The sequence below is a fragment of the Paractinoplanes aksuensis genome, assembly GCF_024137025.1.
GTDB classification, from domain to species: domain Bacteria; phylum Actinomycetota; class Actinomycetes; order Mycobacteriales; family Micromonosporaceae; genus Actinoplanes; species Actinoplanes aksuensis.
Genome location: NZ_JAMYJR010000013.1, coordinates 113,361 through 171,031, shown reverse-complemented (window position 1 = coordinate 171,031; position 57,671 = coordinate 113,361). Strand labels below are relative to the sequence as shown.

Below are 57,671 nucleotides of genomic sequence, written 5' to 3'. Positions count from 1 at the left end.
TTCCGCAAGCTTAGAGCCGTCGCCGTACAGCCTGAGGACGTGCCGCCCGATGTCGACGGCGTGATCGGCGTAGCGCTCGTAGAACCGGCCCAGCAGGGCGCCGTCGATGGCTGCCTCGACGCCCAGCGGCCACTCCGGGCTGAGCATCACGGTGAACAGCCGGCGGTGCAACTCGTCCATCGCGTCGTCGTCCTTGTCGAGCCGGCCCGCCAGCTCGGTGTCCCGGTCGGCCAGGGCGGCCACGACCTTGCCGGCCAGATCGTCGGCCGCGGCCCCCATCTGCCCCAGGATCCCGGCCAGCTCGGCCGCCGCGGCCGGCACCGGGTGCCGTCGCAGGGTGGCCCGGGCCACGTGCACCGCCAGGTCGCCCATCCGCTCGAGGTGAGCGCCGACCCGCAGCGCGCTCAGCAGCCGGCGGGCGTCGTCGCCGTCCGGGTGCTGCTGGGCGACCAGCTCGTAGACCCGGTCGTCGAGGACACGGGCGAGCACGTCGATCTCGGCGTCCCGCACTGTCACCTGCTGGGCCAGCGTCGGGTCGGACGCGATCAGGGCGGCGCTGGCCTGGCGCATCGCCTCGCGGGCGGCCTGGGCCAGAGTGACCAGCGTGCCATCGATCATGCCGCGCCCCTGTCCCCGTACCAGCCGCCAGGAAGATGCGAGCGTACAGCTACTTTGTGTCGTCATGGTGGGAGCGGTCACGGCCCGGTCGGCTTCGGGGCCGCCTGGCAAGGAGATACCTTTCTCCAGGGCCGTCGCAACGGATCGGCGAGGCTGTGAGGATGGGGAGCGCAACGTGAGTCAGAACGTGCTGGCGTCGGCGACCGGCGTGGCCGGTCAAGCGGGCCGGAGGCGTACGTTCGCGGTGATCTCCCACCCCGACGCCGGCAAGTCGACCATGACCGAGGCCCTGGCCCTGCACGCGCGCGTGATCGGGCAGGCCGGCGCGGTGCACGGCAAGGGCGACCGCCGCGGCGTGGTCTCCGACTGGATGGCCATGGAGCAGCAGCGCGGCATCTCGGTCACCTCGGCCGCGTTGCAGTTCTCCTACCGCGACACCGTGATCAACCTGCTCGACACCCCCGGCCACGCCGACTTCTCCGAGGACACCTACCGGGTGCTGACCGCCGTGGACAGCGCGGTCATGCTGCTCGACGCGGCCAAGGGGCTCGAGCCGCAGACGCTGAAGCTGTTCGAGGTGTGCCGGCAGCGGCAGATCCCGGTGATGACCTTCATCAACAAGTGGGACCGGCCCGGCCACGACGCCCTGGCCCTGATGGACGAGATCGAGCAGCGGATCGGGCTCAAGCCGACCCCGCTGACCTGGCCGGTGGGCATCGCCGGGCACTTCCAGGGCGTCATCGACCGCCGCACCGGCGTGTTCACCCGGATGGAACGCTCCCCCGGCGGCGCCGACCTGGCCATCGAGGAAGAGATGGACAGGGCCGAGGCGGCGCAGCGCTACGGCGCCGACTGGGAGACCGCGACCGAGGAGCTCGACCTGCTCACGATGACCGGGGCCGACCACGACCAGGCGACTTTCCTGGCCGCGACCAGCACGCCCGTGCTGTTCGGGGCGGCGGTGGCCAACCTCGGCGTCCGGCAGCTGCTGAACGTGCTGGTCGAGCTGGCCCCGGCGGCCACCGCCCGGCCCACCGCCACCGGCGCCGACCAGCCCGTCGACGGCGCGTTCTCCGGGTTCGTCTTCAAGATCCAGGCCAACATGAACAAGGCCCACCGCGACCAGGTGGCGTTCATGCGGATCTGCTCGGGCCGGTTCGAACGGGGCATGATCGTCAAGCACGGCACCACCGGCAAGCCGTTCACCACCAAGTACGCGCAGCAGATCTTCGGCCAGGGCCGCGACACGATCGACGAGGCGTTCCCGGGCGACGTGGTCGGCCTGGTCAACGCGACCGCGCTCGGCATCGGCGACACGCTCTACACCGACACCCCGGTGCAGTACCCGCCGCTGCCGTCGTTCCCGCCCGAGCACTTCGCCGTCGTGCGCACCAACGACACGTCGGCCTTCAAGCGCTTCCGCCGTGGCATCGAGCAGCTCGACGGCGAGGGCGTGGTGCAGGTGTTGCGCTCCGAGCAGCGGGGCGACCAGGCGCCCGTGCTGGCCGCGGTCGGGCCCATGCAGTTCGAGGTGGCCACGTACCGCCTCGAGTCCGAGTTCGGGGTGCAGGTGCAACTCGATCACCTGCCGTACGAGGTGGCGGCGCGCACCGACGCGGCCGGGCGCGAGATCCTGCGGACGGAGTCGAACGTCGAGGTCATGACCCGTGTCCGCGACGACGCGCTGCTGGCCCTGTTCCCCCACCGCTGGCGCCTGCGCACGGTGGCCGGACGCCACCCCGATCTGCGGCTCGACTCATGAGGGCCACAGGCGGCGTTCGCTGTGCTAGGGTCCTCGCGTTGCAGTTTTGATTTTCCGTAGACGTTACCGGCGCCTGATGGGGTAATCCGAACCCGCCGGGCGCCTTTCGTTTTGTCGTGTCATTCGGCGCGGGCAATCAAACGCGGCGGCGAGCGAGTCCGCACAGTGCGGACTCACACAGCCTGCAAAGGGGCAGACATGACGACAGGCACCGTGAAGTGGTTCAACGCCGACAAGGGCTTCGGCTTCATCACCCCCGACGACGGCGGCGCCGACGTCTTCGCCCACTTCTCGGCCATCCAGTCCTCGGGTTACCGCAGCCTGGACGAGAATCAGAAGGTGGAATTCGAGATCACCCAGGGCCAGAAGGGCCCGCAGGCGGAGAACATCCGCCCGCTCTGATCTAACGCGTCAAGAACGGCGGTCCGCTTCGGCGGCCCGCCGTTTCGCGTTCTCAGCCCCGGGCCAGACCGTCTAGCACCAGCCCCAGGATGGGTTCGGTGCGGTCCGGCGCGGCCCGCCACAGGGCGCCGGTGAGCTGCAGGAAATCACCCGGCTCGACATCGTCGCGAATGGCGCCGGCCTGCCGCCCGGCGTCGAGCAGCCGGGTGATGGCCGCGATGACCGGCCCGTACGACCGTTCGGTGATGGACTGGTGGGCCGCCGCGCTGAGCGCCCCGCCCAGGCCGTGCTTCTGCCGCATGGCCCCGACCAGCTCGAGCGTCCAGAGCCGCAGCGCCTCGACCGGCGGATGCGCCTCGAGCAGCGCAGTGACCCCGTCGGCCAGCTTGTCGATCTCGTCCTGATAGATGTCGAGGACGAGCGCCTCACGGTTCGGATAGTTCCGATAGAGCGTGCCCGGCCCGACACCGGCCCGCTGCGCGATCTGGTTCATCGAGGTCTCCCCGTCCTCGAGAAACGCCGCCCGCGCCGCGGCCAGGATGCGAGCCCGATTCTCACGAGCATCCGAACGAACCATGCCGGCGATTCTATCGGAGACGTCTCCGGATGGTCAGGACCAGCCGCCCAGGTAACCGGCGAGGCCGGGGTCGGCGGCCAGCGGAGTCAGGGCGGCGTCCGGGTGAACGCGGGTCTCGAAGAGCTCGAAGCCCCAGGTCGTGCGGCGGGAGCGGGCGCGCGCCGAGTCGATGCGGAGTGGGCCGAGCAGCACCGTGCCCAGGGTGCCGACGCCCACTGTGGCCACTGCCTCGCGTAGTTCCTTGGCTACCGGGTCGACGCGGACCGCGGACGGCACGTCGATGACGACGCGGGACGGTGGTGGTTCGGCGTCCGCGGTGAGCACCCGCTGGTCGGCGGCGAACAGGTCCGCGTAGTCGGGCGGCACGCACACCACCGCGGCGGGCAGCACGGCCAGCAGCGAGTCGACACAGACGTACGCCGCCGCGGGTGACGGCGCCGCGGCCAGCCGGACCACGACGTCGGCGCCGGCGCTGCGCACGCCGCGCCCACGCGAGCCCGCGACCGGGATGTGGTCGGTCAGCAGCAGCGTCTCGGCGTCCTTGCGGGCCCGCCGGGCCGGGTCGTCCAGGTCGCGGCCGGCCCAGTCCGGCCCGTCGTGCCAGGCCACCGCGTCGGCCGCGTGGGCCAGCAGCGCCCCGGCCCGCCAAGCCCGATACGCCCACTCCCAGTCCTCGCCGCCGTACGCCCGGAAGCTCTCGTCGAATCCGCCGACCCGCTCGAAGAACCAGTGGGAGCAGGCCAGCGCGGCGCTGATCACGTAGCGGTAGGACCGGTCGTCGGCGTCGAGCAGGTCGCGGGAGAGCCGGTAGCCGTCGCGCAACCACTGCGGTTCGGGCAGTTCGGCCGCTGGTCCGGCTTGCTCGACCGGGGCGTCGACCGGCAGCCCGGCCAGGTCGGCGTGCCGTCGCCGGCCCACGACGACCGCCTCCGGGGCGAGCGCGGGCAGCCGGGCCATGCGGCTCAGATACTCGGGTTCGGGCACCGTGTCGGCGTCGAGGAAGCACAGCACGTCCCCGCTCGCGGCCGACGCGCCCAGGTTGCGGGCCGCCGCCGCGCGGAACCCCTCGTCGGCCTGGCGCAGCAGCCGCACCCCGGCCGGCACCCGTGGAGGCTGAGCCGAGCCGTCGTCGACCACGATCACTTCCGTACGCCCGGCGGGGTGTGTCTGCCGGCCGAGCGCGGCCAGGGTCCGGTCGAGTTCGGCCTGCTGCTCGTAGTGCACGACGATCACCGACACCGCGGGCGGCTGCTCGGGCTCGATCCCGTCCAGCCGGTCCCATTGGTTGCCGGGCACGGAACGGCCGTTCACCATGCGATGTCTCCTGTCCACCAGCGCAGGTACGCCTCGGCGGTGTCGTCGAGGTGGGGCCGGGTGACCGCGTCGGCGGCCAGCCACGTCGAGCCCGGGTCGGCCAACGCGCCGGCCAGCGCCTCCGCGAGCCCGTCGGCCGGGACGAGGTGCACGGTCCCGGGCCGCAGCTCGGCCATCTCGCGGGTGTAGCGCCCGTCGATGACCAGGGGCCGGCGACCGGCGGCGATCCAGGTGGCCAGCGACCCCGAGGCCGAGAAGTGCCGGTGGGCCACCACCGGCACGGTGACCGCCCGGCACCGCGCGATCAGATCCTCGGCCGGCACGAAGCCGGTCACCTCGACCGTGACACCCCGGGCCGCGGCCTGCGCGGTGAACGCCCGCAGGTCGTCCTCGTGCCCGGCCGACGGACCGCCGAGCACGGTCAGCCGCGTCCCCGCGGCCAGGGCGTCGGCCACTTCCGCGTGCCCCTTGCCGGGATAGAAGAAGCCCAGCACAGCGACGTCGGGATGCCGTTTCTGCGGGCGGGGCGCGGGCGGCGCGGGAGTGACGGGCAGCGGAACGACCCCGAGGGCCCGGGGCACGATGCCGGCCTCGGCCAGGTGCGCCGCCTCGTGCCGGCTGTTGACGACCACCCCGCGGGCGGCCGCGGCCACGCGGGCGTAACAGTCGGTGCGACGCGGCCGGTTGCGCGGGCCGTCGGACGCCTGCGGCACGTCGTGGAAGGTGACGGTGAGGGCCGTCCGGGCCGCGATGCGCTCGACGACCGCGGCCGCCTCCTCCGGCGAGCCGGCCCAGAGCCGGTCGGTGAAGTGCAGGTGGGCCCGCTCCGGCGGGTGGTCGCCGAGCAGGGCGGCGGCATCCTCCTCCAGCCGGACGCCGGTGGCCGCTTCCACCGCGGTGGCCAGGTCGCGCGCGGCGATGGTGACGCCGTGGCGCTCGTCCGCGGTCACGGCCAGGGCCGGCAGCGCGTTCATGCCGCACCCAGCAGTCGCAGCGCGTCCGCGTGCCGGTTCAGCCCGGCCTGCACCGCATCGGGATGCCGTTCGTACCAGATCAAATGCTCTTCCCGTACGGCTTCGGTCTCGACGACATTGCCGCCGACCACCCAGTGCGGGCGTTCCTGGTCGTCGATCTCCCAGGCTTCGAGGACGGCCGCCTCGCGGGGCGCGTGGACGGAGTCGAGCAGCGGCCGCCCCGGATCGACGACGTGCTCGGACAGGCCCAGGGCGGCTCGGACGCGCGCGGCCAGCACCGCCCAGACCGGGTTGCCGGGGTGGTTGAGCGTGCGCATCAACGCGAACGACGGCGCCGCGAACAGGTCGGAGACGATCACCGTGCCGTGCGCGACCTCCCGCGAGCGCAGCTGCTCCAGGGAGTGCTCGGCGATGGCCCGTACGGCCGGAACCTGCAACGGCGAAAGCCGGAGCCCGGCCGCCTGGGCGAGAAACCGCAGGTCGTGATAGGCGACGACCGGCGGCACGAGGCTCGGGTCGGAGGGCGGCCGCACGATGGCGTGGGCCGGGTAGAGGCCGGCGAAACGGATCACCGGCACCCGCACGGTCAGAGCGCCGCGGCCGAGTGGTTCCCGCAGCTGGGCCGAGCCGAGCGGCAGGCCGCGGTAGTCGTCGCGGATCGGCTGGGTGATCAGCAGCGTCGTCCGGGCCAGCCAGCGGGCGAGGTGCGGCAGGTCGTCCGCGACGAGTTCGTGGACGGGCGGCAGCCGCACGGTCCGCAGCTCGCCCCCGTCGAGCATGAGTCGCAGCGATTCGGCCTGGCAGTTGCCGATGACCAGGGCCACCGGGCCGTCGCCGGTGGGCTCGTCGAGACCGTAGAAGACCCCGTAGTGCCTGGTCCGGGGGTCGGGTTGCGCTGCTGCCATGCCGTCGCAGTACCCCGTCGGGGCCGTCTCATGGTGTCGGAATCTTCTCAGCGATCTTGGGGTTACTTGCCGCAGGGCAAGGGAATACCCCTGCCGACCCTCTCGACAAGCCCCTGAGTTCGCGTCGGTCGCACCTGCCCGACCGACCTCGAGGACGCCCCGATGACGCTTGTCGCCGCACCCGCCCTGTCCACCTTACGGGTGGCCTCGATCCCGGCCGGCCACCTGTACGTCCGGCACGCGCTGGCCGGGGCCCGGGTCGGCCTGCTGCCCGACCCGCCGCCGCCGGGCGCTCCGGACGGGCGCTGGTGGCCGCCCGTCATGTTCGACGCCGCCTGGGTCACCGCCCACGCGGAACGCTTCGACGTCATGCACGTGCACTTCGGAACGGAGTCGTACGCCACCGGGCACCTGCGCTCGCTCGTCCGGGCGCTGCGGGCCGGCGGCCGCCCGCTCGTCTACACGCTGCACGACCTGGAGAACCCGCAGCTGGTCGACCAGCGGCCGCACCTCGAGCACCTCGACGTCCTCGTCCGGGCGGCCGACGGCCTGGTCACCCTGACCCCGGGGGCGGCGGCCACGATCGAGAGGCGCTGGGGGCGTACGGCCGAAGTGATCCCGCATCCGCACGTGCTCCCGCTCGACGCGTACGCCCCGACCGGCACGCCTTCGGATCCGTACGTGCTCGGCGTGCACCTGCGGGACATCCGCCCCGGCACCGACGCCGTCCGCGCCGTCGCGACGCTGCTCGACGCCGTCGACCGGCTCCGCGCGCACGGCATCCCGGCCACGGCCCGCGTCCACGTCAACGAACGCGTTCGCGACGAGGCCGTCCGCGACCTGGTCACCGCCCTGGTCACCAGGCACCCGGCGGCCGAGCTGCGCCGGACCGAGCGGCTCGACGACGACGCCCTCGCCCGGTCCATCGCCGACCTCGACGTGGCCGTGCTGCCGTACCGCACCGGCACCCACTCCGGCTGGGCCGAGCTGTGCTGGGACCTCGGCGTCCCGGTGGCCGGACCGCCCGTCGGTTTCGTGGGCGAACAGCATCCGGACGACTTCGCGGTCTTCGCGGCCGGCGACAGCGCCGCGCTGGCCGGGGCCGTGCGGCGGTTGCTCTCCGAGTCCCCCCGTCCGGGTTCGACCGCCCGCGCGGCCCGGGTGGCCGACCGGCGCCGGCAGCGCATCACCGGGGCCGCCGCGATCACCGACGCTCACACCGCCCTCTACGAGCGGGTCGCATGAGCACCCGGCCCCGGACGATCGCCGTCATCGCGCCGCTGCGCCACCCGATCCGGGAACCGCACGCGGGCGGCCTCGAGGCCATGGTGTGGGACCGCGTCCGGATGCTGCGCGCCCGCGGTCACCGCGTGCTGCTGTGCGCGGTCGAGGGCTCGCAGTTCCAGGAGGACGCCCCGGCCGAGTTCCGGCTGCCCGCCGTCGTCTGGCCCGACGAGCGCGAGGCCACCGACTCCACGTTCCCGCCCGGGCACCTCGAGCGGGCCCTGCCGGCCCTGGAGTCGGCCCTCGACTTCATCCGGCGCCACGCCGGCTCGATCGACCTGGTCGACAACCACAGCCTGCACCCACAGCCGCTGACCTGGGCCGAACGGCTCGGCGTGCCCATGGTGACCACGCTGCACACCCCGCCGCTGCCCCGGCTGGTGGCGGCGGCCGGCGCGCCCGAGCACCGCGGACGCGTGTTCGCGGTCAGCGCCCACACCGCGGCCGAATGGCGGGAGCACGGCGTCGAGGCCCGGGTGATGCCCAACGCCATCGACGCCACCCGCTGGCGGCTCGGGCCCGGCGGCCGCGACCTCGTCTGGTTCGGACGGATCGTGCCCGAGAAGGGCGTCCACGTCGCGGTGGAGGCGGCCCGGCGCACCGGCCGGACGCTGCGGATCGCGGGCCGCGTGGGTGACGTCCCGTACTTCCAGCAGCACATCCGCCCCTACCTGGGCCACGGCGCCGACTACCTCGGCCCGCTCGGCCGGCCCGAACTCGCCGACCTCGTCGGCGGCAGCGCCTGCGCCCTGGTCACCCCGCTCTGGCCGGAGCCGTTCGGCCTGGTCGTGGCCGAGGCGCTGGCCACCGGCACACCGGTCGCGGCCTTCGACACGGGCGGCATCGGCGAGGTCGCGGGCACCGCGTCCGCGGTCCGGCTCGTGCCGATGGGCGACGCCGAAGCCCTGGCCCGGGCGGCCGAGCACCTGGCCCACACGGGCGACCGGCGGCGGACCCGGGCCGAGGCCGTGTCCCGCTTCTCGCTCGAGCACCGCGCGGCTGAGCTCGAGACCGTCTTCGACCTGGCCGGAGCGGGCGCATGGGTCTGACCGGTTGGTACGTCCACCACCACGGCGCCGGGCACCTGACCCGCTTCCGCGCGGTGCGCCCGCACCTGCCGGGCGAGGTGGTCGTCTTCAGCTCGATGCCGCCGCCGAGAAGCTTGCCGCCGGCGACGACCTGGATGCAGCTCGATCGCGACGACGACGGGGATCCGGCCGGGGCCGACCCGACCGTGGGCGGGCTGCTGCACTGGGCGCCGCTCGGGCACGCCGGGCACGCGCGCCGCCTGGCGACCATCGCGGCGGCGGTCGCGGACCGGCGCTTCGACCGATTCGTGATCGACGTGTCGGTCGAAGTCGCCCTTTTCGTACGATTGCTGGGCGTCCCCACGGTGGTCGTCACCCAGCCCGGCGACCGCAGCGACGATCCGCACCGGCTCGCCTACGCATCCGCGACCCGCGTGCTGGCGCCGTGGCCCGCGGGCGTGCACCGCTCTCATATGGCGGGCAAGATCGTCGAGGTCGGCGGTATCTCGCGCTTCGACGGTCGTACGCGGGAAATCTCTCCTGACCCCGGCACAGTGCTCGTGCTGGGCGGCGGCGTGGCCGAGAGCGACCTGGCCGCAGCCGCCGCCGCCACTCCCGGCACGCACTGGCAGCGGGCCGGCGGCACGGCGTCGACCTGGGTCGACGACCCGTGGGAGGCGCTGCAACGGGCCGAGGTCGTCGTCGCCGCGGCCGGCCAGAACAGCATCGCCGACCTCGCCGCGGCCGGCGCCCGGGCGGTGATCGTCCCGCAGCCCCGCCCGTTCGACGAGCAGGTCGCCACCGGCCGCATCCTCACCGCCCGCCGGCTCGCCGTGGTCGAACCGGCCTGGCCCGGCACCGGCGCCTGGCCCGCGGTGCTCGACCGGGCCCGCTCGCTGCGCCCCGACTGGACCCAGTGGGAGGTCAGCGGGGCCGCCCGCCGGGCCGCCGACACGATCGCACAGGTGGGCCCATGACCGCCGTCATCACGCTCTGCTCCGAGGCCCGGCTCGACCATGTGCGCCGCCAACAGGCATTTCTCCAGAGCGTTCCCGTACGCCGGGTAGTCGTCTGGCTCGATGCCGAGCCCCCGCCACCGTTCTCCGGCGCCGTGGTGCGGCACGTGCCACCCGGCCCGCACGGCATGCGGCTGGCCGCCGGGCGCAACGAGGGCGCCCGCGCGGCCGGGGCCGCCGACCTGCTGGTCTTCCTCGACGCCGACTGCCTCCCGGGGCCCGAGCTGCTCGCGCGCTACCGCTCCGCGGCCGGCGCCCACCCGGACGCCCTGCTGTGCGGCCCAGTCACGTACCTACGTTCCGGTGTGACTCCCTCTCGTGTGGACGCGCTGCCCGCTCTCACCGCGCCGCACCCGGCCCGTCCGGCCCCGCCACCCGGCGAGACCGTCGTGGCCGGGCCGGACGACTACCGGTTGTTCTGGTCGCTCTCGTTCGCCGTGACCGCACCGACCTGGGAAGCGCTGGGCGGCTTCGACGAGGCCTACGAGGGTTACGGCGGCGAGGACACCGACCTGGCCTGGACCGCCCGCAAGGCCGCCGTCCCCCTGGTCTGGGTCGGCGGCGCCCACGCCTACCACCAGTACCACCCGACGTCGTCCCCGCCGTGGCAGCACCTCGACGACATCCTGCGCAACGGCCGCCTGTTCGCGGCCCGCTGGGGCTTCTGGCCGATGCAGGGCTGGCTCGACGCCTTCGCCGAGGCCGGCGCCATCGAACACACCCCGACCGGCTGGCAGCGGGTCAGGAACTCCGGGTCCATGTTTGGTTAGTGGCTGTGCCGCAGGCGTTCTGCCGCAGGTCGGTGCCGTCGGCCGCCACGTCCAGGCACTTGCCGCTGTGCCGAGCTCGCAGCGTGCCGTCGGACGCCAGCTGCCACTGCTGGTTGGCGCCGTTGCCGCACGTGTACTGGATGATGTTGGCACCATCGGCGGTGGAGGCGGACGCGACATCGACGCACTTGCCGCTGTGCTGGGCGATGACCTGGTAGTAGCCGCTGCCGGCGTCGCGGAACTCGAACCGCTGGTTCCCGCCGCCGTTCCACGCGTACTGCTTGACCTCGGCGTTGTCGGCCATCGAGGCGCTGACCACGTCCATCACCTTGCCGCTGCCCCGATTGGTGACGCGGTAATAGGTGGCCGGATTGCCGGTGACCGTGCCCGCCGCGGCGTCGATCGTGATCGTCGGATACCAGGTCAGTGACATCGACGTACTGGTCGGGAAGCTGATCGGGAGCCAGACGTAGCGCGAGTCGTTGACCGGCCCCGACCAGGCCCCGGCCCACCGGTCACCCATGTAGAGGAAACCGTTCTGAAGTGGCAGCACAAAGGCCGGCTGCGAACCGAACGTCGTGGAGTCACCAACATCGGTCCAGCCCGACCACGGCCCGCTGATGCTGGTCGCGGTGGCGTACTTGGCCTGGTTGGGATTCCACCCCGACGTGCCGGAAGTCAGCAGGAAATAGACGCCGTTGCGTTTGAACATCGCGGGCGCCTCCCGGGTGGCGTTGTCCCAGAAATTGCCGACCAGCGACGCCACCTGCAGGAAATCGGCGGTGAGCCGATAGATCTGCAGATCCCGGTTCTCATCGGCCGCCGAGATCATGTACGCGACGCCGCCCTCCTCATAGAGGGTGATGTCCCGCGACATGTATTGGTTGAACGGCCGGAAACTGCCGTGATACGTGTACGCGCCGTCCACCGTGCTCGATGAGGCGACAGCCGCCCGGGCCTCGCCGTAATCGGTGCCGTTCTCTTTGTGCATCCACATGACGAACCGCCCGGTGGACGCGTTGAACACGACCTTGGGCCGCTCGATCTTCGCGCTGCCCAACTCCCCCGCCGACGCCGACGTGAGCACGTTGTTGCGAAACTCCCACGTCCGCAGATCAGCCGACCGATACACCGAGACCGCCCGGAACGTGTCGTCCGCGTTCCGATTCTCCCCGAACCAGTACCAGTACGAGCCGACCTTGAGCACGCCACCACCGTGCGCATGCACCCCGGCCCCCGACGTATCGGTGAACTGCGTCCCGTTCGCAATCGTCACCGGCGCCGCCTGCGCCGGAACCGCCGGCACCAGAGCCACCACCAGAGCCGTCACCACAGCCACCACGGAGAGCCGCATGAGCCACCTCCATCGACAGATGCCAATGTCTGAGGCTATCCGAAGGCGAGGTGTTCGGCATACTCCGTGAGCTCGCGGGTCGTCAGCCTTTGACGGTCAGGAGCGGTCGCAGCTCCGCGACCGGTTGGGCGACACCGGCCCCGCGCAAGCTGTCGACGACCGGACCGACCTCTTTGTACGCCCACGGCGCCTCCTGCTTGAGGTCCCGGCGCCACGCCGCGATGACGTTCCGTCGACCGGCCACCACCGGGTCGCGATGGTTGAGCGGGGTGACCACCCGGAAGTCCCGGAGGAACGCGTCCAGCTCCGCATCGCTGCCGCGGGCTGTGGCGCCCCGGGGAATGCTGCGACCGGCACCGTGACAGGCACTGCTCAGGGCGCGGGCGCTGCCGAGTCCGCGCAACAGATAGCTGGCGGCACCCATCGAACCGGGCACGATGACCGGCTCGTCACCGGCCGGGGTGGCGCCCTTGCGGTGCAGCACAGATCCGTCCGCATCCGGCCACATAAGGTTGTGCGGCGAGTCGTAGACGAGCCGGGAGGAGTGCTCACCAGCCACGTCGGCCAGCCCGGTCCGCAGCATCATGGCCAGGAAGAACCGGTTGCCGAGGGCGAAGTTCGCCGCGTTGTCGAAGGCAGTCAGATAGCGGTCCCGGCCCGCCGCGCTGCGCTCGTCGAGCACCATCGGCAGGATCCGGTTCGACGGCATCGGCACCGTCCGCGGCCAGGCGGCCCGAGCCTGGTCCCGGCCGGTGGCGTTGGCCTGATGGCCCAGCGTCAGCGAGCCGCTGTGCACCATCAGCACCACTCGGCCCGGGGCGAGCCCCCACGCGTACGCCGCCGATCCGTCGTGGACCTGCGACACGTACTGCAATTCGGCGAAGTTATTGCCCCCGCCCACGCTGCCGATGATGCTGTCGTAGCTCGTTCCACCCCCGCTGGTGATCCAGTCCCGGAAGGCGTCGGCCGAGGCGGCCGGGTAGCCGGCGGCATGCACCCTCCCCTCGGTGCCGGTCGTGTCGTCGGGACCGACCTGACGCCACGCTCCGTCGGCGCCGGCCGGAACACCCTCGGCCAGCAACCCGGGCAGCCCGAAACGCAGCAGGCCCTCGCGGTGGGCGGAGGTGAGCCCGATGCGGCGGCCACCCTCGAAGAACAGATGACGCAGGCGCCCCTCCAAGGCGTCCAGGTGCGGGCGCAACCGGTCGACGGTCAGCGAGGTGACTTCGACCCGCATGCCGCAGTTGATGTCGTTGCCGACAGCCTGCGGCACCACGGCGCCGATCGTGCGCAGCACCGTGCCGATCGGGATACCGGCGCCTTTGTGGAAGTCCGGGGTGCACACCACCCGGTCGAGGCGCGGCTCGACCTCCAGCCCGGGTGTGGCCCGGGCCAGGTCCCTGAGCGTGGACGCCGTCTCGAGCACGGTGAGCAGTTCGTCAACGGCGGCCGTCTCGATCGGAACGCCGGGACCGGCACAGATCTCGACCGGCACGCCGGCCGGGTTGGCAAGGTCAGCCAGGAATCGTCGGTTCGCACCAAGCGGCGATCTGGCCGCTTGGTCAATGACATGAACGACCTTTCGCAGTGCTGGCGGCACCGGCCACTCTAGGTAGGTGCGTCGGAGCCGGCCATCGCTTTTCGTGACGCTTGCGCCGCAGCAGTCGCACCGGGGCGCCACCAGTTCCAGCGCCCCAGCAATGACATCGTGGCCGGCAGCAGCAGGCCGCGGACCACCGTGACGTCCAGCAGGACGGCCACGGCCATGCCGACGCCGATCTCCTTCACCGGGACCAGGTCGCCGAGGACGAAGCCGAGGAAGACGAGGCCGATGGCCAGCGCGGCCGTCGTCACCACCGGACCGGCGGCGGTGATGCCGGCCAGCACGGCGCGGTCGTTGTCGCCGTCGCGGTCCCAGGCCTCTTTGATCCGGGCCAGCAGGAAGACCTCGTAGTCCATCGACAGCCCGAACGCGAAGACGAACAGCAGCAGTGGCGTGGTCAGGTCGAGCGCACCCCAGGACTCGAAGCCCAGCAGCCCCGCACCCCAGCCCCACTGGAAGACCGCGACCAGTACGCCCATGGTCGCCAGCAAGGTCAGCAGGTTCATCACGATCGCCTTGACCGGCACGACCACCGAGCGGGTCAGGGCGAACAGCAGCGCGCCGGTGGCCACGATGATGATGGCCAGCGCGACGGGCAGGCGCGCGCCCACCGACCGTTTCGCGTCCACCAGTTCGGCCGTGGGCCCGGCGACCAGCACGGGGGCGGGCCCGTCGAGCGCGCGCAGGTCGGCCACCAGCCGCTGAGCCGGCCGGCCGTCGACGGCGCCGCTCGGCACCACATCGGCGATGCTCACCCCGGGCGGGGCGTCGGAGCGTACGAACACGTCGGACACTCCGGGCAGCTGCTCCATCGCGTCGAACAGCTCGGTGACGCCGGGCCGGTCCGCGCCGGCTTCGACCAGCACGGTGAGTGGCTGTTTGGGCGGATCGGCGAACTTGTCCTGGGTCGCCTCGTACGCCTGCCGGGCCTCGCTCGATCGGGGCAGCACCCGGACGTCGGAGTTGGCGAACTCCACGGACAACAGGGGAGCACTCAGCGCAAGCAGACCGGCCGCCGTCGCCACTGCCACCGCCTTCGGCCGCCGCTGCGCGAAGCCGGCCAAGCGGGCCAGCAGTCCCGGCCCCCGCTCCGGCCGCCGGGCCGGGATGCGCCGGTGCGCGACCGCGATCAGTGCGGGCACGAGCGTCAGCCCCGCCGCTGTGGCCAGCACGACGACCAGCCCGCCACCCATCGCCATCGCGGCCAGCAACGGGTCCCCGAAGGCGAACAGTCCGACGAGGGCCGCCGCCACCGCCGACCCCGACACCAGCACGGCCCGCCCCGCCGTGGCCACCGTACGTTCGATGAGCTCACCCACCGAGGCCCGCGCGTCCGCGGCCCGCTCCTCGCGGAACCGGGCGATCATCAGCAGGCTGTAGTCGACGGCCAGCCCGATCCCGAGCAGCGTGACCACGTTGACCGCGTACTCACTGACCGGCAGCAGACTGGTGAGTCCCGTCAGCGTCAGCAGTGTGGCCGCGACGGCGCCCAGGGCCGCCACCAACGGCAGCAGTCCCACCACGAGCCCACCCAGCAGCAGGACGAGCAGGATCCCGACGCAGACCAGAGCCACCGACTCCCCGAGGGCAGCGTCCCGGACGGCCTGGTCGCCGAACTCCCGCTCGGCCAGCAACCCACCCCCGACCAGAATCTCGGGCGCATCGATGCGGCGCAGCGCGGAACTGACCTGATCAGCGACCCGCAGGGCCTCGTCGTCGCTCAGCCCCGGCTGCAACTCCACGGTGACGAGCGAACTCTGACCATCGGTCGACATCTGCCGCCGGCCCGTGGTGTACGAGTCGTCCACCTCGGCCACTCCCGACAGGCCCCGGATCTCGAACGCGATCCGCGTGACGCTGTCGATCAGCCCAGTGGCATTGACGTCCCGCCCCGAAACGACGGCGACGACCCGCTCCCCCTCGGGCGCCAGCACATCCAACCGGTCCTGAGCCACCGAGTCCGGAGCCCCAGCCGTTTCCGTACGGTCGTAAACGGACCCACCGAACACGGCCCCCGCCACCGCGACCACAAACCACACAGCCACGACAACAAAGCGCCGGACATACACCGTACGACCAAGGCCAGCCAGCACGAACCCCTCCCGACAGGCGCCGGAGGGGCAGCCGCGCACATGCAACCATCGAAGACCAACAACACGCAACAAAATCCCGTGCGGCACCGCAGAGGTTCGGAGCTAGCTTACAGAAGTACAGTTCCCGGAACTGTACTTCTGTAAGAGGCCCACGCCCGGCACACCCGAGAGTTCGTTGAGCATCGGCCACCATCATCTTCAGCGCCTGGCCACGGCCCGTGACCTGTTACGGCTGAAGGGCTACGACACTGACGCCACCATGCTCACCCTCTACGGGACCGCGCTTCGTCGTAGCGGTTCCAGAACTGGGCTCGTAGCAGGTGGCGGACCCGTTCGCTCAGTTCGTACTCGCCTCGGTGGTCGGAGAGGTCGGTCAGCAGGGCCTTGTCGATGTCGCGCGGGATGGACGGCTGGCCCGCCTCGAGTTCGGCCAGGGCCTCGGCACTGGCCGACTTGCGGAAGGCGGTCAGCACGTTGACCACGACCGAGTCGATCTGTTCGGCCAGTTCGGCCGGATCGTCGTACTCGGCCCCCACCTGCGGCGCGCTGCCCGTGGCCGAGCTGTAGGCGATCACGGCCGCCGGCGGGCGGGGCGCGTCCGGCGGTCCGGGCCGGCCCAGCCCGGCCAGGTCTTTCGGGGTGACCCTGGGCGGGGACGGCACGACGGCCGGCTTGGGCACGACGGGCGGGGGTGGTGGCGTCTCCACCTTCATCACTGTCCGGTCGATCGCGGCCGGGTTCAGGATCTCCAGCCCGTCGGCCGCCCGGATCAGGTGCCGGCTGATGCCGTGCGGCTTGTTGTCGCTGTTGGGGACGGCCAGCAGGAGCAGCTGCACCCCGTGGACCTGGGCCTCCTCGACCGCCTCGGTCAGGTCGTCGTCGCCCGAGACGAGGATGAACACGTCGGCCGCGCCGTTGCGGGCGTGGGTCACCAGGTCGAGCCCGATGCGCAGGTCGACGCCCTTCTGCTGGCCGTCGAGGCCGAAGCGGCCCAGCCGCAGCTTGACCCGGGGCAGCTCGCCGATGCGCTGCTGGCGGGGGTCGGGCACCCCGTCCTTGGCCGAGTCGTACCAGTGCACCCGCAGCACCGACAGGCCCGACGTCGTCTCGGCCTGCCGCACCAGCTCGGCGATCAACGGTTCGTAGTCGACATGGATGCCGTTGCGCAGCGACGTCCCGGTGACCCGGACCGCGGCCGAGGTCAGCAGGTACCCAACGTCTACGTAGAGTGAGCACCGCTGCCGCATGACTCACAGAATGCCACCAAACTTGATCGAGCCGGCGCCCCCGCCGCGATCGTGCGCGTTCAGCCCCCATAGGTGACAGGATGTGACACCTACTTCGGGCAGAATCGGGGCATGCCGAAAACTTCCGCCCGGCTTCTCGCGCTGCTGTCGCTGTTGCAGGCCCGCCGGGACTGGCCCGGCACGCTGCTGGCCGACCGCCTCGACATCAGCCTGCGGACCGTGCGCCGCGACGTCGACCGGCTGCGCGAACTCGGCTACCCCATCGCCGCGATCAAGGGCCCGGACGGCGGCTACCGGCTCAGCGCGGGCACCGAACTGCCGCCGCTGCTGTTCGACGACGAGCAGGCCGTCGCCCTCACGATCGCCCTGCAGGTCGCGGCCACCGGATCGAACGACGGCCTGGCCGAGGCCGCGAGCCGGGCCCTGACCACGATCCGGCAGGTCATGCCGGCCCGCCTGCGCAACCGCGTCGCCGCCCTGCAGGTGAACGCCGTCGAGCGCCCTGCCAGCCGTCCCCCGGTCCCGCTGGGCGGCGATGTGCTGCTGGCCATCAGCGCCGCCGTTCACGCCAACGAGGTGCTGCGCTTCGACTACGGCCCCGATGACACCGGCCGACCGCCGCGCCGCGCCGAGCCCCACCACGTCATCACGTGGGACGGGCGGTGGTACCTCATCGCCTACGACCTCGACCGCGAGGACTGGCGCACTTTCCGAGCCGACCGCATTTCCGTACGCACCCCGAACGGCCCCCGATTCACCCGGCGCGACCTACCCGGGGGCGACGTCGCGACGTACGTGATCGGCAAGTTCCGCGGCTCCGGCGACACGTCCGCCAACTGGCCCTGCCAGGGCACCGTGCTCCTCGACCTACCCGCCGCCACGGTGGCCCTCTACACCCGCGACGGCCTCGTCGAGGAGGCCGGCCCCGACCGCACCCGGCTCACCCTGGGCTCCTGGTCGTGGCCGGCCCTGGCCGCCGCGATCGCGCGCTACAACGCCGACATCGAGGTCGTCGGCCCCGGCGAGCTGATCGACGCCTTCGCCCATCTGGCCCGCCGCTTCGCCCGGGCCGCACCCGGGTGAAGCGGCGGGACGGCGACGTCAGGGAATCGCGTTGGTGTTGAAGGCGTACCGGGCCGTCGAATCGGCGATGGCGTCGGCATTGACATCGAAGGCGGTCAAGTTCGGATTGCTTATCGTGTCGCACGCCTGGTGGTAGCAGACGTCGTAGGCGACGCCGGCGGTGCCACCGAACAACGCTTGCTCGGCCGGTGTCTTGATGCCTTCGGCGCCGGTGAAAATGCCACCGGCGGGAATGCCCACCGCGATGAACGGGCCGTAATCGGAACGGCCGTCGAAGTCGGTGCCGACGTGGCCGAGGCCGCGACGGTCGAAGAAGCGGGCGAGCTGCTGTTCGATCTGCGCCGATCCGGGCGGTCCGGCCGGCGAGCCCACCGCGTCGGAGTCGTCGCCGTCGTACAGCTTGTAGGCGTAGTTGGGCGAAGCCACCATGTCGAAATTGAGGTACAGCCGGATCCGGTCGCGCTGCGCGGTCGTGAGGCCCTCGACGTACTGATCGGAACCGAGCAGCCCGATTTCCTCGGCCGCCCAGAATGCGAAGCGGACCTTATTGCGTACGGGGTAATTGCGCATCTGCAAGGCCGTCTCGAGGATCGCCGCCGAGCCCGATCCGTTGTCGTTGATGCCCGGCCCCGCCGGCACGCTGTCGAGGTGAGCCCCGACCATCACGACGTTCTTCGGATTGCCGAGCCGCGTCTCGGCGATCACGTTGTGATCGGTGCCCAGGGTGAGGGTCGCATCGACCTTGAGCCGCACGGTGGCGCCGGCAAGGGCGGCGAGCTCGTTGCCCACGGCGAAGTCGGCGAAGACCATCGGAATGCCGGCCCGCCATTCCCCGATGTCGATCGCGAAGGCGTCGGTGCGACCCGGCTGCCCCTCGTTGAAGATGATGATTCCGGAGGCGCCGGCCCGGCCCGCATTCAGCACTTTGGTGGCGTACGGGCAGGTGCCGCGCTGGATGAGCGCTATCCGGCCGGCGACGAAGCCGGTGAAGTCGGCCGCCTCGCAGCCACTGGTCGAGGTCGGTGTCGGAGTCGGCGGCAGCGTGACGTCGACCGCCTGCACCTGCGCGGTCACATCGCCGGCGGGCGACGGCTGGAAGGTGAAGAAGTCCTCGTTGGGCACGTACACCTTGCTGTCCGGTGCGGTCCGGGTCAGCGTGGGCGGGCTGTTCTCGGTCCAGCCCTGCACGAAGTTGATCGGGTCGAGCGTGACCTTGTAGCCGGCCTTGCGCAGCTTGCCGGCCACGTAGTCGCGCGAGGCCCGGTAGCCCGGCGTCCCGGCCGCGCGGTTCCCTCCGTTGGCGGTGGCGATGGCCTGCAGGGCGTCGAGATGCTTCTTGGCGTTCTTGCCGGTCACCTGCTTGACCAGCAATTTGGCGAACACGTCGTCGAGCGACGAGGCGTTCGCCGGTACCGGCTGGGCGAGGACCAGGAGCAGGGCCGTGGCGGTCGAAACGACGCCGACCACCCCTCTACGAACAATATTGCGCATGATTCCCCCGGATCATTTGATCAATAGACCACAGTGACTTCCCGTGAGACGCGTCGTTCCGGAACGTAACGTGCGGCCCGGAGACCCGGGATGGCCCGATCGGGCAGTACCACCATTGACGCCGATAAAAGACCGGCGGCATATCCGGTTCGTCGCCCAAATCGCGGCATACCGGGGACTCGAACCTCCACTTTGATCCTCTACCGTGTCCCCGTGCCTTCGCCGAACAGCCGCCACCCGTCCCGGATCGTTCCTGTACTTGCCGCCCTGACAGCGCTCCTTCTCGGCGGTTGCGACGGCCCGGACGCCACGGCGGCCGCGCCGGCCTCCTCCCCCGCGACGGCGGCGCCCTCGCCCACGGAGCTGCCCCCCGCGGACGCGGTGAAGATCGCCCTGCGCCGCCTCTCCACCACGACCTACAGCTATTCCGTGAAGGGCGACTACTGGGACGGCCAGAAGTACACCGCTTTCGGCAGCCACGATCCGAAAGCCCGGAAGAACAGCCGTGGGTACGTCATCTCCGGCGGCAAGAACGCCCGGATGGGCAAGATGCTCGTGATCGGCGACGAGAGCTACGAGAACCGCATAGGCACGAACCGCTGGACCCGTGCCGATCTCACCCGGCTCGCCCCGTCCAACCATTACCGCAACGCCGATCCGAAGGACCCCAGCGGCCTGACCCGCTTCGCCGCGGCCATCCACTCGACGCACCGCCTCGACGCGCGCACCTACGAGGGCTCGGCCCTGCTCGAGATCACCCCCAGCGCCCTCACCTACCTGCCGCTGGGGGCGCCGCTCTACCGCTTCAAGCAGGGCAGCCAATGGGTCGCCTACACCCTCACCACTAATGCCGGAGGCGACGTCACCTCCATCAGGACGCTCATCGAGATCGGACAGCACCAACCCGTCATTGCCACCACCACTTTCAGCAATCTGGGCCGTCCGGTGCAGGTCACCCGGCCCGCCCGGGCGACCGAGCTGCGCCGCTCGCTCTATGACAAATAAGCGGCCTGAGGGAGATCGACGATCACGTCTTGAAGGCGACTGCCGGTACATGTGAGACTGCGCCGCGTGAAAGTGAGTGGCAGTCAGCAGCCACATGTAGCCGCGCTGGTTGCCTTGTGTCTCGCCGCCGGCGTACCGATCTTCTTCCTGTCGGGGACGCCCGCCGCACCGTACACGCAGCTGGGCAGCAGTCTTCTCGCCTGCCTGGGCGCGATCCCCTGTCTCACCGCGTCCCGCCAGGTCGACGGGCCCGAGCGGATCGGCTGGCGCCTGCTCGCGGCCGGGAGCCTGAGCTGGGGCGTGGGCAACTTCTACTGGTCGTGGAACGAGCTCGTCGTGCACGCCGAGGTGCTCTTCCCCTCGCCGGCCGACGTCGGCTACCTGCTGTTCCCGCTGCTCGCCACCGTCGGGCTGTGGCTGATCGCGGGCTGGACGTCGATCGGCTCCCGGCTGACCGTGCTGCTCGACGGCCTGATCGTCGCCTGTGCCCTGTTCGTGATCGGCTGGTCCCTGACGGTCCGCGAGGTCTGGGAGGCCGGCGCCGACTCGCTGCTCGCGTTCGCGGTGTCGGTCGCCTACCCGGTGGCCGACATCGTGCTCGCGACCGTCGTCGTGCTGCTCGCCGCCCGTACCCGCCGGGAGAGCCGCAGCGTCGGCCTGCTGCTGCTCATGGGTCTGGCCGGGATGACCGTCAGCGACGTGCTGTTCGCCCTGGACACGTCGGCCGGCACGTACACCACCGGCCAGAACTCGGACGCCGGCTGGTTCGTCGCGTTCGCCGCCTGCGCGGCGGCCGGCTGGCTGGCCACCAGGCGCCCGATGACGTTCGACCACACCGGAGTGACGGCCCGCTGGCAGACGGCCCTGCCGTACGCGCCGTTCGGGCTGGCCGCGCTCGTCGTCGCCGTCCAGACGCTGGCCGGCATCCGGGTCGACGCCCCTGAGGCCGTACCGCTGATGATCGGATTGTTGCTGATCCTGCTGCGGCAACTGTCCACGCTGCTGCACAACTCGACGCTGACCCGCACCCTGCGGCACCAGGCCTATCACGACTCGCTGACCGGGCTGGGCAACCGGGCGCTGTTCCTGGAACGGCTCGAGGACGCGCTCGGCGCCGGGCAACCGGTCGCGATCATGTACCTCGACCTCGACGACTTCAAAATGATCAACGACTCGGTCGGCCACGACGCCGGCGACACCGTGCTGCACGCGGTCGGCCACCGGCTGTGCCGGTGCTTCCCCGAGCCGGACACCGTGGCCCGGTTCGGCGGCGACGAGTTCGCCGTGCTCACCACCCGCGTCCACGACCTGACCGGCCAGGTCCAGATCCTGCTCGACCTGCTGCACGAGCCGATCGAGGTCGGCCCGCGCACGGTCCGGCTGGGCGCGAGCGCCGGCCTCGCCGTCTCCGACGGCAGGACCGGATCGGCCGACCTGCGCAAGAACGTCGACCTCGCCATGTACGCGGCCAAGGCCCAGGGCAAGAACGCGTACGCGATGTTCGAGCCCTCGATGCGGCACGGCTTCGACCGCGAGGTGATGTGGCGGGCCGAACTCCAGCAGGCCCTGGCCGACGACACGCTGCACGTCGCCTTCCAGCCCATCGTCGCGCTGGACGACCACCGCGTGGCCGGCGTCGAGGCGCTGGCCCGCTGGCAGCACCCGCGCCTGGGCCCGGTGCCGCCGGACGTGTTCGTCCCGGTCGCCGAGCGGGCCGGCCTGATCGCCGACCTCGGCCTGCTGGTGCTGCGCCGCGCGTGCGCCGAGTTCGCCGCGTGGCCGGGCTCGCCGACGGCGTACCTGTCGGTCAACGTGTCACCCTCGCAGATGCTCGACGCCTCGTTCCCGTCGAAGGTCGCCGCCACGCTGTACGAGGCCGGCCTGCGCCCGGGCCAGCTGGTCCTCGAGGTGACCGAGAACGTGCTGGCCGACGAGTCCGAGGTGATCGGCGCCCTGCGCCGCCTGCGCGAGTTCGGCATCCGCATCGCCATCGACGACTTCGGCGCCGGCTACGCCTCACTGCGCTACCTGCACCGCTTCCCGGCCGACATAGTCAAGGTCGACCGCACGTACGTCCGCGACATCGCCCGCGACCCGGCCGCCGTCCACATCCTCGGCACCCTGTGGCAGCTGTTCGGCGCGCTCGGCCTGACCGCCGTGGCCGAGGGCATCGAAGACCCGTCCCAGGCCGCCATGCTCATCGACCTCGGCTGCCGACACGGCCAGGGCTTCCTCTACGGCCGCCCCGGCCCCCTCACCGCCATCCCCCTCGAACCCGCACGCCTGGCCTAGAAGAACCGCCCCCGGTACGGGTGGGCGAGGCCCCACTTCTCCTCCCACCGCAGCAGGTCGGCCTGCCACTCCGGCAGATCGGGACGGTGCTCCCGGACAGCTGGACGTTCAGGCCGAGCGACCAGAAAATGCCAGTAGTCCTCAATCGCCGCCCGGGCCACCTCGGCCGGAAACTCGCCCTCGGCCCCCGGCACCCACAAGTTCTTGATCCTCAGCGCCGACGGTGTGAACGAAACCTCGTAGTTCTCACTGCTCCACGCCTCGAACGGCGGCTCCCCGCGGGCCACCTCGTCCGCCATAGCCAAGGCATCCAGCGTTACCAGGAAGAAGGTGCCAAGATCAGCGGTCAGCCACTCACCGAGAAGGTCGTACCGCTGGTCCTCGACCCGGTAGGCGGGCTGGCGGTACGTGGGGTCGAGCCAAAAACTGACAACACTCACCGCAAGCCTCTCGGTGCGCTACGGAACGGGCCAGCCGTGCGTGAAGCCGCCGGACTCGTTGTAATAACCCCTGATGGTTACGCCATTGTAGGTACCGACCCACATGTTGCCGGGGAACGGCGTCGAGTTCTTGAATGCGCCGGCCACCGCATTGTCCACCTGAGCTGGCGTCCAGTCGTCCGGAAAGAATGTGCTGACGCCGTCGTTGCCGGCCTTCGCCTTCCAGGCTCCGTCCGGTGGATTCAGGGTCGGGTCGAAGAACTCAGGTTCCGCCTTGTACACGCCGTTCGAGTAGGTGACCTTCGAGCCGGGCACGAGCCGGCGGTCGGGAAAGTCCTGCCCGCCGGGCCGGTAGTGGTAGCCGGTGCCCTTGGATTTTCCCGGCTTCACGTCGCCGCCGCCGATGGTGTGGGTCGTGAAGTGCGGGTTCATCCGGTCCGGGCGGTCCCGCCGGCGCGTCTTGTGGAGGAACCGCAAGGCGGCCCGCATGAGCTTGCCGGAGCCACTGGCCATGACCGGTCAGCCGTCCAGCAGCTTGACCATCGCGTCCTCCACGAGGTTCCCGACGATCACGCGGCTCAGCTGCTGGAAGATCGGGATCTCGAGCAGGCTCGCGCCGAACGTGGGCACCGCCGTCGCCACCGCCTGCGCGATCTGCACGGCCAGGATGGCGAGCTGGGCGATCACCGCCACCTTGAGGGCGAGCACGATCCCGCCGCAGATCATCAGCCCGGTGCCGGTCAGAGTGGCCGCGTTCGCGCCGTCGAGGAGGGCCGGGGCCGGGCTGTCCTCCCGGGCCCACCAGGCCTGGAACGCGGCGACGGCTTGACCCTCGTGCTCGGTCCACACCTCGGAGGCGATGGAGGTGGCGTCGGCCACGATCGACTCGAGCCGGTCGGAGAACGCCATCCAGGCCCGGCCCATCTCGGCCAAGGCAGTCTCGTCGGCCTCGGGCCAGGTGAAGCCGAGGACGCCGAGCAGCGATCGGAGCTCGCCCGGGATCTCCATGCCCATGGGTCAGCGCCCCAGCTCACCGAGCAGCCCCCGGAACCGGCGGCTGACGTTCTGGTCCACCTCCAGGTGCTGCGCGCTGATGTCCACCACGTCGGCGCCGGCCGAGGCCATCTCGTCCAGGGCGTCCTGATAGCACTCGAACGCCCACGACGACACCTCGTCATGGGCGGCGCCGATCAGCGCGCCGAGGTCGTCGTTCCCCCACGGCGCACCGAAGCCGGCCAGCTCGGACCGGAAGGAGGCCAGCTCCGCCGAGAGCCGGGACGCGACGCTCTGCAAGGCCGACCCGGATGCCGAGAGCCGCTCGGGGTCGATCATGAAGCCGGTCATCGGTCGCCGGCCCGGCGGGTGAGCTGCTCCTGCGCCTCGACCAGCGACGCGGTCAGCCGCGCGAACTGGCGCTCGGCGCCGGCCTGGATGTCCTTGAGCTGGTCGCTCAGCGCACCGAGGTCGGTCTGTCCGGCGGCGGCCATCGCCCCGCTCTGCAGGTCGGCGAGCGCGGCGTTGACGGCGATCTCGATCTCGTGCGCCAGCGCTGCGCCGCCCAGCCGCAGCGCCGACGGGTCCAGCTCGAGGTTCTCGATGCGCCCCGGCCGCACCGCCCGAGCCCGGACCCGTCCGTCGGCGGCCACACCCGTACCGACAGGCGGTTCTGACTCGTCCTGCCCGCCGGCCGCCGCTCGGGCCCGGCCGAGCGCGGCCACCACGTCGGCCAGCGGGCCGCCCAGGCCGGACGGATCGATCGGGCCGGCCATCTCGTACCTCCTCGTGCTGACACCATCACCCGAAGTGACCGTATCGAACCTTGTCCACATCCCGAGCGATGGTGCGGGCCATGTGGCGGGCCGCGCGGCTACCACGTGCCGCTCAGCGCCATCGCCAAAAAGGCCGGCGTCGGTCAGGGCGTGCTCTACCGCCACTTCCCGACCCGGGCTCGATCTGGCCCTGGCGGTGTTCGAGGAGAGCTCCTCAGACCTTCCAGTCCAGGCGTCCGCCGATGATGGTGTTGACCGACTGCCACCAGCCGGCCAGCAGACCACGGTCGACGTGCTGCCACCGTTTGATGTGGCGGCGGTGCGGCCGGACGCCGGCCTGACGCAACTCGCCGTCGAACCGGTCGAGCGGGGCGCCGGCGCCGAGGAACGGGTAGGCCTCCTTGATGTCCAGGGCCAGCATCAGCTCCCGGGCGATCGTGCCCGATCGGACCATCAGGTCGGGCAGCCATCGGGCCGGGTCCATCTCCAGGCTGACCGCCGCGACGCTCAGGTCGTACCGGTTGGCGTCCAGCAACGACAGATAGCCGTGCGACATCGACTCCCGCAGCCGGTTCCACTGGGGTATTCCCGCCAGGTCGTGCTCCGGGGTCGAGAGCGCGAACCCGGCCGCCTGTTCCGGTCGCGGCATCAGCAGCAGCTTCCCGCCGGCGCTGGTGAAGACCGGGCGGGCCCACCCGTCGTCGTTCGGCACGTACGTCCGCAGCGTGTAGCCGGTCCGGTTTCCCACCGTGAGCCCGACGAGCTGGACCGGGAAGTGGGCGGGGAGCATGCCCCGCTGTCGCGGCTGGTGAGAAGGGGTCGGCGTCTCCTGGAGCCGGACTTGTGACACACCGGTCGGCGGCGGCCGCGTCGACCGGGTCGCGGCGGTCAGCAGCGGACGGGCCCGATCAGGGGTCAGCCGGCGGGCCGGGTCCTTCTCCAGCAGCCCGGCCAGGACCGGCCAGAGGCCCTCGACGCCGACCGGCATCGGCGGCGGCCGGGTCAGGATCGCCATGATGGTGGACTGCGTGTCCTCACCCGGGAACGGTGACCGGCCCGTCGCCGCGGTGTACAGGGTGACGCCGAGGGCCCACAGGTCAGCGGCCGGGGCCGCGGTGTCCCCGTTGATCCGCTCCGGCGCCATGTAGGCCGGCGAACCGAGCATGTGCCCGGTCATGGTGAGCACCGAAGCGTCCTCCATCGCCGCGATGCCGAAGTCGGTCAGCATGGCCCGATCGGTGTCGATCAGGATGTTGGCCGGCTTGACGTCACGGTGCACGGTGCCGCGGCGGTGGGCCGCGCTCAGCGCGTCCAGCACCTGCAGACCGATCTCGGCGGTCCGCGCCGACGACAACGCCCCCGACTTCGTGATGACCTCGGCCAGGGACGGCCCGTCGACCAGTTCCATGATGATCCACGGCCGGCCGCCGTCGAGGGCGACGTCATGGACGGTGACGATGTTGGGATGGCGCAGCCCCGCCGCCGCCCGGGCCTCCCGGATGGCGCGCCGGATGCGCGGGTCGTCGGGGTCGATCAGCCCGTGGTCGGCGCCCGGGAGATAGATCTCCTTGACCGCGACGTCCCGGTCGAGCAGCAGGTCGTAACCATGCCAGACGGCGCCCATGCCGCCCCGGCCCAAGATCTTCTCGAGCCGGTACCGGTCGGCGACCACCCGAGCCTCTCCCCCAGTCACGCCGGAAAATATAACGAACACCGCCCGGCCACCGACGCGCTGCGCTTTTCGTGAGCGAGTCTCATGTCGCATAGTGGTAGGCCGAGGCTCATAGATCTTGGAGTTGCCACTGGTGGACGTCGATGCCGCGTTGCTCGAACGGTTGGCCCACTTCGGTGGCAACGTGTCCGCGCTGCACCGCGAGATGGTGGCGAACGCCGGCGGCGCCCGCGTGCCCAGCCTGGCCACGCTGCACCGGGCCCTGACCCGCGCCTCGGCCGAGCAGGCGCCGGGCGACCGGGAACCGCCCGACCCCGGGGTGGCGATGACGGTGGACGAGCTGACCGAGCGGCTCGGCGCGCTCAAGGTCTGGGCCGGCGATCCGTCGTACGCGCGGATCACCACCCTGGTCAACGCCGCCTGGCGCCGGGCCGGCCGTCCCGCCGGTGAGCTGGTCGGGCGGACCACCGTGGGCGACTGTTTCCGGCCCGGGCGGCGGCGGCTCAGCGCGGAGCTGGTGACGGCGATCGTCCAGGTGCTGCAGCCCGACCCCGGCTACCTCGCGCAGTGGCACCAGGCCCTGCGGGCGGTCGCGGGCCGGCGGCGGGCGGCGTCCCAGGTGCGCGTGCACGGGACCCTGCCGCCGGAGTTGTCGCTGTTCACCGGGCGTACGGCCGAACTGGGCCGGCTGCGCGACGCGCTCACCCCGGACGGGCCGGTCGTGATCACCGCGATCACGGGGATGGCCGGGGTCGGCAAGACCCAATTGGCCGTACGGGCCGCTCATCTTCTTCCGCACGACCGGAAGCTGTTCGTGAGCCTGCGCGGGTTCGACCCCGACCCGGGTCATCCGCCCGCCGATCCGGTCGCCGTGCTGGACGGCTTCCTGCGGCAGCTCGGCGTGCCGGGCTCGGCCGTCCCGCCCGACCTCGCGGCCTGCCAACGGCTCTACCAGCAGAAACTCGCCGGCACCCGGACGCTGATCGTGCTCGACAACGCGGCCGGGGCCGAGCAGGTACGGCCCCTGCTGCCGGCCGCGCCGGGCTGCGCGGTCCTGGTCACCAGCCGCCGCAGCCTCGACGCGCTGAGCCCGGCCGTCTCGCTCACCTTGGACGTGTTCGAGCCGCCGGAGGCGCTGCGGTTCCTGACCGGCGAGGTCGGGGCGGACGCCGTCCGCGAGGAACCGGACGCCGCGGCCCGCATCACCGAGCTGTGTGGACGGCTGCCGCTCGCGCTCGGCCTGGTCGCGGCCCAGGTGCGGGCCAAACCCGGCTGGAGCCTGGCCGATCACGCGGAGTGGCTCGACGAGCGTCGCCGGGCCGGGCGGCTGGACGACGGCGTGGCCCTCGCGCTCGACCGGTCGTACCGAAATCTGGACGAGGACCGGCAGCGTCTGCTGCGGCTGGTGGCGCTGCACCCGGCGGAGGATTTCGACGCCTATGCGGCGGCCGCGCTGACCGGCGGCGAGCTGGAACCGGTGCACGCCGGGCTCCGGCAGTTGTACGACGATCATCTGATCCACCTGGCCGGCGACAACCGGTACACCCAGCACGACCTGATCCGCATCCACGGCGCCGAGCGCGCCCACGAGCAGGAGCGACCGGCCGCGCGCCGGGCCGCCGTGACTCGCCTGCTCGACCACTACCTGGCCACCGCCGTGGCCGCGATGACGATCCTGTATCCCACCGGCGCCGACCGCCGGCCTCAGGCGCCGGAGACCCATACGCCTGAGCCCGTCCTGTCCGGCCCGGAGGACGCCGCGGCCTGGCTGCGAGCCGAGCATTCCACGCTGCTGGCGGTGGCCGCGTACGCCGCCGACCAGGGCTGGCCGTCCCACGCCGGCCGCCTGGCCGAGGTGCTGTTCCGTCATCTGCTGAACACCAGCTACCGCGACCTGCTGGCCATCAACGACCACGGAACCGGTGACGCCCGGGCCCAGGCCTACGCCATGAACGCCATGGGTGTCGCCTACACCAACCTGGGCCGGCCCGAGCCCGCGGCCGACCGTCTGCGGCGATCGGCCGAGCTGTTCGCAGCATCAACGACGTGCGGGGACAGGCCCACGCGGTCATCAACCGGGCCAATCTGGAGTTCTACCACCGTGGCCCGGCCGCGGCCAAAGTCCATTACGAGAAGGCGCTGGCCCTCTACCAGGAGGCCGGCGACCGGATCGGGGAAGCCCGGGTCCTGGACAACCTCGGGTACAGCGAGGGCACGCTCGGCCACTTCGACGAGGCGGTCGGCTTCCTGACCCGCGGGCTGGCCGTTCACGTCGAGGTCGGCGATCTTCACGGCACGGCCAAGGGGCTGAGCAACATGGCCACGCTCGAGGCGCGGTCGGGCCGGCTCGACGAGGCCGAGGAGCACTGCCGTGAGGCGCTGGATCTGTGCCGGCAGCTCGGCAACCGCAGCATCGAGGCCGAGGCGCTCGACGCGCTCGGCCTGGTGCACACCCGCCGCGGCGAGCCCGAACGAGCCATCGCGTTGCACGAGCAGGCCCTGACGATGAAGCGCGAGGCCGGCGACCGGGTGGCCGAGGCCGACATCCTCAACGGGCTCGGCGAGGCGACCCGGGCGGCCGGGCGGCTCGCGTCGTCGATCGCCCACTTCGAGGCGGCGCTGGCCATCGCGAGCGAGGGCGGCCTGGCCGAGCAGCGGGCCCGGGCGTACACCGGACTCGGCCACACCCTCGACCAGCAGGGCGACCGGGCCTCGGGTCGGACGTACTTCGAGCAGGCTCTGAACCTCTACATCGAGCACGACATGGACCAGGCCGACGACCTTCATCGCCTGCTGGCCGACCGGTAGAGCAGGAGCGGGCGGCCCAACGACGACGCCACCGCTCGTGTGCCGTCGCTCCCCCGTTCGGCCGGCCGCTCCTGCTCACCCATGTCGATCATCGCGGGCCGGCCGGCGCAAGGGGAGAAACCCGACCGACTCCGACCGTTTCTCACGCTAGGGTCTGCGCGTGACGACCGAGCTGAAGCGGTGGGCCGAGGCCGAGATACCCCCCTGACCTGCATCTCTCGCTCCAGGGCCTGCTCGGCGCCTGTTTCCCCGGCTACCCCGAGCGCAGTTACTTCAAGATCCCACCCCATTTCCGGTACGTCGTCACGGCCGGCCCGGCCGTGCTGGCGCAACTCGGCGTCGAGCTCCGGGTGATCCGGGTCGGCGACCGGATATTGCGTACGTTCGGGGTGGTCGACCTCTGTGTCCGGGCCGACAGTCGCGGGCAGAAGCTGGCGAGCCGCCTGCTCGACGAGGTGACCTCCTACGCCGCCGCGTGCGGCCTGGACTTCGTCATCCTGTTCGCCGACGAGGACGCCCTCTACCGGCGCCACGGCTTCGCGCGGGTGGACAACCCGCTGAGCTGGGTGAAGATCAACGACCATCGCACGATCGGTCTGGCCCGGTCGGTGACCCCGCACGAGATGATGGTGCGGCCGGTGAGCGGGGCGACCTGGCCGACCGGCGAGATCGACCTGCTCGGCCACGTCTTCTGATCAGGCCTCGGGGGCGGCGCGGGCTTCTCGTCGCGTGCGCTCAGCACGGCCTGGACCGTCTCCCGCACGATGGCCGCGACCTGGAGCGCCTACTGGCTCGGGGCCTCGCGGCGCTGTCGCCGGGCCCGCACCCGCCACGCCACCCACAGCCCGGCCAGCACCACCAGCAGCAGCACGACCAGTTGGGGCCACGGCATCGACCAGGCCGAGGCGGACCGGGTCGCCTCGGGCGTGCCGGCCGCGAACACCTCGCCCGGCCGGATCGGCACGGGTCGTAGGCTCACCTCGGCCGCCGTACGAAAAGTAGGCCAGAGGTCGGGCACGTCGACCGAGAACGTGAGCGAGTTCGCGGGCGACATCTCGGGCATCGGGTCGAGCACAATCTCACGGCCCGGCAGCCCGAGGCGGCCGGGCATGGTGACTGTCTGTTCGGCGCCGGCGCACACCATCCGCAGCCGCTTCGCCGGATCGGCCGGCACGAGCTCGGCCACCCGGGCCCGCGCCGCCTCGGTCTCGCGCAGCACCCGGGCGGCCAGCTCCTGGCCCTGCCGCGGCACCCCCAGGGCGGTCGCCACGGCCTCGATCTGCGGCCCGATCTGCGCCCGCGACCGCTGGTCGCTCATGATGACCACGGGCAGGCCCGAGTCGCGCAGCTGCAGCTGGACCTCGAGCGGCCCGATGCTGTAGTCGGTCAGCACCACCGTGGGCCGCAGGTCGAGAATGGCCTCGCCGTTGAGCTCGTGCCCGTTGTGGGTGACCAGGGGCAGGTTGGCCAGCTCGGGCAGGCCGGTCGAGACGTCCCGCCCGACCAGCCGGTCGCCCAGGCCGAGGGCGTAGACGGTGGTGGCCAGCGTCCCGTCGGCGTCCAGGGCCAGGATGCGGCTCGTGTCGGTGGTGGTCACCGGCTGGCCGGTCAGGTCGGTATAGGTCACCGGCAGATCGGGCTGCGGGTCGGTCGCGATGGGCTGGACGCTGGGCCGGGAGGTCGGCCGTGATGGTGAGATCCCGGCCCTCGACGTAGGGCGCTGAAGCGGTCGTCGACGGATTGGCCAGAATCACCGGCACCTCCTTGACGACCGGCGCGGAGTCGAACTGCGCGGTGAACTCGAACGGCGGCTTGTCGGCGTCACCGTGCAGCCCACTGCTGTGCCAATAGCTGAACAGCCCGGTCTCGTACTGGAAATCGACGAACGACTCGGGCCACGATCCCCAGTCCGGCTGCTGCGCCTTGACCTCGGCCGGAATCGCCGAAGCGGCCGACCGCACACCGTCCACGAGCGGGAAATAGTCGACCCCGGTGTACTGCGGCGAGATCTGCACGCCGCCTTCGGCATCCAGGCGCACCTGATCGAACGTGGCCACGGTGACGACCCGCGGCGGAATCGGCACCGTCTGGTTCGGATCGTCACGGTCGGAACCCAGCCCGCCGGCGGTCGCGGTGAGCGTTCCGGTGCCGTCCTCGGCAATGGTCAGAGTCGGATCCTGCAAGAACCAGGTGACCATTCCGGCGTACGCGTTGGCGGTGAACACCCCGCTCCAGCGCTGAGTCGCCTCGCCGGTCACGGAGTTGGCCGTGCCGGTGCCATCGGTGAACAAGGCCCGCTGATCGAGCAGCGAACCCACACTCGGAATGCACTTCGTGGCATTCGAAACAGCCTGGGCACTGCCGTCGGGCTGCCGGTGCACGATCCGCACATTTCCCTGCCGGCCCTGGAACTGCGCTTGGGTGCCCGCGGAGAAGAAGTTGCAGCCGTCGTTGGCCGGATTCCCACCCTGATAGATGCTGTTCACGCCGAGCTCGAGACTGGCCCGCGAGACGGGTTCGAGGCTGCCCCCACCATGACGACGCTGAGCGTGGCCGCGGCCGAGGTGATCGCCGGCCCGTGCCCGTTGCCGACAACCACGCGGAACTGCGCGCCGTCGTCGGCTCTTGAAGCCGTACTCGGCCGCCGTCGCCTTCGCGATCGCCGCCCAGTCCCCGCCCTTCCGCCGCTGCCACTGGTACGTGAACGGCCCGGTGCCACCGACGGTGACAGCGAATCGAGCCGTCTGATATGCCTGCACAGAAGCGTCACGCGGCGGCTCGACAATGCCGGCGGCAACTGGAGTCACAGTCAGCTTCGCCTCCTCCGACTTGTGCTTTACGAACTGAGCATCAAAAGCCCGCACCGAGTACGTGGCACCGTTGTCCACGATGGAAACGGTGAAGGCGTAATCGGCGGCATTGCTGTTGGGCAGCGGGACGCTGCCCTTGGCGTCCGTGCGATACCAGGTATAGAACAGCGCCCCCGGATACTCGACGGAGAACGTGACAGCACCTCCGTCGGCCACAGTCCGCGGCCCGGGCTGCCGGGTAAATCCGGCATCAGCCGCGAGGGCCGGGGACAGCGCCGCAACCACAGTCGCAGCAACGAAAAGGGCGACCAGGACACGGAAAGTCGCAAGAGCACAGTCAGATCCACTCGTGGTAGGAATTCGACCGCGACGAATCCTAAGGTCAACTTAGGCAAGCCTACCTAATCTAGACAACAGCGGCCCTCGGGCTGGCACCGAAGCCAGATCCACGTCGATTCGGTTCGCGTCCGTAGAACTCGATCTACTGGCGTCGCCAGGACTACGCAAACAAGTCGGCGAAGCGCTGTCGCTAGCCACCTCATCCGGTACGCACACCGGACAAATAGCTGATAGCGCTATGACGATCGGCAGAGGATGCTCACGTCACTGATGCCTCCTGGAGGGACAGACGTGCCAAGCGAGCTCATGCAGGTTCAAGCCGACGACGGCAGCGCCGTGATGATCGAGATCGATGCCCCTGACACAGGTTTTGGCGAGGTGTCGTTCGACGGGCGGATGTTCAAAGCGCGTGAGACGCTCGAGCAGGCGCTGAACGGCGTGCGCGGCATCGCGATCAAGGCCCTCGACACCTTGAGGTCGGGGGACGACACGCCCCACTTGATCGAACTCGAGTTCGGCGTCAAGTTCAAGGCCGAAGCCGGGTCCGCGGTGTTTGCCAAGACAGCCGCCGAGGGGCACATCGTCGTACGCATGACCTGGTCGGGCCAGTCACCTGCAGCCGGCCGGCCGTCGTTGGACGCCGATGACGACGAAAACACCGGTCCCGAATGAGTGAGCCGCGCTGGCAGGCCCGGATCGACATCCCGGCGGCGCACCGGCGGGGCAGTGGTTTCCTGGTCGACGACCGGCATGTGGTGACCTGCGAGCACGTGGTGCGTGACCATTCCCGCGCGCAGGTGACGCTCGGCGGCGATCAGGCACGCGATGCTACCGTGCTGCGCACCGGGCCGTGGTGGTCACCGGCCGCCGATGAAGCCGACGTCGCCGTGCTCGAGCTGGACACACCCGTACGAGTGGATCCCGCTCCGCTCGCGCCGCACGCCGCACTGGAAATCTACAGTGGCGAGACCCTCGACGCCTACGGATTTCCGCGCAGCTATGAGGAAAGCGGTGTCTACACCAGCTTCCATTCCGGACCGCAGCAGTACCTCGGCGGCGACGTCCAGGTACAGCAGGCTGAGGAGGCGTTCGGCCCGTGGCTGCAGGAAGGCTTCAGCGGCGCTGCGGCCCGTCATCAGAACACCCAGCAGGTAGTCGGCATGGTGCGCAAGGCCGCCCGCAGTGAGCGGATCGGGGCCATCGTGCCGGTGGCGCATATAGCTGAGGTCTGTCCCGCACTCGACGGGATAATTCCGCTCGGCACGCTGACACCGCATGCCTACACCGAGCTGCGCGCGGTAGTGGCAGCAGCCAAACTGCCGCAGGCCCGGATCCGGCAGTTACTCACTATGATGCGAGCCAAGGTGCCGAGCATGCCCGGCAACCTGAGCACGCTGGCCGGTGTGGTCGAGTCGCTGGTCGTCCAGACGACCATGCTGGACGACGACGAAATGCGCTACAACCTGGCGGGGCTGCTCGTCAAGATCGGCACCGCCGAGGCGCGGCACTGGCACGGCGCCCACCTGTATTCCGGCGAAATCCCGACAGTGGTCACCGAGCCAGCCCACGAGGGCGCAATCGTCGTCAAGCTCGAGGCGACAGCGGCGCGCAAGATCGCGACGTACGACCTGAAGGTCTGGCTCGTCACCGACGCGGACGGGGAACTCGGCGAAGTGGTCGCCGAGGCGAACGGGCTCCTGCCGACAGAGTGGCGTTCCGCCGTAGAGAGCGCGCTCCACGACGCCGTGGTCCAGATGCCGTTGCGCGTGTTCACCGTCGAGTTCGTCCTGCCTTCCGATTTCCTGTCCGAGCCGGTCGAGGACTGGATGAACCTGGCCGAGGCCCGGGCCCGGTTGGGCATCTCGCGCCCGGTCGTGGTGCGAGACCTGCACTGGTTCAATCACGCCAACCCAGCGGGGTTGAGCCACCGGGCCGGTCTGCTGCGGGACCACTTCGCCGACCTCGGCGACGAACTGCGGTGGCGCGACCACACTGAGGCGCCCACGACGACTGACGCCTTCCAGGGCTGGCTGTTCGAAGGGCCGGACGGCCCGCTCGTAATCGGCCTGACTTGTCAATGGAGTGCGCCCGAGCATGTCGGCGAGGCGGTCCAGATCGGGCCGCCGGTGCTGATATGGCGGCGGGGTCAGTGCTCGCCCGGCGACAGCGCCGGCCATGAAGCTTGCGCGGGCCGGTTGTTCGCGGAAAATTTGACCGACCGTCTTCGCGGCGTGACGTTCGACCAGGTCGCTCATCGCATACGCGAGCTGCGAGCCGAGGCCGTGGCCAGTGGAGACCCGACCCATTGCGGCAGCGGCTTGGCGCTGCTGCGCGACGATGCCCGGCGGCGCCTCGTGCGCCTGGGTTTCGCGGCGAGCTGACGAGGTGCCTGTGTCCAACCAAACCGAGAGCAACGCGTGGTACGTATACAAGGGATCGGGCGATCCGCATCATCTGATCGACGGACTGCCCGCACCGCCGCCCTGGCGCGGGTTCGAAGCCGATCCGGCCGAGGATCTGCCGTTCGTACCGGAGACCCGGCCCAAGGAGATCCGCGCCGCTGAGCATTATCGCCCCGATCCCGAGACGGTCAAACTCGTCAACGCCGCGCTCTATCTGCGCCGCCCGTTACTGGTCACCGGGCCGCCCGGCACCGGCAAGTCCACGCTGGCCAAGGCGATCGCGCACGAGCTGAGCCTGGGGCGCGTCCTGCGGTGGACGGTGACCAGCAAGTCCACGCTGGGGGACGGGCTCTACCACTACGACCCGCTGGCCCGGCTATACGCGTCCAGCCGCAATGAGGGCAGCAACCGGACGTGGGACGAAGACCTGGGCCGCTATCTGCGGCTGGGCCCGTTGGGCACCGCGCTGCTCCCCCGCCGACGGCCGCGAGTCCTGCTCATCGACGAGATCGACAAGGCCGACCTGGACCTGCCGAACGATCTGCTCACCGCGCTCGAGGACGGCGAGTACGAGATCACCGAGCTGCTGCGTCAGCTCGACCGGTACGCGGAGGCGCGGGTCCAGACGGCCGACGGCGCCGACCAGGCGCTGATCCGCAACGGCCACGTGCGGTGCAGCCAGTTCCCGGTCGTGGTCATGACCAGCAACGGCGAGCGCGAGTTCCCGCCGGCGTTCCTGCGACGTTGTGTGCAGGTCGAGATCAAGCGGCCCGGCGCGGCCAAACTCAAGGCGATCGTCGCCGCGCACCTGCCCGATATGGAAGAGGACAGCAGCGACATCATCCAGCGGTTCCTCGACGAGCAGGAACCGTCGTCGCTCGCCACCGACCAACTGCTCAACGCCATCTATCTGGTTCATACGGCCGGCCTCAGCCGAAGCGCGACCCGCGAGGCGCTGGAGCAGGCTCTGATGCAATCACTGACGCCACGATGAATCTCGAGGATCTGCGCGAGGCGCTGTGCCGGGGCGGTGTGGATCCCACTCCGCGGGAACTCGCCGAGACCCTCTGGCTGGCCGCGCAGATCACTCCGGCCGCGTCACCCCGGCCGCCGGCGCCGACATCGGACGAGTCGCGCAGGCCCGAGCCGATTCCGGCCCCCCAGGCTCGTTCCCCCATACCTGAGCCTCCGCCCGTGCGGCCGCCGGAGGAGCCGCGAGAGAAGCAGCCGCTGCACATCTATCGGCCACCGGCCGCGAGTCCGGCGGGCGGGCGCGAGGCCCGGATGGAGGACGTTCCCAAGGCGACCGCGCTGGACGGCCGCCTCGCCTTTCAGCGAGCACTGCGTCCGCTGCTGCGCCGGGTGCCGTCGTTCGGTCTGGGGTCGCTGGACGAGGAGGCCACCGCCCGGCTGGCCGCGGACCACCCGGTCGGCTCCGCGTGGCCGGTGGTGATGCGGCCGCCGAGCCGGCTCTGGTTGGACGCCGCCGTGGTCGTCGACCACACCGACTCGATGGCGATCTGGCAGGACCTGGCTGCGGGGATCGTGTCGGCGCTACGCGAGTCCGGCGTTTTCCGGCAGGTGGCCGAACACCGCCTGTCCGAGGACGGCTTGACCGACTGGCGGGGCCGTCCGTTACCGTCCGGCCGGCTCGTCGATCCGAGTAATCGGCGCATCGTGCTCGTCATCAGCGACTGTGTCGGCCCGGTCTGGCGGTCCGGGTTGGCCGGCCAGATGCTGCACGAGTGGGGACGGCACGGGCCGGCGGCGATCCTGCAGCCGTTGCCCGAGCGTCTGTGGCAACGGACGTGGGCTCGGACGGTGGCCGGCACCTTGACCGCCCCCCGTGCCTGCGCTCCCAACAGCGACCTGGACTTCGTACCTTTCGGCGGCCACGGCGAGAAAGAGGGCACCGCGGTGCCGGTGCTCGAGATCGACCCGGAATGGCTGGGCCGCTGGACAGCGTTGGTGGCCGGCGGCCCGTCGGCCACGGCCGCGGTCACCTGGGTCAGTGGGCGCCCGCCGGAGCGCGCGGTCGCCATTCCGCGGCCGGCGCTGTCGGCCGCGCAGCGCGTGCGCCAGTTCCGGGCGGCCGCCTCCAACGAGGCCTACGACCTGGCCCGCTACGTGGCGCTGGGCGACCCGGCAATAGAGGTCATCCGGTACGTACACCACGCGATGTTCGACCGCGTACAGTCGGCTCACCTGGCTGAGGTACTGCTGAGCGGGCTACTGCATGTCGAGGACAGCCAGCGCGGCCTATACCGTTTCGTGGAAGGCGTGCCGCAGTTGCTGATCGGCACATTCTCGGTCAGTGAGCTGTTGCAGGCCGGGCGCGTCCGCGAGCGCGTCTCAGCCGCCGTGCAGCAGCAGAGCGGCCACCACGGCTGGTTCTCCGCACTGACTCCGGGCGCGGGCGATGGAGTGATCACTGACGAGAGCCGCCCGTTCGCGATCACCGAATTGGCCCGCAGCCACATCGAGCGGGCCGAGTCCCGGTTGCGCCGCACGAGCCACCCGACCGCGCCGCCCGGCACGCTGCCGGTCACCGAGTCCTCCGCTCCCGGACCCGGCCCCGGAGTCGACCTGTCCCGGTTGCTCGCCCCGCAGAAGACCGCCGTCAGCTATGTGGCCCCGCCCGCCCTGGCCGGGCTGATGGAGTGGTGTGCCGATCCGGCCGGGGCCCCGGCCGCCCTCGTCACCGGTCGGGCCGGGACGGGCAAATCCCGGCTCGCCGTCGAACTGGCCGCACGTCTGAGCATCGAAGGCTGGCGAACCGGATGGGGCCGGGTACCGCCCGGCGTGGGGCCGGCACTGCTGATCGTCGATCACGCCGATTTCGAACTGGAGCCCCCGCCGGCGCCCGACCCGCACGTCCGCACGCTGTTCCTGGCCCGCGACACCGGCGGGTGGACCCGCGACCTCGACGTCCGGCTCGCCATCGGCGGGTTCGGCTCGCCTGCGGATCGGACTGACCTCTACCACCAGGCCGTCACCGACCTGGGCATCCGGATCTTCCCGGCGGGTGACCCGGCGATGTTCCGCGCCCGTCGCGCGGTTCCGGGTCGGCTGAGTGACGACGACGTGACCCCGTTGGAGGTCGCCCTGGCTGCCCTGCACGGGCTCGTGGGAGCCAGCGCGACGCCGGCAGTCGAGGCTCTCGTCGCCCGGGAGCGCGTGCACGCCGAGCAGACCGCCGTCCACGCCCAAGTCACCTTCGCCGACCCCGGGCAGCTCGATGCCTACCTTGCCGCCGCTCAATTGTTCGGCGCCGACTCGGCGAGCGAGGCCCGCACGGTCGCACAGCTGGCCGGAACCGTCCGTGAGTACGAGGGGAGCCGACGCATCGCCGCGTGGCTGCACCAGCTGTATCCGGGAGAAGCCGACCGCTACTGGTCGCTGCTCGCGGCCCCGGTGCGCGAGCGGATCGTTCTGCCCGCGGTACGGCGGGACCCTGGCCTTCTGAACCTGTTGCCGTCAGTGTCCGAGCGTCAGGCGGGGCGGGCGTTGCAGCTCCTGGTACCCGCTTGCCGCGTGACCCCCGCGCTCACCGTTCCACTCTGGACGGCCACGAGTCGAGAACCAGCACTCTGCGCCCGGCTGCTTGAAGTGGCCAGAAGCACCGGCGGGCTCACCGCCGAGTTGCTGGAGCTGGCCCGGGCGACGGTCGCCGATGCGTCGACGTCGGTGGCGGTGCTGCGAGCGATCGTCGACGAGGTGCCCGACGTTTCGACGATCTTCGCTGGTCAGAGCATCGACCGGGCCCGCGACCTCGCCGAAGGGTACGTGCGGCTGGCCGCCTCGAGCGCCCCGCACCGGACCGCGCTGGCCGACGCCGTACGCGAGCGCGGCCGAATCTGGGAACGGGAAGGTCGCGATGAGATGGCCCTCCGGACCGCCGACTACGAGGTGGGGCAGCGCCGTGGTCTGCTCTCCGCGGCGCCCAGCTCGGACGAGGCCGTCGCGGCCCTGGCCCGGGCGCTGGTGACCTGGGCCGTACGCCTCGACCAGGCGGGACAGCCCCTGCACGCCTACTCGGCGATCGCCGAGGCCGTCGAGTACTACCAGCGGCTGCGCTCCGGGCCGGGGGCCACCGGCCCGGACGAGGCGTACGCACTGGCGCAGCAGGCCCGCATCCTGAGCCGGCTGGGGCGCATCCAGGAGGCAGCGGACGCGGCGCGCGAGGCGGTCGCTCGCTACCGCGACCTGGCCGAGACCGAACCAGCCCGCCACAGCGCCGCGCTGGCCGACGCACTGCTCGTCGAGGCGGCTCAGGCGCGCCTCCGGGACCAGCGCGACCTGGCCGTGGCGGCCTGCGCCGAGGCGGTCGAACGATACGAGGCGCTGGCCGCGGCCGACCCGCCGGGACACCGCGCACGACTCGCGTACGCCCGCAGCGCCTACGGCATGGACCTGGGCGACCTCCGCTCGCACGAGGCCGGGCTGGCACAGCTGGAGCGAGCGGTTGTGCTGTACCGCGAGCTCGCCCGGAGCGACCTCCGACAGCTGCCCGGGCTGGCCGCGGCCCAGGTCGGACGCGGCCTGCTGCTGGCCGAGCTGGAACGCCCGGACGCGGCCGCGGAGGCACTCGGTGAGGCGGTGAAGGCCTACCGTCAGCTGCCCGGGCAAGGCAACGCCCTGGCCGGCGCTCTCGCGGTTCAGGCCCAGGTCATCGCGCTGGGCGGCGATCTGGAACGCGCCGTTGCCCTTCTCACCGAGGCGTGCCTGCTCCGCGATCAGTTGCACGCCGCCGAGCCGCTCGACGTCGGGCTCCGGGCCGAGCTGATCAACAGTTATCAGAGTCTGTCCCGGCTGCACGACCAGCGTGGCGACCACAACGCCGCCCACCGCGCGGCCCTGCGCGCGCGCCTGCTGCTCGACGATGAGGAGTAAGGGCAGCTAGGAGTCCGTGCCGATGATGCGGCGGAGCACGCCCCGCGTGCGCGTGCGGCGCAGGAAGTCTGCCCACCGGTCCGGCCATGGCCCACCCACCTTCTCGATCTCCCGCCCCACACTTTCCAGGCGGGCCGCCGACGCACGGACCGCGAAGTCGCTCACCGCCTTGGTCAGGCGGGCCAGGATCTGGCGTTCGCTGACGGGCAGCACGGCTGGATCCTCGTACGGCTCGGTATGCAGGACAAAAGCGAGCGCCATCTGTGCCGGCCGCTGCTCCTCGGAGATGATGCCCCGGGTGATCTCGGTGGTGAAATCGGCTGGCAGGTCCGGATGGTCGTCGAGTACGGATAGGACGGCAAGGGCGGCGACCGGGTTGGGGCAGCGCACCATCGCGTACAGAAGCCGGTCATAGTTCATCGTCACGGTGTGCTGCGGCACGGTTTCCATGGCGGCGGTCAACTGCGCGATGTCCCGGCTCCCTTTCCTCAACTGAACCAGCACCCACCGGACGTTCTGCTCCTCGGCGATCCGCCGGGCCACGGCGGCCGTGGGCTGCCACGTCTGCTTCTCGGCGGCCAGCATGTAGGCCACCAGGAAGACCTCGTCGCTGACCTCCCGCTGCAGCATCGCGTAGGCCAACGCGGGCAGGTGGTCGTCGGTGAGGGCGCCGGCTGCGGGAAGCAGGCGAAGCAGCCGCCTCGCCTCTTTCGGCGTGGGCAGGGCGCGAGCCCAGAGCACGCCGATCAGAGCGGCCAACGCCCCGGCCGGTGGCGGCGAGCCGTCCAGAGCGGCGAACATCCGGTCGGCCAGTTGGTCGCGGGCGGGCTGCTTGAGGTTCAGCATGGCGGCGGCGGCGAGCGCGCGGTCCAGGGCGGTCTCGAGCTGGGTCAGTGGAGTCAGCGTCTCCCACCACAGGTCGCCAACGGCGGCGGCGGTGGTGTTGCCGTTCACTATCGAGCGCTCGAGCAACCGGCGCAGTTTGCGCTCCACCTCCTCGCCGTCAGCCCACCGCCGCGGGTTGTACTCAGGTCGCGGCCCCCGCGCCCAGGCCTCGACGAACCGCTGGAGGCCGGGATCGAGAAGGCTGTGCGGCGGAGTGACACCGAAGCGGGCGGCGAGGCGCAGCAGGATCTCGAAGTGGGCCGGTCCGGCCGACGCCATCGCGGTGGCCAGAAGATCGACCGCCTCGTTCTCGTGCGCACTGATCCAACTCGGCGGCTTGAGCGGTGTCAGCTTGTCCGGTTGCACCTCGACCGTGCGGCTCACTTCGTCGAGCTCCGCCCGCAGCAGCACGAGGCGCACCCGCGCCGCACGGGTCGGCAAGCGGGCACTGGCCGCCGCTTCGAGGGCGTCCAGATCGTCGATGCTGAGCTGGACGGCCGGCTCGAGCAGCCGGTCCACGAGGTCAGCGCCGTACCGGGCGACCAGATCAGCGGGCGCCTGGCCGAGCCAGTCGACGATCCCACCGACCGCCTCCGGCTCGGGCGGGCGTCCTAGCACGACCGCCAGCCCGAACGACGTACCGGTGGCCGCCACGGCGTGGTGCCCCACTGTGGCGGCCGCCGCGATCTCGACCGCGTCCACGATGTCGTACGGGTCCTCGGCCAGAAACAGTTCGACCCAGCGGCGGCTCTCCGGGTCGGTCGTCACCGGCGTCCAGTCGTGCCGCACCAGGTCGAACACCACGTAGCCGAGTTGGTTGTCGAGGTTGACCGAGCCCGTCGACCAGTCAGGGTGCACAGCAAGGATGCGGTGGTCGGCGTACGCCGGGTTCAGGGTGAAGATTTTGAAATCGATGCCGAGGGCCTGCTGATGCGGCACCAGCAACGTGGCCGCCGTGATCCAGCGCAGCACCAGTTCCGGTTCGCGGGCCAGGAAGAGCACACGCCGCGGGTCGAGCCGGTCGCGGCGGAGATGGGAGACCAGCGCCGTGAGCAGGGCGCGACCCCCGTGCTGGGCGAGCACGAACCGCTGAGCCTCGAGGACGCCGAACGGTCCCGGCTCCCATCCCGGGTCGAGCGGCGGGCACTGCTGGGCCGGCGCGGGCACGGTCGTCCAGAAGGGGGCGCCGGACAACTGCGAGGGACGGATCAACCCGTACGCCCGGGGGTCGTCGGTCGCGATCGCGTGGGTCAGCTGATTTCCCTCGCGCCCGCCGCCTGACTCCCGGCCTAGATAGACGCCTGCGGCGGTGGCCCAGAGCCGCCCGTCGTGGACGTGCGCAAAGGACGGTGGATAGTCGGCCACCGGGCGCCGTTCCCGCATCCACACCGGCGACGGCTCGTAGAGGAGGCGGCGCTGCACCAACGGCATGGCCTGGCGGTCGGCGCCGGGTGAGGCAGCCTGGAACTGGAAACCGTCGCGCTGCGCCAGCCCGTCGCCCGCCCGGCAGTTGGTGTAGATGTACGTGTCGAAGCGGCCGGTCACGAGGCGGCCCTCGGCACCAACCCACCCTTGTGCATGAGCCAAAGCAGCGGCTCCTCGACCCGGTCAGGCCGCACGCCGCGGGGATTGACCAGGTAATTCTCGTAATCGGGTTCGGCACCCAGGGCCGAGACGGCGAAATACTGGTAGGAGCGGTAGTGACCGCTCAGGTGGGCGTCGATCTCGTCGCCACCCCACTCGTGCAGCAGCGACTTCATCTCTTCGTGAATGATGCGTCCGGTCTTCTCGTCGTAGCCGCCGAGGGTTCGCCGCCGAGCTCGCAATGGGTGCGTTTCGGGCAGATGCTGATTGAACGCATCCATCTTGGCAAATGCCACCGCCACCGGCACTGTGATGTGCCGGCCGTTCCAGTGGTCGCCTTGTTTCAGCGCCTCGGTGACCCGCGCCAGCACGTCGATCGGCGGTTTTCCTTCCCGTACGTGCAGCAGCGCGGCCGGCGGCAGCCGGAGCAGACGCTGCACCTCAGGCAACTGGAACGGGTCGAGCAGCAGGATGAGGTAGTCAGCCGCACGCAGGTAATGCAGCTTGAAAGTGACGTCGTCGGCGGTCAGGTCCTCGCCCGCGGTGTCGTAGAAGGAAAGGTAGTTGGTGCGGAACTTGCGCAACACGAACCGCCGGTTGTGCCGGCCGCGCCACTCGAGCACGATCGGCGCCTTCCGCCCGTCGACCGCCTGCGCGGTGGTCGAGAAGAGCTTCCGATCCTCGTACACCTGATGAATGCTTTCCCGCACCCATTGGTCCTGTGCGCCGAATCCGTCCTGGCCCTCGCCAATCGGCCGGACAGTCGCGGCGAACTCGGAACGGATCTTCGGCTTCTGCAGCTCGTTGGACAGGACCGTCAGGTAGACGGTCTTGCCGGTGCCACGGGCACCGACCATCGCCACCATCGGACTGGCGTCGAGACCGAACTCCATCGGCAGCCGGGTGTGACAGTGCGAGCACGCCCGCGTGGTTGTCTCGCCGCCACACTTCGGGCAGTGTGCCTTGGTGAACGGCAACATGAGGTTCTCACTGACCGCCTCGAAGGTGGGCAGCGTCGCCTCCTTGAAACCGGTCAGATTGCTCCGAACTTGGTCCAGCTCGGGCTGGCAGGCCGGGCGGGCACCGGTCGGTCGGCCACGGCACATGAAGTGAAGCTCGGACCGCCGCCGGATCGTGTTGTAGCAGAACGGGCAGTTCAGCTTGGTCATGAATACCTCAGGTGGTCGGTCGGCGGGTCGATGAGGGCCACCCGCGCCGGCTCGCGGACGAAGGCCCGGATCCAGTAGGGGCGGTCGTGCTTGGGAACGTCCGGCCAGGGCCGGGTGAGCGTCAGCGGCTCCTCGACGTGCAGTTCGAGTTGGGTGAACCGGGCCAGAAGCTGCCCCTGGCCGGGGCCGGTCGGCCAGAAGTCGCCGGGGCGAAGCACGAGATCAAGCACCATGCCGGAGCAGTCGCGGTCGGTCTCGAGGGTGAGGACCAGATCCGCCGTGCCCCACAGGCGGCGTCGACGGACCAGGTCGTAGGTGACGCGCGGCGGCGCGGGCGCGACCGGAGCCCGGGCGTCCGGCGACAACGCCAGGCCGCCACCCACCGCGGCCAGGGCCCGCACCACCACCTCGCCGCCGAAGCGGGCGTCGGCGATCGTGAAACCGTTCTCGGCCTCGTAGTCGTCCCGGGTGACCCGATGCCGTTGGCCGGCCCACTCGACCGAGGCGAGTGTGGTGTCCGGCGGCCAGATCCAGGTGGCCACGGCCGCGTCACCGTCGCGCTCCACCCGCAGCTCGCGCACCGGCGGGGCGACGTCGAGCCCGATGAGGCGCCCCGCACGGGCCCGGTCGCCGGTCACCGTGAACGGCACATAGACGCGGTAGCCGGTGGGCACCCGCAGGCCGATCACGTGGTGGCCGTCACGGGTAGCGGGCTCGCCGGGCACTTCGGCGCCCCACTCGCACGGCCAGGCGACCTCGGCTCCGGCCGGGAACGACGGCGGCCCGGGAGCGTGCCGGACCAGAACGTCGTCATGATCACTCGACCACGACACCTCGACCTGACAGTGGTTGCCGTCGGCGGCGACCGCCCGGGCGCGCAGATGCGGCACGAGGGTCGGCGACTCCGGCTCGGGGGCCACAGCTGTCGCCAGCGACTCCGCCACCCCGGTGCCAGCTGCGGCGACCGGTCCGCGGCCGAGCAGGGCCAGCGTCCCCCAGAAGAGTGAACGGGCGCCGGCCCGCCAGTCGTACTCCGCGGGCGACGCCTCACCCCGTTCGATCAGTGGCGACTCGGCCCCCACGGCGGGGATGAAAGCGGTGGCTACGTGCCGATCCTGCTCGCGCCACCACTCGGGAACCATCATCGCGTCGCCGGCGGAAGCACGCAGCTCCCGGTCAGCTGCGAGGAGCCGTTGACAGACCTGGGCGCGGAAGTCGGGTGCCTTGGCTCGTTCCGCCCACCAGGCCCGGACCTCCGTCAGATGGGCGGCGAGCTCGGCCGCGTCCATGCCGGGGTCGATCGCGTAGCGGGCGAGAAGGTCGCCCGCGGGAAGCTCGCCATGCATGCCTCGCAGCGGGCGCAACACCTCCCGGTCGTAGCGGGTGGTGTCGAACAAGGCGACCTCACGACCAAGCGTGCCGACAAGATATTTCAGAGAACCGCAGCAGGAGCATGATCGCAAGTGGATGGTACGGCGGTTCTCCGGTCCCGATCGGCTGGAAGCTGCGTCGGGGCCTGCCCGCCCGCGCGACTGATGCCGGTCAGCTGCCGAACGAGTCGTGGTAGCCGGTGAATTCGGCCCGCTGCCGGGCCACCTCGGCGGAGCCTTCGGGGTGCACGTTTTCGAACATGTCGACCGGCTGCGGATCGGGCAGGGACATGACGCGTTCGCGCAGGTCGAGGGCGATCTTGCCGGCGTCGGCGTCGACCTGGGCGAAGAAGTCGTCGTCGGCCAGTTGTTGCTTGACCAGGAACGCCTTCACCCGGCGGATCGGGTCCTTGGCCTTCCACGCCTCCACCTCGGCGGCGGCCCGGTAACGAGTCGGGTCGTCGGAGGTGCTGTGCCCACCCATCCGGTACGTGTACGCCTCGATCAGCGCCGGCCCACGCCCCAGCCGGGCGTCGTCCAGGGCCGCCCGGGTCACCGCGTAGCTGGCCAGAACGTCGTTGCCGTCGACCCGTACGCCCGGGAAGCCGAACCCGTCGGCCCGGCGGTGGATCGGATGGCGGGTCTGCCGCTCCGGCGGCAAGGAGATCGCCCACTGATTGTTCTGGCAGAAGAACACGACCGGCGCCTGGAACACCGAGGACCAGACGAACGCCTCGTTGACCTCGCCCTGGCTGGTCGCGCCGTCGCCGAAGTAGGCGATCACGGCCTCACCGTCGGGCCCGCCGGTCTTGCCGTCCATCCGGACACCCATGGCGTAGCCGGTGGCGTGCAGGGTCTGCGCCCCGATCACCAGGGTGTAGTTGTTGAACTTGTGCCCGGTGGCGTCCCAGCCGCCGTGGTCAACGCCGCGGAACAGGCTGAACGGCAGAATCGGGTCCATCCCCCGGGCGTACAGCACGCCATGCTCGCGGTAGCTGGGGAACGCCATGTCCTGCTGCCGCAGGGCCCGGCCGGAGCCGATCTGAGCGGCTTCCTGGCCCAGCAGGCTCGCCCACAGGCCCAACTCGCCCTGCCGCTGCAACGCCACCCCCTCGGCGTCGAGCCGGCGGACCATCACCAAGTCGCGATAAAGCTCCCGGTACTCCTCGTCGGTGAAATCGACCGAGTAGGTGACGCCTTGCTCGGTGGTGACGCTGCCGGCGTGCTCACCGTCGGGGTCGAGCAGCTGGACGTAACCACCGGCCGGGGCATCAGCCATGATCGAGGACTCCTGTCACGCGTTGTCGCCCACCACCCTTCACCAGCGAAGATCTTCTGCGGAAGAGCCGAACGACCGTGATCATGCTCTCACCGAGCGCCTGGTCGAGCCGGGCCCCGCAGGGCGAGAGTCGCGTGGACCTGGGCCAGCTGCGTGGTGGCGGTGAGCATCGCGAGGTCGGCGCCGGGAACGTACGGCTCGTCCGAGTGGTCGTCTTCGTTGATGTTGGTCTGATAGTCGACCAGGCAGATCTGGTAGAGCCGCTCCGCTTCCGCAGTGAGTTCGGCGGCGCGTACGGCGTGCTCGTCAGCAGTCATGCCGATCCTGGTGTCATTCCGGGTGGCCGGGCGGACGGCGATCCCACTGCGCCCGTCGCGCCCGATAGGGTGTCCCGGATCATCCACGATGGACCGGGAGAGGGCATGTCCGAGCGCGACGGCCGGCTGCGTCCGGACGATCCCTCGTACGTCGGGACCTATCAGCTGATCGGCCGGCTCGGGGCCGGCGGCATGGGCGTGGTCTACGAGGCCCGGGCCCGCGACGGCCGCCGGGTGGCGGTCAAGGTGATCCACGCGCAGCACGCCGGGGACAGCGGGTTCCGGTCGAGGTTCCGGTCCGAGGTCGCCCGGGCCCGGCAGGTGCCGCCGTTCTGCACGGCCGAGGTGCTCGAGGCCGACCCCGACGCGGCCCAGCCCTACCTGGTGGTCGAGTTCGTGGACGGGCCGTCGCTGGCCGACGAGGTGACGCGGCACGGCCCGTTGAGCGCCTCGAACCTGCACGCTCTGGCGATCGGCGTCGCGACGGCCCTGGCCGCCATCCACGACGCCGGCGTCATCCACCGCGACCTCAAACCGCACAACGTGCTGCTCGCGCCGGGCAGCCCCAAGGTGATCGACTTCGGTATCGCCCGGGCGCTGGAGCCGACGACCCAGCACACCCGGACCGGCGAGGTCGTCGGGACGATCAACTACATGGCGCCGGAGCGCTTCGGGGCGGTCGCCGATGCGGTCACCCCGGCCACCGACGTGTTCGCGTGGGGCTGCGTGATCGCCTACGCGGCTCAGGGCCAGGCGCCCTTCGACGCGGACTCCGCGGTCGGGGTCTTCGGACGAATCATGAGCGGCGAGCCCACCCTCGACGGGTTGACCGGGAGCCTGCGCGACCTCGTACAGCAGGCTCTGTCCGCCTCCCCGCAACACCGTCCGACTGCCCGGGAACTGGTCCAGGCCCTGATCGGCCCCGACAGCGAACGTACGTTGTTCGCACAGCAGCCCGAGATTCGCACGGCGGTCGCCGGGATGCTGAAGACCCGCCGGGCACCGAGGCCACGCCGTAAGGCTGTCGTCGCCGCAGTCGTGACCCTGGCCCTCGCCGCCGGCACAGGAATCGCGCTCCGGCAAGGCAACACAGATGATCAGAGCAAGAGCGTGAAAGAAGCGGCGATGGTCCTGCCGAACGGCACCCTCGCGATCTCCAATCCTCTGGTCACCGACGGCGAGTGGAAGCCGTCCTCGGTCCAGAACGGCCGCACGTACTGCCGTTTCAGCAACGACGGCCTGGGGATCCAGAACCAGGATCCCGGCATCTGGCGCTGCTCGGCCCCGGACGTGGAGGTGAAGGGCGTCTTCGCCGTCGAGGTGACGGGTCGCCTCGACCGGGCCGGCAGCTGCCTGGGCATCTGGTTCGCCTCGACGCCCGCCATGCGCTATCGGCTCGACGCCTGCCCGGGCGTCTGGCAGCTGCACGCCGAGGAAGAAGCCAGCGGCGACAGCGTCGTCCTGCAGGACTGGGCTGTCACCGGCACCGGCCCCGAGATGCACCCGCAGCTGGTGATCGAAAACGACGTCGTACGGGTCGGGAACAACGGCATCCGGCTGGGCGAGCAGAAACTCGGCGAGCCGGACCTCACCGGCGGCCGCTTCGACCTCGGGGTGGTCAGCGCCCCCGACGCCCGGAAAGGCCCGTTCGGCGTCACCTTCACCGACATCGAAGTCCGCGTCGCCAACTGAGATCAACCGGCATCCTCGTCGGTCCAGCCCTCCACTCGGATTGGTCGAATGGGCCCAGCGCTCCGATTCCAGGTCGACCTGTCCGTCCAGGATCGCCTGTTCCGCTTGCGAGACGTACGCATGATTCGCTACCGCTTGGCGGACGGCGTCATCGGGATCGGCCTCCAGGGCCGCGACCTGATCGGCGGTCAGGCCGGCCCGGCCGGCGATCACGACGCGGACTTCGGCCGCCGGATGGTGTGAGAGCGACTCGACGAGGGCGGGCGAGAGCGTGGGGTTGCGGGCGATAGTCCGTACGGCGTCGTTCCTCAGGCGCTGGGGCCGAGCTCGGGCTGGTCTTGTCGCAGCCCGCTGACCAGGAGCGTCACCATCTGCCGGACGTCGTAGTCGGGGTCGGGCGACGAGAACGCCACGAGATCGCCGACCGCGCGGATCAGCCGGTACGCGGGGATCGGGGCCACCACTTCGCCGGACGCCCGGGCGGCTTCCAGCATGCCGGTGAGCACGGGGACGAGCCGCTCCACGAACAGGACGTGCAGCGCCGTGAAGCCGGCCGCGTCGCCCTCCCAGACACGGCCGAGCCCGTGCTTCGTACCGAGGAAATCGACGAACTGGTGGATCCAGCTCAGGATCGCGGCGAACGGGGTGGGGGCCGACGCGAGCAGGGCGGGCCCGGCCTCCGCGAGCGCGTCGATCTGATGGCGGTACACCGCGACGACCAGCTCGGATCGGGTCGGGTAATGCCGGTAGAGGGTGGCCACGCCGACCCCGGCCGCTGCCGCGACCTCACGAACCGGAGCATCCACCCCCGAGGCGGTGAACACGGCCGCCGCCGCGTCCAGGAGGGCCCGCTGGTTCCGCTCGACATCACGACGTCGCCGTGGGCTGGTCACCTCGTGATCATCGCACACCGCCCAGCTTCGCGGAACAGTGATCCGTTTCTCATTGCTGAAACGGATCGGCGTTCCGTACGTTTGTGGAACGCCGATCCGTTTTGCTTCGGCCGGCCCCCTCTCCGGAAGGACCACCGTGTCAACCACCCTCAGCACCCCAGTGATCAGCGTGCGTCCCGTGACCCTCGCGGCCCCCACTCGCGGCGACGACCTGCAGGTCCGCATCACCGCACCGGTCACGGGAACGGACCTCCCGGTAATCGTCTTCGCCCACGGGTTCAGCCAGTCGATGACCGCGGCCGACCCGCTGGTGGACCACTGGACGGCCAACGGTTTCGTCGTCGTCCAGCCCACGTTCCTCGACTCCGCCACCCTCGGCCTGACCCCCGCCGACCCCCGCTACCCGACGATCTGGCAGACCCGGGTCGACGACCTCGAGCAGGTCATCGACGAGCTCGACACCATCATCGCCGCGGTGCCCGGCCTGACCGGCCGCGTCGACCGGGAGCGCCTGGCCGTGGCCGGCCACTCCTGGGGCGGCCAGTCCATCGGCATGCTGCTGGGCGCCCGCGTCCTGGACGCCGACGGAAAACCCGGCGAGGACCGCACCGACCACCGGGTGAAGGCCGGGGTCCTGCTCGCCACCACCGGACTCAACCGCGGCGACCTGACCCCGTTCGCCCAGGAGAACTTCGCGTTCATGACCCCGGACTTCACCCAGCTCACCACCCCGTCGATCGTCGTCGCCGGTGACAACGACCAGTCGCAGCTGTCCACCCGGGGCCCGGACTGGTTCACCGACATCTACCACCACAGCCCCGGAGCCCAGCACCTGGTGACCCTGCACGGCGGCGAGCACACCCTCGGCGGCATCCAGGACTACTCGTCGACCCTGACCAGCGACGAGAGCCCTGAACGGGTCGACCTGGTCCGCCGCACCACCACGGCTTTCCTGCGGACGGCTCTCGGCATCGACGCCAAGGCCTGGTCCGAGCTCACCGCCACGCCGGCCGAGCCCGTCGGGCACATCGACTCCAAGTAACCCGGACAGCATTGAGGTATCCCATCGTGATCAAGGACCAGCATCCCCTCGGCAGCGGATTCACCGCCGCCTCCACCACCACCGACATCCTCGACGGCATCGACCTCACGGGCCGGGAAGTGATCGTCACCGGCGGGCACGGCCGGCTCGGGCGCGAGGTCACCCGAGCCCTCGCCACCGCGGGCGCGTCCGTGACCGTCGCCGCCCGCGACCCCCACCGGGCCGCCTTGGGCGAGATCGACGCCGAAGTGGAACAGCTCGATCTCACCGACCCCGCCTCGGTCGACGCCTTCGCGACACGGTGGCTCGCGACGGGCCGCCCGCTGCACGCGCTGGTGAACAACGCCGCGATGCTCTTCAGCCCCGAACTGCGCCTCGACACCCGCGGGAACGAGCTCTCGTTCTCGACCTCCCACCTGGGCCATTTCCAGCTCACCCGGGCGCTCCTACCGGCCCTGAGGAAAGCAGGCGGGGCCCGGGTGCTCACCGTCACCTCGGGTGCCGCCCGTTTCGGCGAGATCCGCTGGAACGACCTCGCCTTCAGCACCGGCTACGACCCGGGCGCGGCATACGGGCAGTCCAAACGAGCGAACGTCCTCTTCACCGTGGAACTCGACCGCCGGTACGCCGACGAAGGCATCCGTGCCTTCGCAGCCCACCCCGGGGTCATCATCGGCCCCGGCCCGCACCACCCGAGCCAGCTCCCCTCCTACCGGGCGCAGGGCCTCGTGGACGAGAACGGCGCGACAATCATCAACCCCGAAGCCGGCAAGAAAACTCTCGCCCAAGGCGCCGCAACCCTGGTCTTCGGCGCGGTGAGCCCCCTGCTCGACGGACTCGGCGGCCTGTACCTCAAAGACAACGACGTCGCGCCCCTGGACGACGCCGTCCGCCCACTGACCGCGGACAACATCCCCTCAGACGCAAACTCAGCCATGCTCGACCCAGCACAGGCCCGTCGCCTCTGGACGGTCACCGAGCAGCTACTGGCCTGACGGAACCCCCCTGGAGAACCCGCACTCGTAGCCACCGCGACCTGGCTCGCCACCGCGCAGGTCACCGGCCACCCAAGCGCCGGCCCGCCAGACCGTCCTCGATACAAGTTCACATACGCGAACCAAATCAATTCAGGTTCATGTATATAGACGTAGTTCTTCTTCTTGTGTTACACATTGTTTCGTCGGCTCCTTCCGGCCGTGGTACCCGTCCCCCTCGCCATGCCGATCCCCAGGGATGTCCTATGAAAATGCCTCGCTTGTTCGCCCCGCTCACCGCGGGGTTCGTCGCATTGGCCATGGTTGCCGGTTCGGCGGTGCCCGCCACAGCAGCAGCGGCTCCGGCCGACGACGGCCGGCTCACCGTGCTGCTGTTCTACAAATCCAACTTCCACGCTTCCCACGTGCAGGCCCGGCAGGCGGTGCGTGACCTGGCCGCCCAGCTCGGCACCCAGTACAACCAGACGGTCGACATCCAGGAGACCGACGACCCGGCGGCCTTCACGACCGCGAACCTCGCCACCAAGGACACTGTGGTCTTCGCGCAGACCGGTGGCGTGCTGTTCAACGCAGAGCAGCGCAGTGCTCTCGAGACCTACATCCGTGGTGGCGGCGGTTATCTTGGCTTGCACTACGCCGGCTGGTCGGTCGGTCAGAGCGAGCACGACGTCAACCCGTTCTACTACCGCCTCGTCGGCGCCGTCTCCGAGGGCCACCCGGAGAACCCCGGCGTCCGGCCGGGTCGCGTGTTCACACCGGACACCGGCCATCCGCTGGTCCAGGGCGTGACGCCCTCGATCACCCGCAGCGACGAGTGGTACGACTGGGTGGTCAACCCGGCGCCCAACGTCCGGACCCTGATCGAGGCCGACGAGTCGTCCTACGGCGGCGGCGCCAACGGCAGCCCGCACCCGATCACCTGGTGCCAGAAGATCGACTCCGGCCGGTCCTGGTACACCGCGATGGGCCACGAAGGTTCGGCGTACGCCGAACCGTACATGCGCGCCCAGATCAAGAACGGCCTGGCGTACGCCGCTGGGTTGCTGAGCGCCGACTGCTCACCACCGGCGCCGCCGAGTGGCGCGGTCCGCTACGAGTTCGAGGAAGGTCAGGGCACCTCCGCCGCCAACACCGGCACCCCCGGTGGCCCCGGCGCCGCCGTCCTGACCGGCACCACCGGCTGGTCGGCCAACGGTGTCATCGGCAAGGCGATCAACCTGCCCGGCGGCAGCACCGCCAACGCGGTCGACCTGCCGGACAACCTGCTGCAGAACGCGGCCAACTTCACCACCGGATTCTGGGTACGCCCCGACACCAAGAACAACTGGACCAGCATGTTCCACATCGGAGACGGACTCGGCTCCGCCGGCAGCTACTTCCACATCCAGATGCAGACCCAGGCCAGCGGCAACACCGGGCTCGCCGCCACTTTCAAGGCGAAGACCGGACCCGAGGAGCGGGTGTACGCCAATCCCGTACGGGACGTGGCAGCCAACCAGTGGAACCACGTGGCATTCACCCGGCAGGGTGCGGTCGGCACGCTTTACCTCAACGGCGTGGCGATCGCGAGCCGTAGCAACCTGACCATCGGCATGAGCGCCATCGGCCCGACCGCCAACAACTGGCTGGGCCGCAACGGGTACGGCGACGCTGCGTTCGACGGTCTGATCGACGACGTACGGACGTACACATCCGCGCTGAGCGGTCCGGAGGTGGCGGCCATGTACAACGAGGGCAACGCCGTCCGCTACACCTTCGATGAGAACACCGGCGCGACCGCCGGAAACTCGGGAACCAAGGTGTCGATCGGCGCGGCCACGCTGCAGGGCACGACGTCCTGGGCAGCTGGACGGATCGGCAGCGCGGTGTCATTGCCCGGCGGCGGCGCGGTCTCGGGCAACCAGGTCAGGCTGCCCGACAACATCCAGGCCGGGCTGACCAACCAGTTCGCCGTCTCCCTCTGGGCACGCCCGGACACTCTGCCGAATTGGGTGCCGCTGCTGCAGATCGGCAGCAGCACAGACACGTTCTTCCTGCTCCAGTCAGGCACGAACAATGGAACCACCGGGTTCGGGGCCACCTTCAAGGCGTCCGGAGCGGCAGCACAGGAACGTCTCACCCTCGGCGCCGGCCGAGACCTGCCGCTCAACCAGTGGACCCACGTGGTGTTCACGATGAACGGCTCGACCGGCAAGATCTATTTCAACGGCGTACTCCAGGCCACCCGGACCAATTTCGGCATCGGCATCGGCAACGTCGGCGTAGGCGGCAACACCACCGCCAACTTCATCGGCGGAACGAGCTGGGGCGACCCCCGCTTCGACGGGCTGATCGACGACTTCCGCCTGTACGGCTACGAGCTTTCCGCCGACAACGTGTCGCAGCTGTATTCAGGCCGCCGGTAGGCACGCTGTCGTATCAGGAACGTGGGCCCCGGGATCTGTCCCAGGGGCCCACGTTCGCACGACTGAGAAAAGTGTTGATCGAGCTGTATATCTCAAGAATTCGGACTCAATTCTCATATGCGGACGCGAGAATTTCTAATCCACATATGTAGACGCAGTTCTTGACTGTGCACTATGGCGTGTCCTACGTTCAGGCCCTCCGTGGTGGTATCCGCCTCGCCGCCACGTCCGCCGAACCTCAAGGGATCCCGTATGAAAGCGCCCTACAGGTCTGCCCGTTTCCGCATATTTAAAGATTTAGCTGCGTTGCTCAATGGCCTGTCTGGCCGGGCCGCCGTAGCTTCTGTCGTGCTGGCGCTGGTCGCCGCGACGACTGCCTCCGTCACCTTCCCCGCCACAGCACTCGCCGCCCCTGACACCGACGGCCGGCTCAACGTGTTGCTGTTCTACAAGCCCAACTTCCATGCCTCCCACGTACAGGCGCGGCAGGCCGTGCGCGACCTGGTCAACGAACTCGGCACGCAGTACGGGCAGCAGGTGGAGATCCAGGAGACCGACGACCCCTCGGTCTTCAACACCAGCAACCTGGCCGACAAGGACACCGTCGTCTTCGCCCAGACCGGCGGCGTGCTGTTCAACGCCGCGCAGCGGTCCGCGCTGGAGGCGTACATCCGCGCCGGCGGCGGTTACATGGGCCTGCACTACACCGGCTGGTCGGTCGGCGAGAGCGAGCACGACGTCAACCCGTTCTACGCCCGCCTGGTCGGCGCCGTCTCCGAAGGACACCCGGAGAACCCCGGTGTACGCCCCGGCCGCGTGTTCGTGAAGGACACCAGTCACCCGCTCACCCAGGGCGTCACGGCCTCGATCACCCGCAGCGACGAGTGGTACGACTGGGTGGTCAACCCGGCACCGTGGGTTCGCACCCTGATCGAGGCCGATGAGACCTCCTACGGCATGGGCCGGCAGGGTTCCTCGCACCCGGTCACCTGGTGCCAGAAGATCGACTCCGGCCGGTCCTGGTACACCTCGATGGGCCACGAGGGCAGCGCCTACTCCGAGGCGTACATGCGCGCCCAGATGAAGAACGGCCTGGCGTACGCCGCCGGTCTGCTGGCCGCCGACTGCTCGCCGCCGGTCAAGGACATCGCCGGCGCCTGGAGCGGTGTCACGCCGTGGCCGCTGGTCCCGATCAACATGGCGCTGACCTCCGACGGCCGGGTGCAGTCCTTCGGCAGCGTCGGCGGCTGGGGCAACGACACCACGCCGTACGACTGGACCGGCAACTCCTCGGTCACCCAGGGCGGCCACATGGAGGTCGACATCTGGGACCCCGCGCAGCCACGAACCTTGGCGAACCTACGCGCAGGCATCATCCCGAACACCACGTACACCGACCTGTTCTGCTCCATGCAGGTGCAGAGCCCGCACGACCACTCCACGATGACGGTCGGCGGTGACGACAGCATGGGCGGCAACGCCCCCAACGACGCCGCGCTCGGTGTCACCAGCTACAGCACGAACAACGGGCTGCAGAACGAAGCGCCCATGAACATCCCCCGCTGGTACCCGACCGGCACCACCATGCCCAACGGTGACGTCGTCGTGCAGGGCGGAAGCCTCCGAGGCGGTCCGGGCGGCCCGGGCGTGCTCACCCCCGAGATCTACACCCCGGAGTCAGGCTCGGGCTGGAAGCTGCTCACCGGCGCGCGGAGCACCGCCGCGTACGGTGACGGTGGGGCCGACCACCCCGGCCAGGACGAGAACCGCTGGTGGTACCCGCGGGCGTTCGTCGCCCCGACGACCGGGACGCTGTTCAACATCACCGGCACGCAGATGTACGAGCTCAACCCCGCCGGCAACGGCGGCACTGGCCAGATCGCGCTGCGGGGTACCCTGCCGGGCGACATCGCCAACCAGGGCGCCAACGGCAACCCGGTCGGTGCCACATCCACCGCCGTCATGTACCGCCCCGGCAAGATCCTGCAGGTCGGTGGCGGCTGGTGGGCCAACGGCGGCGGCCCCGACGGCGCCCGCGGCGCCTTCACCGTCGACATCACCGGCGGCACCGCCAGCCCGGTCGTCACGGCGACCCAGCCGATGAAGTACCAGCGTCACTGGGCCACCGCGACACTGCTGCCCGATGGCAAGGTGCTGGTCTCTGGTGGTAGCCGGGAGAACAACGGCAACGGCGGGTACATCACCAACCCCGAGATCTGGGACCCGGAGACCGGCAACTGGACCGAGGTCGCCCTCCCGCACGAGCATGCCCGGCTCTACCACTCCACGGCGCTGCTCCTGCCCGACGGCCGCGTGATGATCGGTGGCGGTGGCGTCCCCGGCCCGCGCAACTACACGGACGTCGAGTACTACTCGCCCGGGTACCTGTTCGACGGCAACAGCGCCGCTTCGCGCCCGGTGATCAACACCGCGCCGGAGAAGATCGGTTACAACGGCAACTTCCAGGTCACCTCGACCGGTACGGTCTCCCGGGTCACGCTGGTCCGTAACGGCTCGGTGACGCACGGGTTCAACAACGACCAGAACTTCCAGGACCTGGCGTTCAGCCAGTCCGGCAACACGGTCAACATCACGTCGCCGGTCAACGGTAACTACGCCCCGCCCGGGTCGTACATGCTGTTCGTCTGGGACAGTAACGGCACCCCGTCGGCCGCGAAGATCGTCAAGATCGACCCGTCGGTCGCGATGACGCAGCTCAACCCGCGGATCGTCGACCAGTTCGAGTACCCGCGGGTGCCCGCCGAGTGGCGCACCAACACCGCGCCGGCCACCGTGGACGTCGCCGCGGGCAACAACCGGATGTCGCCGTGGACCGTCGAGAGCCCGGTCCAGCTGGTTCGTGGCACCGCCACCGGCCAGGGTGGCCTCGGCCTCACCGGTTACCAGCTCAGCCTGGGTACCGCGGGCAGCATCGAACGCACAGTCAACGATCTCACCCCCGGCCGGACGTACCGGATCTCGCTGCGCTACGCACGCGACGCCCGATCTGCCGGGACCGGGGCGGCGACAGCCACCCTGTCGATCGGCAACCTGAACACCACGCTCACCGCCACCACAGCCCTGCCTTCGACGGCCGCCTACGGCACGTACGCCGGCACCTTCACGGCCGCGACGGCTGCACAGAAGCTCAGCCTGAAAGCTACCGGAGCCGACGCCGGCCTGACGGTCGACGACCTGGTGATCGTGGGCGACGACGCCCCACCGCCAACGGCCACCGGAATTCCTGTCCGGTACGAGTTCGAGGAGGGCGCGGGTACCACCGCCGCCAACACCGGCGTCGGAGGTGGGGCCGGGCCCGCCGTCCTGACCGGGTCCACGGGCTGGTCCACCGACGGTGTGCTCGGCAAAGCGATCGACCTGCCCGGTGGCAGTAACAGCAACGCGGTCGACCTGCCGGACAACCTGCTGATGGGCGCGGCGAACTTCACCACCGCGTTCTGGGTACGCCCCGACACGAAGAGCAACTGGACCGGCCTGTTCCACATCGGTGACGGGCTCGGCAACGCCGGGAGCTACTACCAGATCCAGATGCAGACCCAGGCCGCCGGCAACACCGGACTCGCGGTCACCTTCAAGGGCAAGACCGGCCCGGAGGAGCGGATCTACGCCACTCCGGTCCGGGACGTGGCCGCCGGCGAGTGGAACCACGTGGCCTTCACCCGGCAGGCTTCGACCGGCACGCTGTACCTCAACGGCGAGGCGATCGCGACCCGGAACGACCTGACCGTCGGGATGACGGAGGTCGGCCCGACAACGAACAACTGGCTGGGTCGCAACGGCTACCCGGACGTGGCGTTCGACGGTCTGATGGACGACGTACGGATGTACACGTCCACCCTGAGCGCGGCGGACGTGGCGGCGGTCTACAACGAACGCTCCGCCGAGGTGCCCGTCACCGTGACCGCCCAGCCCCGGTGCATCGCCGGCAAGGCGTACGTCGCGGTACGGGTGCTCAACGACCACGACTCGCCGGTCGACGTCGTCGTGGAGACCCGGTACGGCAACCGGTCCTTCGCCGACGTCGCTCCCGGCGCCGCCGCCTTCCAGTCGTTCGCGGTGCGGGCGGCG

General features: G+C 70.5%; 45 protein-coding genes and 2 pseudogenes (3 of these 47 running past the window's edge). 22 read left to right on the top strand and 25 right to left on the bottom strand.

The window, feature by feature from the left end:
* Position 1 carries a 1-nt sliver of a pyridoxal kinase PdxY gene (pdxY, locus tag M1L60_RS13640; protein ID WP_253237757.1) on the bottom strand. It extends 851 nt beyond the left edge of the window, so only 1 of the gene's 852 nt is visible here; the start codon is cut by the window's left edge — 1 of its three bases falls inside, at position 1; its stop codon lies off the left edge, out of view.
* On the bottom strand, positions 1-618 hold the 5' portion of the coding sequence (locus M1L60_RS13635) for a phosphate signaling complex PhoU family protein (protein ID WP_253237756.1). 3 nt of this gene lie to the left of the window's left edge; 618 of the gene's 621 nt are visible here — the first part of the coding sequence; it begins with the start codon at positions 616-618; the stop codon falls past the left edge of the window. The genes pdxY and M1L60_RS13635 overlap by 4 nt, the downstream gene beginning before the upstream one ends.
* A gap of 175 nt (positions 619-793) precedes the next feature.
* On the opposite strand from M1L60_RS13635, the gene M1L60_RS13630 reads away from it, so the two are divergent.
* The gene (locus tag M1L60_RS13630; protein WP_253237755.1) at positions 794-2,380 is read left to right on the top strand and encodes a peptide chain release factor 3; all 1,587 of its coding nucleotides are present in this window, start codon (positions 794-796) and stop codon (positions 2,378-2,380) included.
* A gap of 198 nt (positions 2,381-2,578) precedes the next feature.
* Positions 2,579-2,782, top strand: a complete 204-nt coding sequence (gene cspE, locus M1L60_RS13625) for a transcription antiterminator/RNA stability regulator CspE (protein ID WP_253237754.1) — start codon at positions 2,579-2,581, stop codon at positions 2,780-2,782.
* 52 nt (positions 2,783-2,834) lie between these two features.
* Here the strand turns inward: cspE and M1L60_RS13620 are convergent, their stop codons facing one another.
* From M1L60_RS13620 to M1L60_RS13605, 4 genes are read right to left on the bottom strand one after another with little or no spacing between them, the layout of a single operon-like run.
* Positions 2,835-3,359: a TetR/AcrR family transcriptional regulator gene (locus M1L60_RS13620; protein WP_253237753.1), complete on the bottom strand. Its 525-nt coding sequence runs from the start codon at positions 3,357-3,359 to the stop codon at positions 2,835-2,837.
* Between the two features lie 33 nt (positions 3,360-3,392).
* Positions 3,393-4,673, bottom strand: a complete 1,281-nt coding sequence (locus M1L60_RS13615) for a glycosyltransferase family 2 protein (protein WP_253237752.1) — start codon at positions 4,671-4,673, stop codon at positions 3,393-3,395.
* On the bottom strand, positions 4,667-5,647 hold the full coding sequence (locus M1L60_RS13610) for a glycosyltransferase family protein (RefSeq protein WP_253237751.1): 981 nt from the start codon (positions 5,645-5,647) through the stop codon (positions 4,667-4,669). Before M1L60_RS13610 ends, M1L60_RS13615 begins: the two co-directional genes overlap by 7 nt.
* The gene (locus M1L60_RS13605; RefSeq protein ID WP_253237750.1) at positions 5,644-6,552 is read right to left on the bottom strand and encodes a WcbI family polysaccharide biosynthesis putative acetyltransferase; all 909 of its coding nucleotides are present in this window, start codon (positions 6,550-6,552) and stop codon (positions 5,644-5,646) included. Before M1L60_RS13605 ends, M1L60_RS13610 begins: the two co-directional genes overlap by 4 nt.
* A gap of 162 nt (positions 6,553-6,714) precedes the next feature.
* Here M1L60_RS13605 and M1L60_RS13600 point away from each other — a divergent pair, with 162 nt between their 5' ends.
* Genes M1L60_RS13600 through M1L60_RS13585 form a run of 4 tightly spaced genes read left to right on the top strand, consistent with a single transcriptional unit; the run spans position 6,715 to position 10,650 of the window.
* Positions 6,715-7,797, top strand: a complete 1,083-nt coding sequence (locus M1L60_RS13600) for a glycosyltransferase (protein ID WP_253237749.1) — start codon at positions 6,715-6,717, stop codon at positions 7,795-7,797.
* Positions 7,794-8,885, top strand: coding sequence for a glycosyltransferase (locus M1L60_RS13595; RefSeq protein ID WP_253237748.1), 1,092 nt, complete (start codon positions 7,794-7,796; stop codon positions 8,883-8,885). The genes M1L60_RS13600 and M1L60_RS13595 overlap by 4 nt, the downstream gene beginning before the upstream one ends.
* Complete coding sequence (locus M1L60_RS13590; protein ID WP_253237747.1) at positions 8,876-9,841, top strand: glycosyltransferase; 966 nt, start codon at positions 8,876-8,878, stop codon at positions 9,839-9,841. The genes M1L60_RS13595 and M1L60_RS13590 overlap by 10 nt, the downstream gene beginning before the upstream one ends.
* Complete coding sequence (locus M1L60_RS13585) at positions 9,838-10,650, top strand: glycosyltransferase family 2 protein (RefSeq protein ID WP_253237746.1); 813 nt, start codon at positions 9,838-9,840, stop codon at positions 10,648-10,650. Before M1L60_RS13590 ends, M1L60_RS13585 begins: the two co-directional genes overlap by 4 nt.
* Here the strand turns inward: M1L60_RS13585 and M1L60_RS13580 are convergent.
* The 4 genes from M1L60_RS13580 to M1L60_RS13565 form a co-directional block, all read right to left on the bottom strand.
* Positions 10,622-12,004, bottom strand: coding sequence for an RICIN domain-containing protein (locus M1L60_RS13580; RefSeq protein ID WP_253237745.1), 1,383 nt, complete (start codon positions 12,002-12,004; stop codon positions 10,622-10,624). The genes M1L60_RS13585 and M1L60_RS13580 overlap by 29 nt on opposite strands.
* Positions 12,005-12,086: 82 nt before the next feature.
* Positions 12,087-13,499 carry an RtcB family protein gene (locus tag M1L60_RS13575; protein ID WP_253237744.1) on the bottom strand — a complete coding sequence of 471 codons (1,413 nt, stop codon included), beginning with the start codon at positions 13,497-13,499 and terminating at the stop codon, positions 12,087-12,089.
* Between the two features lie 113 nt (positions 13,500-13,612).
* Positions 13,613-15,652 carry an MMPL family transporter gene (locus tag M1L60_RS13570; RefSeq protein ID WP_308208460.1) on the bottom strand — a complete coding sequence of 680 codons (2,040 nt, stop codon included), beginning with the start codon at positions 15,650-15,652 and terminating at the stop codon, positions 13,613-13,615.
* Positions 15,653-15,963: 311 nt separating this feature from the next.
* Entirely contained in the window at positions 15,964-16,947 is a 984-nt protein-coding gene (locus M1L60_RS13565) for an NYN domain-containing protein (RefSeq protein ID WP_253237743.1), read from the bottom strand.
* A gap of 111 nt (positions 16,948-17,058) precedes the next feature.
* On the opposite strand from M1L60_RS13565, the gene M1L60_RS13560 reads away from it, so the two are divergent.
* Positions 17,059-18,030, top strand: coding sequence for a helix-turn-helix transcriptional regulator (locus M1L60_RS13560; protein ID WP_253237742.1), 972 nt, complete (start codon positions 17,059-17,061; stop codon positions 18,028-18,030).
* 63 nt (positions 18,031-18,093) lie between these two features.
* Here M1L60_RS13560 and M1L60_RS47805 read toward each other — a convergent pair.
* Together M1L60_RS47805 and M1L60_RS48500 are read right to left on the bottom strand one after the other, a co-directional pair.
* Positions 18,094-18,747 (bottom strand): annotated as a pseudogene (locus tag M1L60_RS47805) (M28 family metallopeptidase); the annotation flags it as partial.
* Between the two features lie 69 nt (positions 18,748-18,816).
* Positions 18,817-19,521 (bottom strand): annotated as a pseudogene (locus M1L60_RS48500) (PA domain-containing protein); the annotation flags it as partial.
* Between the two features lie 213 nt (positions 19,522-19,734).
* Here M1L60_RS48500 and M1L60_RS13550 point away from each other — a divergent pair.
* Together M1L60_RS13550 and M1L60_RS47795 are read left to right on the top strand one after the other, a co-directional pair.
* A complete protein-coding gene (locus M1L60_RS13550; protein WP_253237740.1) occupies positions 19,735-20,526 on the top strand; it encodes a hypothetical protein in 792 nt (263 codons plus the stop codon).
* A gap of 66 nt (positions 20,527-20,592) precedes the next feature.
* The gene (locus M1L60_RS47795; protein WP_253237739.1) at positions 20,593-22,818 is read left to right on the top strand and encodes a putative bifunctional diguanylate cyclase/phosphodiesterase; all 2,226 of its coding nucleotides are present in this window, start codon (positions 20,593-20,595) and stop codon (positions 22,816-22,818) included.
* Here M1L60_RS47795 and M1L60_RS13540 read toward each other — a convergent pair.
* The 5 genes from M1L60_RS13540 to M1L60_RS13520 are packed head-to-tail and all read right to left on the bottom strand — an operon-like array spanning position 22,815 to position 25,027.
* The gene (locus tag M1L60_RS13540) at positions 22,815-23,258 is read right to left on the bottom strand and encodes a hypothetical protein (RefSeq protein ID WP_253237738.1); all 444 of its coding nucleotides are present in this window, start codon (positions 23,256-23,258) and stop codon (positions 22,815-22,817) included. The two genes, M1L60_RS47795 and M1L60_RS13540, sit on opposite strands and share 4 nt — an antisense overlap.
* A gap of 18 nt (positions 23,259-23,276) precedes the next feature.
* Complete coding sequence (locus M1L60_RS13535) at positions 23,277-23,771, bottom strand: EndoU domain-containing protein (protein WP_253237737.1); 495 nt, start codon at positions 23,769-23,771, stop codon at positions 23,277-23,279.
* 6 nt (positions 23,772-23,777) lie between these two features.
* Positions 23,778-24,272, bottom strand: coding sequence for a WXG100-like domain-containing protein (locus tag M1L60_RS13530; protein ID WP_253237736.1), 495 nt, complete (start codon positions 24,270-24,272; stop codon positions 23,778-23,780).
* A 3-nt stretch (positions 24,273-24,275) separates the two neighbouring features.
* A complete protein-coding gene (locus tag M1L60_RS13525) occupies positions 24,276-24,590 on the bottom strand; it encodes a WXG100 family type VII secretion target (RefSeq protein ID WP_253237735.1) in 315 nt (104 codons plus the stop codon).
* Positions 24,591-24,598: 8 nt separating this feature from the next.
* Entirely contained in the window at positions 24,599-25,027 is a 429-nt protein-coding gene (locus M1L60_RS13520; RefSeq protein ID WP_253237734.1) for a YbaB/EbfC family DNA-binding protein, read from the bottom strand.
* Positions 25,028-25,132: 105 nt separating this feature from the next.
* Between M1L60_RS13520 and M1L60_RS13515 the strand changes: the two genes are divergently transcribed.
* Complete coding sequence (locus M1L60_RS13515; protein WP_438862102.1) at positions 25,133-25,273, top strand: TetR family transcriptional regulator; 141 nt, start codon at positions 25,133-25,135, stop codon at positions 25,271-25,273.
* Here M1L60_RS13515 and M1L60_RS13510 read toward each other — a convergent pair.
* Complete coding sequence (locus M1L60_RS13510) at positions 25,242-26,720, bottom strand: serine/threonine-protein kinase (RefSeq protein ID WP_253237733.1); 1,479 nt, start codon at positions 26,718-26,720, stop codon at positions 25,242-25,244. The two genes, M1L60_RS13515 and M1L60_RS13510, sit on opposite strands and share 32 nt — an antisense overlap.
* A 2,025-nt stretch (positions 26,721-28,745) precedes the next feature.
* Here M1L60_RS13510 and M1L60_RS47785 point away from each other — a divergent pair.
* Complete coding sequence (locus M1L60_RS47785) at positions 28,746-29,507, top strand: tetratricopeptide repeat protein (protein ID WP_253237732.1); 762 nt, start codon at positions 28,746-28,748, stop codon at positions 29,505-29,507.
* Between the two features lie 209 nt (positions 29,508-29,716).
* A complete protein-coding gene (locus tag M1L60_RS13495) occupies positions 29,717-30,202 on the top strand; it encodes a GNAT family N-acetyltransferase (RefSeq protein WP_308208476.1) in 486 nt (161 codons plus the stop codon).
* A gap of 89 nt (positions 30,203-30,291) precedes the next feature.
* Here the strand turns inward: M1L60_RS13495 and M1L60_RS13490 are convergent, their stop codons facing one another.
* The gene (locus M1L60_RS13490; protein WP_253237730.1) at positions 30,292-31,134 is read right to left on the bottom strand and encodes an ABC transporter substrate-binding protein; all 843 of its coding nucleotides are present in this window, start codon (positions 31,132-31,134) and stop codon (positions 30,292-30,294) included.
* Positions 31,135-32,947: 1,813 nt separating this feature from the next.
* Between M1L60_RS13490 and M1L60_RS13485 the strand changes: the two genes are divergently transcribed.
* The 4 genes from M1L60_RS13485 to M1L60_RS13470 are packed head-to-tail and all read left to right on the top strand — an operon-like array spanning position 32,948 to position 39,951.
* Positions 32,948-33,328, top strand: coding sequence for a CU044_2847 family protein (locus M1L60_RS13485; protein ID WP_253237729.1), 381 nt, complete (start codon positions 32,948-32,950; stop codon positions 33,326-33,328).
* Positions 33,325-35,037, top strand: a complete 1,713-nt coding sequence (locus tag M1L60_RS13480) for a VMAP-C domain-containing protein (RefSeq protein WP_253237728.1) — start codon at positions 33,325-33,327, stop codon at positions 35,035-35,037. The genes M1L60_RS13485 and M1L60_RS13480 overlap by 4 nt, the downstream gene beginning before the upstream one ends.
* Positions 35,038-35,047: 10 nt before the next feature.
* Positions 35,048-36,052 carry an AAA family ATPase gene (locus M1L60_RS13475; RefSeq protein ID WP_253237727.1) on the top strand — a complete coding sequence of 335 codons (1,005 nt, stop codon included), beginning with the start codon at positions 35,048-35,050 and terminating at the stop codon, positions 36,050-36,052.
* Positions 36,049-39,951, top strand: coding sequence for an SAV_2336 N-terminal domain-related protein (locus M1L60_RS13470; RefSeq protein WP_253237726.1), 3,903 nt, complete (start codon positions 36,049-36,051; stop codon positions 39,949-39,951). Before M1L60_RS13475 ends, M1L60_RS13470 begins: the two co-directional genes overlap by 4 nt.
* Positions 39,952-39,957: 6 nt before the next feature.
* Here the strand turns inward: M1L60_RS13470 and M1L60_RS13465 are convergent, their stop codons facing one another.
* From M1L60_RS13465 to M1L60_RS13445, 5 genes are all read right to left on the bottom strand, one after another.
* Positions 39,958-42,381, bottom strand: a complete 2,424-nt coding sequence (locus tag M1L60_RS13465) for a GTPase-associated protein 1-related protein (RefSeq protein ID WP_253237725.1) — start codon at positions 42,379-42,381, stop codon at positions 39,958-39,960.
* Positions 42,378-43,589: a hypothetical protein gene (locus M1L60_RS13460; RefSeq protein ID WP_253237724.1), complete on the bottom strand. Its 1,212-nt coding sequence runs from the start codon at positions 43,587-43,589 to the stop codon at positions 42,378-42,380. The genes M1L60_RS13465 and M1L60_RS13460 overlap by 4 nt, the downstream gene beginning before the upstream one ends.
* Positions 43,586-44,986, bottom strand: coding sequence for a hypothetical protein (locus M1L60_RS13455; protein WP_253237723.1), 1,401 nt, complete (start codon positions 44,984-44,986; stop codon positions 43,586-43,588). The genes M1L60_RS13460 and M1L60_RS13455 overlap by 4 nt, the downstream gene beginning before the upstream one ends.
* Positions 44,987-45,131: 145 nt before the next feature.
* On the bottom strand, positions 45,132-46,238 hold the full coding sequence (locus tag M1L60_RS13450) for a thiamine pyrophosphate-dependent dehydrogenase E1 component subunit alpha (RefSeq protein ID WP_253237722.1): 1,107 nt from the start codon (positions 46,236-46,238) through the stop codon (positions 45,132-45,134).
* A gap of 89 nt (positions 46,239-46,327) precedes the next feature.
* Positions 46,328-46,555, bottom strand: coding sequence for a hypothetical protein (locus M1L60_RS13445; protein WP_253237721.1), 228 nt, complete (start codon positions 46,553-46,555; stop codon positions 46,328-46,330).
* A gap of 105 nt (positions 46,556-46,660) precedes the next feature.
* Between M1L60_RS13445 and M1L60_RS13440 the strand changes: the two genes are divergently transcribed.
* The gene (locus M1L60_RS13440; RefSeq protein WP_253237720.1) at positions 46,661-48,247 is read left to right on the top strand and encodes a serine/threonine-protein kinase; all 1,587 of its coding nucleotides are present in this window, start codon (positions 46,661-46,663) and stop codon (positions 48,245-48,247) included.
* A gap of 48 nt (positions 48,248-48,295) precedes the next feature.
* The gene (locus tag M1L60_RS13435; RefSeq protein ID WP_253237719.1) at positions 48,296-48,490 is read left to right on the top strand and encodes a hypothetical protein; all 195 of its coding nucleotides are present in this window, start codon (positions 48,296-48,298) and stop codon (positions 48,488-48,490) included.
* Positions 48,491-48,555: 65 nt separating this feature from the next.
* Here M1L60_RS13435 and M1L60_RS13430 read toward each other — a convergent pair whose 3' ends face one another.
* Positions 48,556-49,140, bottom strand: a complete 585-nt coding sequence (locus M1L60_RS13430; RefSeq protein ID WP_253237718.1) for a TetR/AcrR family transcriptional regulator — start codon at positions 49,138-49,140, stop codon at positions 48,556-48,558.
* A gap of 136 nt (positions 49,141-49,276) precedes the next feature.
* Between M1L60_RS13430 and M1L60_RS13425 the strand changes: the two genes are divergently transcribed.
* From M1L60_RS13425 to M1L60_RS13410, 4 genes are all read left to right on the top strand, one after another.
* Positions 49,277-50,182, top strand: coding sequence for an alpha/beta hydrolase family protein (locus M1L60_RS13425; RefSeq protein ID WP_438862101.1), 906 nt, complete (start codon positions 49,277-49,279; stop codon positions 50,180-50,182).
* Positions 50,183-50,208: 26 nt separating this feature from the next.
* Positions 50,209-51,177, top strand: a complete 969-nt coding sequence (locus M1L60_RS13420) for an SDR family NAD(P)-dependent oxidoreductase (protein ID WP_253237716.1) — start codon at positions 50,209-50,211, stop codon at positions 51,175-51,177.
* 245 nt (positions 51,178-51,422) lie between these two features.
* Positions 51,423-53,582, top strand: coding sequence for a LamG-like jellyroll fold domain-containing protein (locus M1L60_RS13415; RefSeq protein ID WP_253237715.1), 2,160 nt, complete (start codon positions 51,423-51,425; stop codon positions 53,580-53,582).
* Between the two features lie 348 nt (positions 53,583-53,930).
* Positions 53,931-57,671, top strand: partial view of a ThuA domain-containing protein gene (locus M1L60_RS13410; protein WP_253237714.1) — the 5' portion only. Its footprint extends 108 nt past the window's final position; 3,741 of the gene's 3,849 nt are visible here — the first part of the coding sequence; its start codon is at positions 53,931-53,933; its stop codon lies beyond the right edge, outside the window.

Bases quoted from the DNA above. Each gene is read 5' to 3' on its own strand.
- M1L60_RS13600 (WP_253237749.1), top strand. From the start codon at position 6,715: ATGACGCTTGTCGCCGCACCCGCCCTGTCCACCTTACGGGTGGCCTCG.
- M1L60_RS13525 (WP_253237735.1), bottom strand. From the start codon at position 24,590: ATGATCGACCCCGAGCGGCTCTCGGCATCCGGGTCGGCCTTGCAGAGC.
- M1L60_RS13565 (WP_253237743.1), bottom strand. From the start codon at position 16,947: ATGCGGCAGCGGTGCTCACTCTACGTAGACGTTGGGTACCTGCTGACC.
- M1L60_RS13585 (WP_253237746.1), top strand. From the start codon at position 9,838: ATGACCGCCGTCATCACGCTCTGCTCCGAGGCCCGGCTCGACCATGTG.
- M1L60_RS13590 (WP_253237747.1), top strand. From the start codon at position 8,876: ATGGGTCTGACCGGTTGGTACGTCCACCACCACGGCGCCGGGCACCTG.
- M1L60_RS13520 (WP_253237734.1), bottom strand. From the start codon at position 25,027: ATGGCCGGCCCGATCGATCCGTCCGGCCTGGGCGGCCCGCTGGCCGAC.
- M1L60_RS13605 (WP_253237750.1), bottom strand. From the start codon at position 6,552: ATGGCAGCAGCGCAACCCGACCCCCGGACCAGGCACTACGGGGTCTTC.
- M1L60_RS13560 (WP_253237742.1), top strand. From the start codon at position 17,059: ATGCCGAAAACTTCCGCCCGGCTTCTCGCGCTGCTGTCGCTGTTGCAG.
- M1L60_RS13480 (WP_253237728.1), top strand. From the start codon at position 33,325: ATGAGTGAGCCGCGCTGGCAGGCCCGGATCGACATCCCGGCGGCGCAC.
- M1L60_RS13450 (WP_253237722.1), bottom strand. From the start codon at position 46,238: ATGGCTGATGCCCCGGCCGGTGGTTACGTCCAGCTGCTCGACCCCGAC.
- M1L60_RS13445 (WP_253237721.1), bottom strand. From the start codon at position 46,555: ATGACTGCTGACGAGCACGCCGTACGCGCCGCCGAACTCACTGCGGAA.
- M1L60_RS13415 (WP_253237715.1), top strand. From the start codon at position 51,423: ATGAAAATGCCTCGCTTGTTCGCCCCGCTCACCGCGGGGTTCGTCGCA.
- M1L60_RS13440 (WP_253237720.1), top strand. From the start codon at position 46,661: ATGTCCGAGCGCGACGGCCGGCTGCGTCCGGACGATCCCTCGTACGTC.
- M1L60_RS13615 (WP_253237752.1), bottom strand. From the start codon at position 4,673: ATGGTGAACGGCCGTTCCGTGCCCGGCAACCAATGGGACCGGCTGGAC.
- M1L60_RS13535 (WP_253237737.1), bottom strand. From the start codon at position 23,771: ATGGCCAGTGGCTCCGGCAAGCTCATGCGGGCCGCCTTGCGGTTCCTC.
- M1L60_RS13530 (WP_253237736.1), bottom strand. From the start codon at position 24,272: ATGGGCATGGAGATCCCGGGCGAGCTCCGATCGCTGCTCGGCGTCCTC.
- M1L60_RS13435 (WP_253237719.1), top strand. From the start codon at position 48,296: ATGGGCCCAGCGCTCCGATTCCAGGTCGACCTGTCCGTCCAGGATCGC.
- M1L60_RS13610 (WP_253237751.1), bottom strand. From the start codon at position 5,647: ATGAACGCGCTGCCGGCCCTGGCCGTGACCGCGGACGAGCGCCACGGC.
- M1L60_RS13470 (WP_253237726.1), top strand. From the start codon at position 36,049: ATGAATCTCGAGGATCTGCGCGAGGCGCTGTGCCGGGGCGGTGTGGAT.
- M1L60_RS13595 (WP_253237748.1), top strand. From the start codon at position 7,794: ATGAGCACCCGGCCCCGGACGATCGCCGTCATCGCGCCGCTGCGCCAC.
- cspE (WP_253237754.1), top strand. From the start codon at position 2,579: ATGACGACAGGCACCGTGAAGTGGTTCAACGCCGACAAGGGCTTCGGC.
- M1L60_RS13460 (WP_253237724.1), bottom strand. From the start codon at position 43,589: ATGACCAAGCTGAACTGCCCGTTCTGCTACAACACGATCCGGCGGCGG.
- M1L60_RS13580 (WP_253237745.1), bottom strand. From the start codon at position 12,004: ATGCGGCTCTCCGTGGTGGCTGTGGTGACGGCTCTGGTGGTGGCTCTG.
- M1L60_RS13620 (WP_253237753.1), bottom strand. From the start codon at position 3,359: ATGGTTCGTTCGGATGCTCGTGAGAATCGGGCTCGCATCCTGGCCGCG.